We start from the raw sequence: 57,671 nt of genomic DNA on the forward strand, positions 1-57,671 counted from the left end.
TACTATTTCGTGATCCTAACTCACGCTCTTTCGGAAATCTAGGTGGTGGTGTTGGAGACTGGCTGCATATCAATTCGGCTTCTTATGTAGGACCCAATAAGTTTTACGATGCAGGGGATGAGCGTTTCCATCCGGATAACGTGATCTGGGATGCGCGTGAAGCAAATATTATTGCGATCACGGATAAGCGTACCGGAGCCATCGTTTGGAGAATCGGTCCGGATTACTCGCTGCCAGAAGTGAAGCATATCGACTGGATCATTGGCCAGCATCATGCGCACATCATTCCGAAAGGTTTGCCGGGAGAAGGCAACTTACTTGTATTCGATAACGGGGGCTGGGGCGGTTATGGTCTTCCAAATCCATCTTCTCCTTTTGGGCAAAAAAATGCACTCCGCGACCACTCGCGAATTCTGGAGATTAATCCCGTGACTTTTGAGATAGAGTGGCAATATACAGCGGCAGAAGCAGGTTTCTCTGTCCCAACCGATTCTTATAAATTCTACAGTCCATATATCAGCTCCGCTCAACGGCTTCCGAATGGCAACACCTTAATTACAGAAGGTTCTAACGGCAGACTCTTTGAAGTTACTCCAGAACATGAACTGGTATGGGAATATATTTCGCCATTTACGGACTCCAGAAATACCAACATGGTCTATCGTTCCTACCGTGTGCCTTATGCATGGGTACCACAGCTGGAAACGCCAGTTGAACAAGCGATTGAGCCAATAGACGTAACGCAGTTCAGAGTCCCGGGGTCTGCACCTAAAGGATCGGATTCTGTGGTAAGTGTGGCGACAACCCTGCCATTTATTGAAGGAGCTGCTTGTGTGGCGACGACGGATGAAGGCAGCAGCCGCAAGGTAAATTAACAAATTTGAGGAGATGTGTCGGTTGAAAAAATCATGGATCAGCTCAAGCTTTCTGCTCTTATCTTTATCAGTGGTTATCTTTTTATCGGGCTGCAGCTCCAAGGGCGACGCGTCTGCCTCTAATGCCGCTAAAGAGGGAGCGGCGAATAGCAAAGAAGAGACATTAAAGATAAAAATTGCTGACATCAATACGAATCCCACTTTTCGGGTGGCACTAGATAAAGGCATCTTTGCCAAACACGGGATTGACGCTGAACTGATCAACTTTGGCTCCCCTGCGGAAGGTGTAAATGCCCTTTTTATTAAACAGGTGGATGTGGCTTTCGGGGCAGACTTCCCCTTGCTGAACGCAGTGGCGAAGGGCGATTATGCTATTATCGCCTCGGCGGGATTAGCGACTGATGAAGCGTCCACTGAATGGAAATTGTTCGTACAGGATGATATTCAGAAGGCTGAAGATTTGAAAGGGAAAAAGCTGAGTTTCATACGCGGCACCTTCATTCCGTACCTTTGGGATGAATATTTGAAAGAGCATAATGCTGCTCTCGGTGATGTGGAGTTAATAGGACAGGGTGCCTTTGATGAAGCTTATATCGCTTTGAAGCAAGGTGCTGTGGATGGAGCATGGTTTTATGGTTCGGTTCTGAATGATAAGCTCTATGCACTTAAAGGTGTTCATGAACTGACGGATATGTCTAAAACCACGGTTCGATTGGGGATGGGGATTGTAACGGGAAATGATTTTGCGGCTAAGAATCCGCAAGGTATAGCGAATTTCCTAGCAGCGGTGGATGAAGCCGGAGCCTATGCTCAGGCTCACCCAGATGAGGTTGCTGATCTGATGTATAAGAAAGTGAAGCAGCCTAAGGAATCAACGATAAAAGATCTGCCGAATAATCCGTGGGCACTAGGATTTACTCAAGCAGCGTATGACAGTTTGACCAAGCAGAAGAAATATATGGTCGACAACGGAATCATTGAGAAGGATTTCGATCTGGATAGTAAACTGAATCTTGAGCCGCTGGCGAAGGCATTGCCAGAAGAGGTTACGTACAAGAAATAGGGGGGTTCAGCATGTCATTACCTGCTAAGCAGCATACCATTCATATTGAGCAGCTCCGTAAAAGCTACAGCGAACCGACTGCTGGGGACGTTCACTACATTATAAAAGATGTAGATCTCGTAATTAAAGGTGGGCAATTCTTCATTCTACTCGGGCCGAGTGGTTGCGGGAAATCAACACTGCTGAATATGATCGCCGGGTTTGTCTCCAAATCCGGTGGGCATCTACGGGTGGATAATGTAGAGGTGAATAAGCCTGGCAGAGATCGGGCGGTTGTGTTCCAACAGGCGGATTCCTCCTTATTCCCTTGGTTAACCGTCCGTCAGAATGTGGAGTTCGGATTGCGGATGAAGAAAATCGCAAAGGCGGAACGGCATACAATATCGGATAGGTTCATCGGGCTTGTTGGGCTGAACGGGCATGAGGAGAAGTTCCCGAAGGAGCTGTCTGGGGGTATGAAGCAGCGTGTTCAGCTGGCTCGGGTGCTGGCGAATGATCCAGCGATTCTGCTGATGGATGAGCCATTTGGTGCACTGGATGCGATGACGCGCCGAACGATGCAGAAGGAATTGGTCAATATTTGGCGCCAGACACATAAGACGGTGATTTTTGTAACTCATGATATTCAGGAGGCGTTATTGCTGGGAGAACGAATTGGTATTATGTCAGTAGGACCGTCCTCTAATATTACGGATATTTATGACAATACACTTCCGTATCCGCGGGACGTAACCTCACCGGAATTCTACTCGTTATACAATCAAATTCAAGGTCATTTCGAAGAATAGGATAGGGTGAGACAGATGAGGAAATGGGTGGAGAAGAAGTGGGTTTCCGTAACCCTTCTATGGATTACCGCGCTCTGCGTCTGGCAGCTTGGAGCTGTAATCTATGGCCCCGATGTGATCCCCGGACCATGGAGTACACTTAAAGGCGGACGGGAGCTGCTGGAAGACGGAACCTTGCTGCAATATATCGGAATTAGCTTTTACCGGGTGCTCATTGCTTGGGTACTCGGCAGTTTACTGGCGATTCCCGTAGGACTAATCATTGGGAAGGTGAACTTGATCCGTATTTTTGCGGAGCCTTTCCTGAACTTTATCCGTTTTATCCCGCCGATTGCATTCATTACTTTGTTCCTAGTATGGTTTGGTATTGGGGAGCAGTCGAAGATTGCGTTAATTATGTACGCTACCTTTTTTATCGTGGTGCTGAATACTTTAACCGGTGTGATGTCCGTGGAAGAGGACAAAATCCGCTCAGCCCGCAGTATGGGCGCCAGTGAGTGGCAAATTCTGATTCATGTGGTCGTTCCGGCGACGATCCCTTATATTTTTACGGGTATCCGGTTAGCGATGGGCACCTCATATATGGCGATTATCGGCGCGGAAATGATTGCTTCGAACGAAGGTGTAGGTTATCTGATCTGGAATTCCCGGTTGTTTTTCCGTACGGATTGGATCTTTGTCGGGTTATTCTGCCTTGGCTTTATGGGCTTCTTTACGGATCGGCTTTTTGGCTGGTTCGGTAAGAAGGTGCTTTACAGATACGGTGTTGTCAGTGTGGCAGCGCGTAGACGGTAGTTATATTCATACATGTAAAACTGCCTGGAAATGTCGGGCAGTTTTTTACTTGGACTGAAGTTTATACGAATATTTTTTGTCATTGTAATTAAATTGGATGGAATCCAGTGATGAGGGATTAAGAGAATAATCATTTATTTTTTCTTTGTTGCCAGTCAGAAGATTATAAATATAAACTTCGTAACTATAGCTACCATCTGCATTTCCAGGAAGTATGGAAACCGATAGATAAAGTTTTTCTTTTTCATCAACTGCATAACTATAAAATTTACCTCCAGATGAATGGAATTGAGCAATTTCTTTATTAGATGTTGGATCGTCTACTTTCATCACCCAAGCTTGTTCTCGTATCGGCTGAGCTCCATCAGTGAAAATGGAAAAGGTATGATAGAGGATATAATCATCTAATCCAAAAACGCCGCTAACCACCAGAACAGCATCGCCATCATTTAAAGGTAACGTCAATAGCTTCTTGGACTTTTCTATAGCTAGTGTTTTTTCATTAGGAGAACTTAAATAGAAAGTGAATGGCTCTGTTGGAAAATAAAATGGATTTGCTTCTGTTCCAGGGGCAATGTTCATTTTTGGGGCTGGCAACCATACGATACCGGCAGAGGTATTGACAGCGTAGTTGTATTGTTCTGTATTCTGATCACGTAATGGGAGGGTGTAAAGATCACTGTTTATTTGAATGATTTTATTACTTGTATCTGGCGTGTTATTTTTAGGAGGAGTAGCTGCATTGTTGCAAGCTGAGATAAGCAAAGTACATAGAAATAAACCTGTTACCATCTGAATTTTTGTAAACGGCATTTTTCAAGCTCCTCTGAGGGTCATTTCTTATTATGAATAAATACTACTATACATCAGTAAAGTTCTATTTTAGTGTAATTAATGTAATTATTTTCATAAAAACATTTCTAAGGGAAACGGCGGTCATCTAAAAAAGACGACAGGTCGTTTCTTTTTATTTACAAATATTCCTATTCTCCTTAATGCCGCGAAAATAGTACACGCCTATACTGCAATTGGGTGCCTAACAGTTGGACATAAAGAAGCCCGCAAATAAGAAATAGGAGTGAAGGGGAAATCATGAAAAAAGGGATCAAAAATCAATTATCGATGGGTCTAATGTTATCCTTGCTCGTCCTGTTGCTTGCTGCTTGTGGAAATTCAGCCAAGGCTGAAGAAACAACGAATGGAAAGGCTGGCACCAAAGAATTAAGTCTGACTGAGATCGAGAGTAAAGCTAAAGAAGAGGGCAGTGTCGTCAGTGTGGGGATGCCGGATTCTTGGGCGAACTGGAAAGATACATGGAGTGATATGAACAGTAAGTATGGTCTTACACATTCGGATACCGATATGTCGAGCGCGGAGGAAATTGCCAAGTTTGATGCGGAAAAAGACAAACCAACGGCCGACATCGGAGATGTGGGGATTGCGTTTGGCTCGGTTGCCGTGGATAAAGGGGTAACCCAGCCTTATAAAACATCCTACTGGGATGAAATCCCCGATTGGGCTAAGGATAAGGACGGGAATTGGATCGTCGGCTATCAAGGCACCATTTCTTTTCTGACTAACACTAAGCTCGTGGCGAATCCACCGAAGAGCTGGGAAGATCTGAAGAACGGTAACTACAAAATCATCGTTGGTGATGTAACCAAGGCTGCTCAAGCACAGATGGCTGTATTGGCCGCAGCGATTGCCTTTGGTGGCGATGAGTCGAACATTGAACCGGGGATTGCTTTTTTCGAGGATTTAGCTAAAAAAGGACGTCTCTCCAATGCAGAAGCTTCCCTTGCCAACATTGAAAAAGGGGAAGTAGAAGTTACCCTGCTGTGGGATTTCAACGCTTTGAACTATAGAGACCAGATCAACAAAGATGGCTTCGCAGTAGCCATTCCTCAGGAAGGCAGTGTCGTGAGCGGGTATGCCACGATCATCAACAAATATGCGCCGCATCCTAACGCGGCGAAGCTTACACGCCAATACATCCTTAGCGATGAAGGACAGATTAATCTTGCCAAAGGTTACGCTCGTCCGATCCGTGACAGTGTAACGTTGCCGGATGATGTTGCAGCTAAGCTACTGCCAAAAGAGGAATATGTTAACGCTAAGCCTGTTGGTGATTACAAGGTATGGGAAGAGACGGCAAAAACCATTCCTCAATTGTGGCAGGAACGTGTGCTTGTACATTTGAATTAGTATTCATTTCTCCCCAAAAAAGAAGCAGGGCGCCTTCGTCATGATGCCGTAAGGCGCCTTTGTTCTATTCCCGCGACAAGGAGCGAGTAAGATGAAACAAAGAAGCCGCGGTGTGATCCTGGCACTTATTCCATTTGCACTAATGGTGTTAGCCTTTCAACTGGTACCTATACTATCCATGCTGACGGGAAGCTTTCGCACAGCGGACGGAACGGGATTTACGTTAGGCAATTATCTGCATGCGTTGCAAAGTGCCTATTACATGCAGGCGATTAAGAACAGTCTGCTAATCTCCATAATCTCAAGTCTGATAGGGATCATTGTCGGACTTTTTTGTGCTTATTGCATTACCCGGTTTACCCCGAGAGTACGCGATAGACTTCTGATGCTGTCGAATATGACCTCTAACTTCGCAGGTGTTCCGCTGGCTTTTGCTTATATCATTTTGCTCGGAAATAATGGGGTGTTTACACTCTTATTTAAACAGTGGGGCTGGAGTGTTTTTGCCGATTTTGATCTATATAGCTGGTCAGGTCTAATACTGGTGTATGTATACTTTCAGGTTCCGTTAGCCTTACTGCTTTTGTACCCGTCCTTTTACGGAATTCGTGAGCAGTGGAGAGAGGCAGCTTCCTTACTGGGGGCTGGGCCTTGGCAGTTCTGGAAGACGATTGGCCTGCCTATTCTAACTCCGGCGATCTTCGGCACACTTGGAATTCTTTTTGCTAATGCAATGGGGGCTTATGCCACGGCTTACGCATTGGTTGGCGGAAATTACAATCTGTTGGCGGTACGTATCGGTTCACTGATTGCCGGAGATGTGGTTACACAGCCACAAATGGGGAGTACGCTTGCTGTTCTGCTTGGTCTGACTACGATTTTGGCGGTTTATCTGAACCATTTAATGGTGCGGCGTGCGGAGAGGTTCGGAACGAAAGCACTCAGTAAACCGGATGTGAAAATCAAAGCTTCCCGGCGTTTATGGACAGCTCGTGAGGAGGCAGGGCAATGAATATACGCAAAGCAGGCTTTGCTCCACGCACCTTCATGCTGCTGCTCATGGTGTATTTGCTGCTTCCTCTTTTGGCAACGGGCATTTATGCTTTTGCACAAGATTGGCAGAATACCTTGCTGCCCCGAGCTTGGACGCTGAATTGGTTTGGGGAAATGTTTGAGGATATTCGCTTTCTGGAGGCGCTTTGGACCTCGCTTTATTTATGCCTGATCAGCGTGGTGCTGAGTCTAGCCGTGATGCTGCCAGCTGTTTTTGTCATCACCCTCTATTTTCCGCGTTGGGAGAGCTTTATGAAAGGTATTGTTGTTTTGCCTTATGCGGTGCCTGGTGTTGTGGCTGCGGTAGGTCTTATTCGTACCTATTCTTCTGGACCCTTTGATATCGCTGGAACAGCGTATTTATTAGTGGGGGCATATTTTGTGGTCATCCTTCCCTATATGTATCAGGGCATTCGCAATAGTCTGTTAACGGTTAATGCCGTTGAACTGCTGCATGCTGCGGAGCTGCTTGGTGCCCGCCGAAGAACGGCCTTCGTGAATGTGATTTTGCCTAATATATGGCCTGGGGTTATCGTCTCTACACTGTTATCATTTTCAGTTCTATTCGGCGAATTTGTCCTTACGAACATGTTAGTTGGCGGACATATTCAGACGATTCAGGTATATCTATATCAAAGGGTTGGTGAAAGTGGACATTTAGCCAGCGCGATTGCGATCTCTTATTTTCTGTTTATTCTAATTCTTTCGATGGTACTCATGAAGCTCGGTAAAAAGATGGGAGGGGGCGTTAAGGGATGAATGATTATCTAAAGCTGCAGGGTGTACGCAAAATGTTTGGGAATACCTGTGTGTTAGACGATGTTGATTTGGAGATCCGTGAAGGTGAACTTGTGACACTGCTAGGCCCCTCCGGTTGTGGAAAAAGCACATTGCTACGCTGCATAGCCGGTCTTTCAGAGCTGGATGGCGGCAGAATTCTTTTGGAAAATAAAGATCTGGGAAGTTTGCCGCCCCGTAAGCGCGAGGTAGGAATGGTGTTTCAGTCTTATGCCTTGTTCCCCAATCTGACGGTGAGCCAAAATATCGAGTATGGAATGAAAATGCGGGGGTTATCGAAATCAGCCCGCTATCATCGCTGCGCAGAATTGCTGGCATTGGTCGATCTGGAGGATAAACGGGATGTATATCCGCAGTCTCTCTCCGGTGGACAGCAGCAGCGGGTAGCGCTGGCTCGTTCTCTAGCGGTGCAGCCCAAAGTATTGCTGCTGGATGAACCCTTAAGCGCACTAGATGCTAAGATACGCAAGAATTTACGTGCTGAAATTCGTGATATCCAAAAAAGGTTTAACATGACGACACTATTCGTGACGCATGATCAGGAGGAAGCGCTGATTCTTTCTGACCGCATCTGTATTATGAACGGTGGCCGGATTGTGCAGGATGGCACACCTGAGGGGTTGTACTCCGCACCACGGACAGAGTTCGTTGCCCGGTTTATGGGCAGTTACAATGTATTGACCCGATCAGAAGTGATGACGTTGTTCCGGGGGATAGATAGCACGAAGGACCGCTTTGCTATTCGGCCTGAGGCGGTTACGCTGCTGCATGAGGGCGCGGGACTTCACGAGGTTGCTGCCGGAGTGCAACTGGTGGATGGCATCATTAAATCTGTCTCTGTGTTGGGCAATATTATTAGGTGTACGGTAGAGGTGGAAGACATTTGCTTAACGGTTGATCTTTTAAATGACGGACGCTGGCTGAGGCTGGTGGAAGGGGCTAACGTCACCTTGGCTCTGAACCCTTCTGAGCTGCTGCATCTGGAACGAGAGGGAGCGTAATAAGATGACTGAAATGAACAATAAACTTATTGTGGTAGTGTTGGACGGACTTAGATATGAGGCCGCACGTGAATATATGGGGTATATGGAGCATCTGGTGGAGCAGGGGAAAATATCATGTCACCGAGTGAAATCGGAACTGCCTAGTCTGTCACGCCCGCTTTATGAAGTGCTCTTGACGGGGACACCTGTGTCCAAAAATGGAATTACGGCTAACCATATTGTGAGACCAAGCCATGAAGAGAGCGTATTCCATCTGGCAGTGGCCGCTAATTTGCGCACAGCTGCTGTCGCCTATCATTGGGTCAGTGAGCTTTATAATTCGGCCCCTTTTGATCCGCTGGCTGATCGCCATCAGCACAATGTGATGAAGCCCATTCAGCATGGCAGCTTTTATTTCGAGGATCATTATCCCGACAGTCATGTGTTTGCCGACGCGGTGTATTTACGGAGTGCCTATGATCCGCATTTCCTATACATTCACTCCATGAATATAGATGACGCCGGGCATCGATATGGCGGAGAGAGTAAAGAATATGAGCTTTCAGTGCGTAATGCCGACGGTCTGCTGGCCACTGTTTTGCCTATTTGGATGGAACAGGGCTATAAGATTATGATTACGGCAGATCACGGAATGAACGCAAATGGGTACCACGGCGGGATAACCCCTTCCGAGCGAGATGTGCCATTATATACGTTTGGGGTAGATGTATTATCTTCGGAAAAAGAGGAAGAAGTGCTGCCACAGCTGCGAATGGCTCCTTTAATGTGCCACTGTTTGGGGCTGGCCCCTTCAGCAGCAATGAGTAAGGAGGGCTTGCCTCCACTTGTGCAGAAGCAATCCCATGACAAAGTGGAAGAACCTTTGCCGTTGGTATGAAATAAAATAATTAGCACGAGAAAAATCATATATTTTACCCAATTAGGAGGTTGTCTATTGAGCGCTTCTAAAGCTATGAAATGGATTACGGGTTCCTGTGAAATTATTTTGGCAATTCCAATCCTGGGTGCTGCTATTGTTATTGGCACGGGGTATTCCGTTCTGGGGTTGATGTTTATTCTACATGTGATTACATTGATTTTATCTTCAAGAGACCGTGAGTCTATCTACGGTTCAGTGCTAGGAATTATAACTTCTTTATTGGCATGGATTCCTTTTGTGGGCTGGTTCTTGCACTTAATTACTGGGATTCTGTTGATGGTGAGTGGAGGACAGAAGTCCCGTTATCCGTCGAACCATATCTATCCACAATGATGTAAAATGACTTCAATACAGCCCAATTCGGACGTTTGTCCGGTTGGGCTGTATTCATGTTATAATGAGGGCACATTTTAGCAGTAAGCACAGAGAGGAGGCGCATCCATATGGAAATAACCGCACAAGAAGTAGCAGAATGGATGGTGAAGGAGATTCGTTTTACGGGTACCTTGCATCAGACGGCGGCGATTGAATATGTGAAAGAGAATTTTGGAGAACAATTTGTATTTGTGAATGAGAACGGCAATGCCTCACTCTCCAAAGAAGTGAAGAAAGCTTTCCGGAAACTCCATGGCGGGAGAATTGCTTGGGATCGAGACGGGTTCTTGTGGGCTTGGACCTAGGTTTTGCGTTTAAAAAACATTTATAAACTGTTCAACTTATATAATGAGATGAAAAACGGACCATGCATGTACTGCAATGGCCCGTCTTTTTGCATTCTTTTTAGTTAGATATATTCTGTCATTCCCTGTTCCTTTAGAAGCTCCACGATATCTTTGACTGACTGCGCTTTATCCTTGGGACAGATTAATAGTGCATCCCCAGTATCCGCAATGATGAACCCGTCTACACCAATGGTCGTGATCAGTCTGCCATTTCCATAGATGATTGAATTATGGGTATCTATCCCCACATGATTTGCTTTTATAATGTTGCCTGCATCATCCGGAGGGAAGATTGAACCCAGTGCATCCCAGCTGCCGATATCATTCCAGCCAAACTGCCCGGAAAGCACGACAACTTCATCAGAGCGTTCTAAAATGCCGTAATCAATCGAAATATTCTGAAGCGTTGGATAGATGGCATTAATAACTTCCTCTTCCTGATCTGTACCCAAACAATCACTGATGGGCAGCATGGTTTTGTAGAGTCGAGGTAGATAACGTTTGAAATTATCAATAATGACAGAGGTCTGCCAAATAAAAATCCCACTATTCCATAGATAATTACCGGATGCCAGATAACTCTGTGCATTCTGAAAGTTTGGTTTCTCTACAAATTCATCTACATCATATACAGCCACTGGGCTTGTCGCAATCGGCGTCTTATCAAAGGCAATATAGCCGTAGCCAGTAGATGGGAAAGTAGGCTTGATTCCGATGGTTACTATTTTGTCTGACTCCATGGCAACAGTACAGGCTTCGTCTAGTGTAAGACGGAATTGTTCCTCATCCGTTATATAGTGATCGGAAGGCAGGACGACCATTAAGGAATTGCCATGAGATTTCTCTATAGATAATGCTGCAAAAAGAATGCTAGCGGCTGTATTTCGCGCCACAGGTTCAATTAGAATATTAGCTTTGAGAACGCTGCTGTGCATAATACTCTCCAACAATACTGCTTGGGTACGATTAGTAACGATAACTGTATTCTCCTGAGGAATAATCCCTTTGAAGCGTTCAATCGTATCGTTTAGCATAATGTCGTTGCCACTAATATTCAGCAGCTGCTTTGGGATTTCTTGTCTGGACAGGGGCCAAAACCGTGTTCCGCCCCCGCCGGCTAGGATTGTAGCATATTTATTCATGATGCATCACCAACCGGGCAATTGTGAAGGATATAATACTCTCCGAGCCTTGGTTCAGGTTGAGTCCCGCGGCATGGATGCCGTCATAACAAGCACCAGTCTGCGCATCGATCAGAGGGATTCCCAAGGAATTATGCCCTAGATACCAGTTGTAGCATAATTCTGCTTGCGTAAGATAGGCGGGGTCCTCAAGAACAACAGCTGCTTCCCGGCAGGCCAGCAGCATCTCGCAGGCTTCAATGGGCTGTTCATCATAGGGTGCAGCCAGCCCATCACGCAGCAGCCAGCCATGGCTGCCGATCGGTTTATAGTAACCTTTGCTGGAGAAGGTGGTGGAAGCTAGGAAATCCAGGCTTTCCTTGGCGGTCTCCCGCAGGTCTTTATTCCCGGAGATCAGGAAGGCCCGAAGCAGAGCCCAGGGCAGCATGGAATTGCCATAAGTGATGCTGTTCTCGAACCAATTCCAGCCGTGCCCCTTATAGCGGGTATATTGATTATGCAGCCGAACCGCAATATTTTCGATCAGACTCTCAATGGTTGCCCTTGGCAGAAAGGCGGCTTCTTCGGTCGTGTTTTCAGTATGCGGGTATGGAAAAGCATAACCTAATGAGCCCGGTGCTTCGGTAAGATAACTTAGGCCGATGATGGCATAGGCTCCAGCCCGAGGTGAGCCCAAGGCTTCCAGATGCGGCAGTGCCTGATTGATCAAATACCGGCAGGTATTCATCAGGTTATCGGGCAGGGAAGCAGCATGCGACAGGGCGAACCCGAGTGCCCACAAGGTACGTCCCTGGCAATCTTCAGAACCTTTATCCTCTATAAAGGAGCGGTTATAATCCATGAAATTGCGAAAATTGCCGTCCGCTGTCTGGGAATGATAGATAAAAGAGATATACGTATGAATGAGATCGAGTGCCACGGCATCCCGGGAATTCTCGTACATTAAGACCGCAGCAATCAGGGCGCGGGCGTTATCATCGGTAGTGTAGCCCTTGGAACGGTCCGGAACCCCAAACTTGGTATGCTGAAAGATTCCTGTATCGTCCGTGATTCTGCGGAGATAGCCTGGTTTAGCCTGTACTGTGGTGGAGGTTTCCATTAAATCACGCTCCGATCAGCTGACGCCGAGCTCTGGATATGGCTGTGGAACAAGGCGGCATAGATTTTGGCGATTTCGTTCCAGCGCATAGTGAGCCCGAGCTTCAACGTACGGTCTTCCATCGTTTGCACCAGGGCGGGGCTATTCAGCAAGCGCAAAATGCAGGCTTCCAAGGAAGCAGAATCATGAAAATCAGCCAGTAGACCGCGGCCTTCTGCCAACATTTCCTGGGCGTAGCGGTAAGGGGTCGACACGATGACCCGGCCATAACCGACTCCGTAGGCCAGGGTGCCGCTGACGGCCTGATCCTTACCCAGATAAGGAGTCACATAGATATCTGACATGACCAAGGACTCTATTACTTCTTCTTGGGTCAGCAACTTATCGACGAATTGGACATTGTCCTGCAGGTCAAACATTTCTACGAGGTCCGTCAGTTTCTGGCGGTAAACTTCGCCGGATTCCAGCTTGACGACCGGATGGGTCTTGCCCCAGACAATGTAAAGTGCTTCGGGATGTCGCTTGACCACGCCGCGCATAGCTTCGATGCTGTATTCAATCCCTTTGCCGGGACTGAGGAAGCCGAAGGTGGAGAGGATTTTGCGGTCTGGATAACCGTATTGTGCTTTGAGGCTGGAGCGTGAAGCTGTGCTCACTTGAGGGACACCGTGATGGATGAATGTAATTTTGGAAACTGGGATCTCATAAATAGTAGATAAATCAGTAAGGGTTGATTCCGCCATCGTCACGACCTGCACGCTACGCTCGGCCAGACATCGGATGATCTGATGCTGCTTAGGGGAGGGCTTGGTCAACACTGTGTGAAAAACAACAACATACGGAATGTTCAAACGTTCGACAAAGGGCAGCAGGTATTCACCGCTTTCTCCGCCGTAGATGCCAAATTCATGTTGGATGACCAACAAATCGGCATCAGAATTGTTGAGGAAATCGGCCGTATCTATATAATCTGCGTAATTATGCTGGTCGATCTGCCGTATTACCTGCTGATCGTAAGCGTAGGTTTCATTGTTGTTTATGGCAATAATCCGGGGCGGGTTGAAGCCGGGAAGGTGGATAAGTTCATCTAGCAGATCCTGTGTGAACGTGGCGATACCGCACTCTCGCGGCAGACTGGTTCCTAGGAACACGATGTTGTGATTACGGACTGTATTTTTCATTCAAAGAGCCTCCCTAATGGTCTTGCGATTGGTCTGGATACAAAAAAAGAAAATAAAGAAGACTTTATTTTCTGAATAGGGAAAGGTATTTGTTTTTTCTGAAATTAGAAATGTTGCAAATTATTTCCTAATCCCACTGTAACATGACCATTTAATCTTGTCAATTTAATTGACTCCTTGGGTGAGTGCGGATATATTATGGGAGGAGGTGGATGAATGCCAGTCATACGCAGTAAACTGAGCGAGGTCATGCTGAGGCATGATCCGAAATTATCGATCCGTAAGCTTGCCAAAGAGATCAATTACCACTTTGATTCAGTACGCCGAATGTACAAGAATGAGATGGTGCAGTATCCAAGGGATCTGCTGCTAAAATTATGTGTATACTTTAATGTCCAGCCCGGCGAGCTGATCGCCATGGATGCGGAAGACAACGATTGGGTAATCGATCGTTCAAATGATTATGAGGAGGACGATGATGACAAGGAACCCGGCACGGACAGCCACCTGTAAGCAGCTTCTGGATACATATCATGCCGGACGCGGTACAACCATAGTAAATAAACTGACGTTCACCGGTGTCGGGCACCGGGATGTCTATAATATAACCGCCCCGTTTATGTATAACGGGGAGGAAGTACTAATGGGAAGAGTTGAGGAACGGGACAGTGAGTTCTCTCAAGTCTTCTTTTTTACATGCCATGATGGAGTCTGGAGGCCTCGTGCGCATACGCATACGTACAATTTACAGGACCCGTGCTGGACCCGGATCAGGGGGGAACTTATTGTGGGCGGGGTGGAAGTGATTACGGCAGCGGATGATCCGCACCGGATTACCTCCTGGGTGACCCAATTCTACCGGGGGTATCACATCGATTCTTTAACCCACTTTTCTTCAGGTCCCGGCACGATGAAGGATATCCGGCTTATCGAGCTTGATAATGGCAGTGTAGGCGTATTTACCCGGCCACAGGGCGAACGGGGTGGGCGAGGACAGATTGGGTTCACAGTGATTCCTTCGCTGGACGAACTGAATGAGCAGACCTTTATTGATGCCGAGGTGCTTCAGGATCAATTCGTGCCCGAAGAGTGGGGGGGAGCCAATGAAGCTCATCTGCTGCGGGGTGGAATGGTGGGCGTATTGGGCCACATTGCTTGCTTCGATAGCGCCGGAAACAAACACTATTATGCCATGGCTTTTTCGCTGAATCCTGAGACTTATAAAGCAACTCCGGTCAAAATAATTGCAGTCCGCAGTGATTTTCCGGCGGGCCCGGGCAAGCGCAAGGAACTGGAGGATGTCATCTTTAGCGGTGGCTTGAAACGTCTTGGAGGAGGCCGGGCGGTATTATCTGTAGGGGTGAGTGATGCTGAAGCATATGAGATTGAGATCGCGGACCCTTTTGACGAATACGAATCCTAGCATTCTTCCAGTTGGTTTGACTAGATTATATGGTCATGTTACACTTAGTGTGACAAGAATTTATGGTCAAAGAGAGCGGGAAACTCAATGAATAAGTTTATTCAATTCAACACACGTAAGACTGACACCAAGTCCAACATCAATCAGGCGCGTAAGCAAGGACGTATTCCGGCTGTATTATATGGTATTGGTAAAGAGACTCTGACGTTGGAAGTGAATGAAAAAGAACTTCTGGACATTCTCAAAAAGAATCCGCGCGCAATTCTGCAAGGTAAGGTATCGGAAGAGCTAGAGGTTCCGGTCGTGGTTCAGAACATTCAGAAGGATACCCTGTCCGGCAAAATTCTGCATATTGATTTCCAACATGTAAATATGAAAAAGAGCATGGACAGCAAGGTGACTATTCATTTTGCAGGTGAAGCCGTAGGGATTAAAGCAGGCGGTACGCTTCAGGTTGAAATTTATGAAGTGGAAGTTCGCTGTATGCCTGAAGATCTGCCTACCTCCATGGAAGTCGATATCAGCGGACTGGATATTGGCGACCAGTTGCTAGTCTCTGATCTGATCTTCAAGGACGGTATTGAAGTGTTGACCGAACCGTCAACCGTAATGATCCAGATCAAGACCGTGCATGAAGAAGAGGAAGAAGAAGCAGTAGTAACTCCAGCTTAAACATATATTTTTATAAAAAAGGCAAGTTTCCAGGGAAGAGGAAACTTGCTTTTTTTGCGTTGAATCATACAGGAACTTCTCGTTGGTCCTTTGCCATAGGGGAACTACATAACGGGCAGGGCTTTGAGGTTAAATGATCCTCAGCTCCGCCCGCTTTCATGCGTGTCCAGCCAGGACAGGTACTGCTGGTACAATTCCATACCGGAACGACATGGGTTCTTGTCGCAGTTGTCCGGCTGGTTGGTAAGGATCTTGTTGTCACTGTTCTGCTCACCGTAGTCGTTGCTGTGGAAGAAACGGCAGAGCGGAAGGCTGATAACATGAAGCGGGAGACCTCTGCTTTTTTGCCTCGATGCCTCGCAGGTGAACTGATAAATAGCTCTTCCCGGGCTCTAGTAACAGCTACGTAAGCCAGTCTTCGCTCCTCTTCCAGGGCAGCCAAGCTTGAACTCCCACTATTTGCAGCGGCCAGCTTGCGGTCTTTGAGCCGGTCGCCCTCCAGTGCGGAGCTATGCGGGAGAATTCCTTCAGAGGCTCCAATCAAAAAGACCACAGGAAACTCTAATCCCTTGGATTTGTGAATGGTCATAAGCGCGATCCGATTCCCTTGTTCTTTGGTGCCCGGCTGACGATTATGTTCATTACGTTCCGTAACATTATCTATGAAATCCAGAAAGGCAGGAATACTATCAAATCGCTCTGCAGACGATTCTAGTTCATCTAGCATTTCTTTTAACGTTTCGCGATGCAAGGTTGCTTGATGCCGCTCATTCGCTTCGATGAAATAATCATAGAATTGCGTGCGGACCTGGCGAATCGCTTGGACTGGGGTTAACTCGCGCATATTGCGAATTAGATCCAGCCGCTCTCTAAGCTTAGTGCCCTTGAAATCCTCCATGCCGGGCATGGACAACAGATGGATTAGTGGGCCTTGCTTTGGTTGTCTGGCTTCCATCTGCCGGATGTGATTCATACCTTTTTCACGGTTCATATAAAGAGTAGGCAGGATGTTCTCCATAGCCGCAAAATTCCGCCGATTCACGGAGAGACGCATATGATCCACGACCGGGGAAATTAGCCAGTGTTCGTACAGTAATTGCCCTTCTCCATAATCAATATAGGGAATATCGCGTAAAAGAAGTAATTCCAGAACGGCCCGGTTGCTGCTGGACGCTCTATATAACATGGCGAAGTCGCTATATTCTCTTTTGCCGCTCGAAACCTCGTTTAAAATATGCTCAACCATCTGCTCGGCTTCCTCGTCTGCTGTCTGGGGACGCATATACCGGGGCTGACTCCCGCTGCCTTTGGCAGCTTGCAGGGTTTTGGAACGCCGGCGCGTATTGTGCCGGATAATACCGTTGCCGAGTCCGACTATAGCTGGACCAGAACGGTAATTAATATCAAGTGTAATAACCCTTGCTCCCGGGTACAGCTTCTCGAATTCCAGAATGAATTCACTGCGTGCCCCGTTGAAGGAATAAATCGTCTGGTCATCGTCGCCAACCACCATCAGATTATGCTGCGGGTGAGCAATCATTTTGACTAACTCGTACTGCAGGGCATTGGTATCCTGAAACTCATCCACCATCACGTATAGATATCTCATCTGCAATTCCTGTAAAAGCGTAGGACGCTCCTTTAGCATCCGATAGGCGATTAAGAGGACATCGTCGAAGTCGATTTTGAAATTGTCTAGTTTCCATTGTTCGTAGATTTCCAGAATGGATTTCATTTCTTTTTCAGCGGTGGTTCCTTCAGGCAAGCCTTCTGCGGTACCCATGTTCATCTTGCAGGAAGAGAGCAGGGAGAGTAGCGTTTCCGGTGGATAGGCATCTTTAGGTAGCCCTAGCTCACGCATGATTTGTTTCAACAGGATGTGCTGGCGCCGCGTCTCACTGAAAATCTCTTGCTGCAATCCTTGTCTGCGCAAGAAAAATAAGAAAAAGGAATGAAACGTGCGGGCCTGCAGCCGCGCGACGTCCGCTGGGCCTACTCCCGGTAATAGGGCGATCCGTTCGCGCATTTCCGCCGCAGCTTTACTCGAAAAAGTCAGCAATAGCAGCTGACTTGGCGAGACACCGCGCACGGACAACAAATAACCGGTTCGGCAGATCAGAACCGAGGTTTTGCCGGAGCCTGCGCCGGCCAGTGTTAGAAGCGGCCCTTTATGATGCCGTACCGCAGAAATCTGCGGACGGTTGAGCAGGATGCCGCCTTCTTCCAGCCTGCGAAAATAAGCGGAGTCCTCATCCTCCCGCTTCACCAGCTCTTGGCTTGTCTGCGCTGAGGCCACAGCCGCTTGCGGGATCCGCTCACCAGTAGCTCCCAGTGGGATATTATGAAATAAAAGCTTATTCAATAGATTCACCTTCATTATTTCTGTATAGAGTGGTCTCAACAAATCTAGTTCTATGATGTTTGAGTTCATCTTAAAATGTGCCGAAAATTTAGCCAATCTACAATATACCATCCCAGGCTTTTTACTGCACAGGAAAAGTGTTGGATATTGAGCCAGTAAAAATATGGGGACTGGTGTGGGAGTGGGACACAACGATGGTATAAATCCCGCAGATTGGGTGGAAAGTGGCTGCGTGGGCGGAATGTACGGTATAAATCCCGCAGATTGGGTGGAATGTGACTGAGTGGGCGGAATGTGAGGCATAAATCCCGTAGATTAGCTGGAATGTGGCTACGTGGACGGAATGTACGGTATAAATCCCGCAGATTAGCTGGAATGTGACTGGGTGGACGGAATGTACGGTATAAATCCCGTAGATTAGCTGGAATGTGGCTGCGTGGACGGAATGTACGGTATAAATCCCGCAGATTAGTTGGAATGTGACTGGGTGGACGGAATGTACGGTATAAATCCCGCAGATTAGCTGGAATGTGACTGGGTGGACGGAATGTACGGTATAAATCCCGTAGATTAGCTGGAATGTGGCTACGTGGACGGAATGTACCGTATAAATCCCGTAGATTGGATGGAAAGTGGCTGCGTGGGCGGAATGTACGGTATAAATCCCGTAGATTGGATGGAAAGTGACTACGTGGGCGGAATGTACGGTATAAATCCCGTAGATTAGCTGGAATGTGGCTGCGTGGGTGGAATGTACGGTATAAATCCCGTAGATTAACTGGAATATGACTGGGTGGGCGGAATGAGAGGCAAAAATGCCCTAAATAAGGGCGAATCCGCCTCCGTAAGCGAAAAGAGAGGCATTTATGCCCTAGAAAGAAGCAGAAGAGGAGCTGGGACGTGGAAGAGAGGCAAAAATGCTCTAGACGAGGGCCAATCCACCTCCATAAGCGAAAAAATGGGCATATTTGCCCCAGTAAAGGGCGCCGGGTGCAGGTCTATTTCTATTTTTATAATATAAAAATTTCTGCCCGCGCATCGCAGGCTTGTCCAGCGCACATTTGCCACTCTCCTGAACAATTCTGTGATGCCCATTCCCTTTTCCTATCATGCTCATATCCTAAAGCAAAAACATGATATGGAGATGACCCTATGCCCTCGCCCAGTAAGGCCCGCATCAGACATGCCGTTACTATAGATGTACTGATTCCCGCGATTGAAAAAGATTTACAGACCCTTCCCCATGTGATTGACGCTGTTAGAAAGCAGGTTAAGCATCCCATCGGCCGGATATTAATTGTTGCTCCCAAAAAGAAACGGATGATTGAGTTCTGCCGCACAAAAGGCTGTACCTTTATTGACGAGAATACGGTGCTGCCGATTACGAAAAAAGACATTCATTACCGCTCACGCACCTGGGAACGTTCCGGCTGGCTATTCCAACAGCTGCTGAAGCTGAATGGCGACAAGCTCTGCACAGCGGATTATTTTTTGGTCATTGATGCCGATACCGTTCTGATCACCCCCCACCATTTTCGGGCGAATGGCAAGACACTCTTTTACAGCCGGAACTGGAGCCAACCACAGTATTTTGTAACCTATAGGAAACTCATGGGCCGCAAGGTGACCGCAAAATCATCATTTGTGACCCATTATATGCTGTTTGAACGCAGTCAATTGGCTCAAATGAAAAGAGAGATAGAAGCAAAACACCAAATGCCCTGGTATCGAGCTATTTTACACAGTATGAACCGCTCCAAGCAATTTGCCTTTTCCGAATTCGAAACCTATGCCAATTACCTGTATTCGAAGAATCGCGAGGAAATGAAGATTCAAAAAGCGCGTAATAAAGGTCTCCATATGAATGCAGGACAGCTATCCAAGCAGAAAGTGAATCAGCTGGCTGAGAAGTATAGATCATTGTCTTTTCATAAACGAAAGGGGTATGTGAGAACACCGGGGGCTAAATCCAGGGCAGGGGGGCGATAGGGTTGCAGATCGTACTCCTTTCAGGGGGATCGGGGAAGCGGTTGTGGCCGCTATCAAATGAGATCAGGTCAAAAGCTTTTTTAAGGCTGCTTCCAACAGAAGCTGGCGGTATGGAGTCGATGATCGAGCGGGTATGCAGAGGGCTGGAAGAGGTAGATTTGTTGGATTCAAGCTGCATAGTGACTCATCGCAGTCAGGTGGAGATTACTCGCAAATCCGTTGGTGCTCAAGTCCCTTTATTAGCGGAGCCGCAGAAACGGGGGACTTTTACTGCAGTAGCTCTGGCGGCAAGTTATCTGCATTCTGTGAAGGGTATGGACTCAAAAGAGATCGTAGTGGTCATTCCGGTGGATTCGTATGTGGAGACTTCTTTTTTTAAACAGCTTCATCAATTTCCAAGTGTGCTTGCCGAATCACAAGCGGACATTGCTTTGATTGGTGTTTTACCTGAATTTCCTTCTACACAGTTCGGTTATATTCTGCCGGGTGAAGGGTCTGGGGTAGGGGGGACGTCTTTTTTAAATGTTAAGCAGTTTGCGGAGAAACCGAACGAATCGACAGCCGCCGAGTTCATTTCTCAGGGAGGACTGTGGAATTGCGGCGTGTTTTCCTGCTCATTAGGGTACTTGCTCTCAAGTATGGTCGAACGGGATCTTCCAGTAGATTACATGGAGTTTATGGAGCATTATGATCAATTGCCAGAACGAAGCTTTGACTATGAGGTGCTAGAACACACGCGGCGAGCGGTTGTCATCCCCTATATTGGGGTGTGGGCGGATATCGGCAGCTGGGATGCACTTGTTCCCCATTTGCAAGGAAGAGTAATTGGCAGTGGGAGTATTTCTGAGGATTCAAAAGGTACCCATTTGATCAACGAACTCTCTTGTCCTGTGCATATCATCGGCGCTCCTGGTTTAATCGTGGCGTCGGGTCCAGATGGCATTTTGGTTGCTGGGATAGAGCAGGCAAAACGAATTAAGCAGAAGCTGGAGGGCCATGCGGCGAAGCCGATGATTGAAGAAAAACGCTGGGGCACCTCACGCATTTTGGACTTCTCTCGTACGGCGGCAGGTATTGAGGTTACGACCTCTAAAATAACCATTTTGGCAGGCGAGCACACCAGCTACCATTTTCATCGGCATACTAAAGAAGTTTGGTCTTTTCTTTCTGGAAATGGAGAATACCGGATGAATGGCCATCTTCATGCGGTTGCCGCCGGGGACACGGTCACGGTACCTGCTGGTACGAAGCATGGACTGCGGGCCATTACAGCGCTCGAATTGATTATTATTGAACTGTTGGAATTTCCTGAGGTGGATGACTACGTACGAGTGTCTGCTGAATGGGAGGGGGAGGGAAGCTTCCTTGATGATTTGGGATGAATGGAAAGGTAGTTCGCTTTAACCCGGAGGCAGTTGTAGACATGGGGAGATTGACCGGCTGAAGTGAAATAGATGTATTCAGTGCAACTATTTCGTGGAGTAGCGAATCCCTTGCGATTTAGATGTAGTTTGTACAGTTAAAAATCGCGAATTTTTGCGTTTTGAATAGATTTGCTGAATATAAGTGTACAGAGTGCAATTAAATCCGAATTAGCGCCTAAAAGAGGGCATTTAACTGTACGAAGTACAACTAATTCTTGAGAGGGACGGGGGATGCAATAGGCAAGCCACAGTAAGCTACAGGACAGCCACAGTAAGCTACAGGAAAGCGATAAGTAAGCTATAGGTAAGCCACAGTAAGCTACAGGAAAGCGATAAGTAAGCTATAGGTAAGCCACAGTAAGCTACAGGAAAGCGATAAGTAAGCTATAGGCAAGCCACAGTAAGCTATAGGCACGCCATAACCTAAACCTAAAGTGTAAATGAGAGACCCCTACCTAGCAAAAATAAACCCACAAATAGCACCGTGAGCAGAACGCCCACGGTGCTATTTGTGCATTCACTGCTTTATGCAGAAATTATTCTTTAGAATTTCTTTTCAAAAGATGCTCAATTCCTGCCGCGACTCCGTCTTTCTCATTACTGGTGGTGATGAATTCCGCCATTTCCTTAAGAATTGGCGCTGCGTTAGCCATAGCAATCCGGTAGCCGGCCTTCTCGAACATCGGCTGATCGTTATAACTGTCGCCCATGACAGCTACATCCGCTAGCGGGATACCATAATGGTCAGCAAGCATGGTTACACCGGAGCCTTTGTTGGCCTCCTCATGGTTAATCTCGATATTATTTACATGGGAGGCGGTAATAATTAAGCCCGGAATAGCTGCGAAGCGGGTGGAAGCTTCCTTGAGCAGCTCTCGGTTTAGAGAAAAAGCCAATGTTTTATAAATAACATTTTCCTCCTTGCTCCACACCTCTTCCATACTCTCCACATAGGTAACTGCTGCTTGTTGAAACTGTTGATCGATCATTGCTTTCAGCAGCCAGCTGACTTCTTCAGGAACTTCTTCATCGCTTAGTGCAGATAATTTCTCTAACCGTACACGTTTGTTCAGCTCTACATAAACGTTATCCTCAGTGTATACCTCGTAATACAAGTCCGGAATTTCGTTCATCCAGCGTAGAGCGGGAATGATGTCTGCTTTATTCAGCGGCGTGCTTGCCGCGAGGGTGCGATCAGATAATGTGACGACTGCGCCATTTAGACTGACTACAGGACATTCCAGATCCGCTAGCCGAAGCTGACGTTCTGCATCCATAAAAGAGCGGCCTGTGGCAATGATAACAATGTGACCTAGTTTCTGAGCTTTTATAATAGCTTCGCGGTTTTTTGGACTGATGTTTCCTTCTTCGTTCAGTAATGTTCCATCCATATCTAAAGCAATCAGCATATTGTATGAGCTCCTTTTCCAGGTAAAGTGGTACTTTTTAAGGGGTATTGAAACGTTACTTGTATCTTATCATTAATATTCTGAAAACCAAAAACCATTTTCATGCAACTGTACAATAATGAACGTCCAACAAGAGATAAGAGGTTTTTACAGTATATTTTTAGATAATAGTTCAGTCGTGGTACAATAGTTATCAAACTAACCGACTAGCCGAATCTATCGTCAGCTTATGTTCGTGGAACGTGACCGACGGTATTTTTCCTGTGTAAGGACATCGGCAGCTGCTTATGTAAAGGGGACTATTTATGAGATCCAAAAACTTAGCCACCATGTCACTCGCCTTTATGGCATGTGGGTTTCTGATTACACTGTTTCTACCTGAAAACCTAGCCGTGATTCTACTGAGAGGTGGTTTCGAAGCCGGTTTGGTAGGGGGGATTGCCGACTGGTTCGCGGTAACGGCGCTGTTCCGCCATCCGATGGGGCTACGTATTCCACACACCTCACTACTGCTCAAGAATCGCGACAAGATCATCCAATCACTAATCACCGCGATGGAGACTGAGCTTCTTAACAAGGAAAGCATTGAGAACAAGCTGCGTAAGTTTGGCTTTATATCAATGGGCTCCAAGCTACTGACAAAGTTCTTTAGTAAAAAGAAGGCAAGAGTACAAATATTGGAGCAGCTTGGCGAATTCGTGTCTCGTCTTCCGGTAGAGAAGGCAGTACCGTTTCTGCAAAAGGCAGCCTCCGAATATGTTCGTGAAGCTGAGCTTGGCGTTGCGGCTGATAAAATAGTTACTAAGTTAATGAATGACGGTAAAGATGTAGCTGCTCTAGACTATGCGCTGGAAGGGGTGTCTACTTGGAGCGGACGTCCTGAAACGAAGGCTATGCTGGGCAAGATTGCCAGCGAGAAATTAGCTGAAGTGAAGCTTGGCGGACTTAAAGGTATGGCTTTTCAGGCTTTTGTCGGGTTTATGGATGCAGATATGCTTGGTGAAATGCTGCAAGGTATGTTGCAGTCCGGTATCCGCGATTTTCGGGAAGAGGATAGCCCATACCGTGAAGAGATTATCCGCGAGATTCGAGTGGCCCTGTTCCAGATTGTTAATGACGAGGCTAGACTGGCTTCATTAAAAGAATGGGCACTGAATGAGCTTGAAGGCGAAGCAGCAACCGAATTCCTGCATGCGCAATTGGAGAACATTCGCAGCAAAGCAATTTCCCTGTTGGAGGAAGATCGGGCGGCTGGCGGACGCAAGCTGTTCACGTTATATACCCTGCTTGTACGTCGTATTGGCAAGGAACAAGAATGGATCAGCAGCTGGGAAGAGCGGATTCGCGCTTCGCTAATTGCCTTTGTAGAGGCTAACCACTACAGAATAGGTCTTTTGGTAAAAGAGAATCTGGACAGCATGGATGACGCTAGTCTAGTGAATATGCTGGAAGATAAAGTGGGTAAAGATCTGCAATGGATTCGTGTGAACGGAGCTTTATGCGGGTTTGTCGTAGGGCTTGTGCTTACAGTTATTCAATTGATTTGAATGAAACTTACCTATTTATTGTAAAATCCGGAAAAAAAGCAGAGCAGCGATTCTCCCGTGAGGGAGGATCGCTGCTTTTTGTTGTTGCTCGTGAACTGTCTGCATCGCGGAGTAATAATCCTCCTCTGAGGCTTACGGACCCATATGACGTAATTTGTTAGTTCTTGGCTCTTGGAACATGTTTGCGGACTCCACTGGCGTTATTCCTATGGATGACGTTCATATGGGGCATTTTTTCATGCCAATAGGGGTTATAGGGTCCTTAGCATTGCAAATGAGGGATAAAGCTGCGTTTGGGGTCTGCTGTGTCCGATAGCTACCTTGAATGCGCATATGTCACCTAATTCATTCGGAGATTGGTGTTTAGCTCAAGCAAGCTCCAAAAAGAAAAGGAGCCAGCAGCCAGTTGATGGCTTAGGAGGCCCCTACTTTGGGTGAGTCTACGATTGCATTCCATCTGCAAGAGTTCTGTACCCTTGCTGTGGTGTTGCAGAAGCTTGATACAGCTGTTCTAAATGGTTTGCTGTACGCTGCCAATTGAAGGCTTCAAGCGCATCTGCTCTCCCTTGTGATCCGATGGTAACTGCCAATTGTGGATGGCGGGCTATCCGCAGCAAATACCGGGCAAAGGATAAAGCCTCGCGATATCGTTCTACCAGATAACCGTTATGGCCAGAGGCGACAATCTCTCGGATGCCCCCATTATTAGAAGCGATAACAGGTATACCGGAGGCCATAGCTTCTACATTAACAAGGCCGAAGGATTCATGATTCTGGGAAGGGCATACAAAGCAGTCTGCCGCCTGATAAAGGGTGTGTATATTCTCATGAGCCACATTTCCTAGAAAAGTAACAGACACTCTCAACCGCCGTGCAAGGAGCTTCAACTGCCGTATGTACGACGGTTTGCCTTTGCCGGCGATGACCAGATGAGCGGGGAGGTGTTTGTTTAAATGCGACATAGCACGTATTAATATAGGCACTCCTTTGCGGGGTATAACCCGACCCACGAACAAAACTGTGAAGGTCTGCGGGAGTTTGTAGAAACTACGAAGCTGTTGTTTTTCAGATATCTGCACAGGGGTAAACCGGTCAAGATCAGCTCCCAATAAGACAATATGAATCCCTGTGGTCAGTTGCGGGAAGCGGCGATCCAATCTTCGCTGTAAGGAATGGCTGTTGGCAATGATCAGATCTGCTTTTGCTAAGGCATTTGCCACTTTATCTGTACCCGGTGTGAAGGTAAGCGAGTGCAGGAACAGAAATACCGGGATATGAGGAAGCTGCTTCTTTACAGCAGACATAAGATGGGGGCGATTATCAACCTGAATGATGTCAAAGGATTCTTTCTGAATGTATTCTAATACCGAAGTAAGATAATGGGCTGGGGTGCTTGCAGGCAATCGGATAATTCTGACCTGCTCCAATATAATGGCAGCAGGTAGTCCAGGTACCTTCCGACTAACAATGGTTACCTTATGTCTCTCCGCCAGTCTTCTGGCAATGGCCCAAATGCAGATTTCTACAGAACCGTCTCCCGGAACTGGGAACTGCTCCGGTGCAATGATACAAATATGCATGGTTCACGCCTCCTTTTATCCGCTAATGGATATCCTCTTCCACCATATGCAACACAGTAAACAGTAGATACATCCGAAAGCGGAGAGGGCGTTTCACTCATGCCATTTGTACAGTTGCAGCATAAAATACTAAGGCTTACTAAGGCCGTGATTATTTTTTGAGGGACAGGGGAGAGGACAGTTGGGAAAGAAGTTAAAGTCTGCATTGACTAGCAAATGGATTAAAACCAAGGTGCTCATGCGAAGCGCTGAAATTTCACCGTTGATTCCCGAAACGATAAAATTCAGTAAAGTCAATCTGAAAGCTATGCTGCTGAAATATGGAATGGTTTATGTTAAACCGGAATACGGTACCTATGGCAATGGTGTGATGAAGGTTGAGCAGAGTAGAGAGGCTCATGGAACAGAATATAAGTACCAAAGTGGAACAAGACTCAAAACCTTTAGAACCTTCGACGCCTTCCATTTATCTTTAAAGAAAGCGACGCGTGGACGTAGTTACCTGATCCAGAGAGGAATAGTTTTGCTAAAGCACGGGAAACACCGCTTTGATATCCGTGTGATGGTCCAGCTCAGCCCGCAGGGCAAATGGGAAACTACCGGTCTGATCGGCCGGGTAGCTGAGAAAGGTAAGATTGTTACCAACTATCATAGCGGCGGCAAACTAACTGCTATGGAAAAGCTGCTGTCTCCTTATCTGAACGAAGCTCAGCAAGCGCAAATGCTTAAGATCCTGAGAAAGCTAGGAGAAGATACCGGACGTTTCTACCATAAGAAATATCCTGGGTTTAGACAGATTGGTGTCGATGTAGGATTGGATAGATCCATGACGCCTTGGATTATTGAAGTGAATACTAGTCCGGACCCGTATATTTTTAAACATCTTTCTGATAAAAGCATGTACCGCAAAGTAATGGCTTACCGCAGAGCGAATGAGAAGAAAAAGTCCGTTAAATGATCTGTTTCCTCGTATTTGCAATGACAGCAGAAATCTTTTGTTCTAATTCTATGATTTTTTGCTTGTGTGTTGCGATTTGGCGGTAACCGGAGACGAGTGAGGACAGAGACTGAGTGGTTAATGTAAGGTTTTGCTTGCGAATCGCTGCTTTGAAGTCACTCCAATCTGCGGAAATCCGTTTATTCAATGAGGTGACTACGCTTTTGTTTGATTTAATTGAGACCTGTGGACTATCAATGCCAGACAAGGTTTTGCGGGCATAGGTTATCTTTCGGGTACGTGTCTGTTTCGCTGCATTCAACTGATTCTGTCTGTCGCTAATTTCTTTGCGTGCCAACTGAACCAGGATCTTCATAGCATCACCTTGGGCTTGTAATACGGTATTCAAAGTCTTGTTTTTAAGACCCTTGGCGATCTTGATACGCTTATTAAGCGCATTGTACTGGTCGAATAAGGGCTGATAGTGCTGTTTGCAGCTCTTAACGGTAGCCTCCAGTTGAGCTACGGTTTCTAAATCAATCTCTTTAATTTGCTTACGTACTGCAATCAGTGTTTGCTCATTATTATAGTGAAGGGTTCGGATCTGCTCCTCACGATTATTGTATTGCATCTTTAAAGTAGATAAATCATTGTACAGATTAGTCATCTTTATCCTTGTAGGACCGTCGGCAGTCGCAGCTGTTAGATCAAAAGCCGCTTGAATAGAGGGTGTTAATTCAGTCGTTGCTGCAGCAAAAGCTTCCGTTGATGTGCTTAACGATAGCAGGATCACCAGTAGTAGTAAGGGGAATGACTTTAGTGCGTTCATTAATTCGCTCCTCCTTTTGTCCGTATCCCTGAAGACAACAAAAAAGCACCCGTAGCAAAGGCAAAAGCCTTTATTACGGGTGCTTCCATCGTAATAGGTCACGAACGATATATTTATTCTTAAATATAAGTTGTTTATTTGCTAGCGTCAATAATTTAAATTTAAATATTTCCAATTTAAAATAATGCGCTAGACATTTCTTTCCCCAGTTCTCTTATCGTATACTGACATAAGAAGGTATGAGAGCTTTAGCACTAGCAACAAAGGAGGTCTGGCTTAAATGGGCAGCTCGGTAGAATTTAACGCAATTCTGGATCATGCATTTATGAGGTCTCCAGAAGGAATGGCCGTACTGTTTTCGAATAACGGCGATTTCAACTGGATAAAAGTCAATCCGGCTTTTTGCAATCTACTTGGCTTTACGGAGGCCGAGTTTCTTGCCGGGGCTCTTTTTACAGAATCGGAAAATAGAGAGGCACATTCAAAAGAGCTCTCCTATAGATTAGTAATGGACGAGCTTCAGAAATCGCCAGCGGGCAGCTGGAAGAAGGAACATTGTTTTTTAAACAAAGAAGGTCAACCCGTTTGCCTGTCTCTCATGTTCTCTGGATTAGGAGCAGAAGAAGGACAAGCCCCTTCGTATATTATAGTATACGCCGAGGATATTACGGAACTAAAGATCGCAGCTCAGGAAACGGTGGATCATCGGGATCAGCAGCAGCAAATGGAAGAACAAATTCGCCAAAGTGAACGCAATTATAGATTGATGTCTGAAAATTCGCTGGATTTAATCTCGCGTCATGCGGTCAAAGACAGTGTTTTCTTATATTGTTCTTCGGCTAGCCGTACCCTGCTTGGTTATGAACCTGAAGAGATGGTTGGGACAAGCGCCTATAATTATCTTCACCCGGATGATCTAGTTATGATGCAAGGTTTAATGGAGCAGAGCCGCAGCTCTGGCGTTATTCCGGCTGTAGCTTACCGCTACCGCCATAAGAATGGCACCTATGTCTGGTTCGAGTCGAGCAGTCGTTATACCTATGATGATGAGGGAAATGTCTTGGAGATTATAGCGATTGGGCGGGAAATTACGGAGCGCAAGCAGTTCGAGTTCAAGCTTAAGGAGAGCGAGCAACGGTATAAATCATTGTTTGAATACAATCCATCTGCTGTGTACTCTATGAATTTGCATGGAGACTATTTGACTGCCAATGCGAATTTGGAGAAGTTGACCGGGTATTCGCTGGAGGAACTGATCGGAATGTACTTTGGCCCCATTGTGCATGAGAAGGACATAGAGAAGACGTTGTATCATTTTAACTTAGCCGCCCAGGGTTATCCTCAAAGCTATGATCTAACACTTATTCATAAAGACGGACACTTTGTAGAAATTAATACTACCAATATTCCGATCATTGTAGATGACCAAGTAGTGGGTGTGTATGGGATTTCCCGTGATATTACAGAGCGCATCCGTTATACAGAACAAATTGAGAAGCTTAGCAATGAGTATACCCTTATTTTAAATGCGGTTTCAGAAGGCATCTTTGGACTCGATATGGAGGAGAAGGTGACGTTCATTAACCCTGCAGGTTTGCAAATGCTGGACTATGAACATGATGAAATTATGGGCCATCCTTATTTGGATCATATTCAGCAAATAGCGCTTGATGGGAGCCATTATCGGCCGCAGGAATCTCCACTGATGAAGGCTATTAAGTCAGGTGTATCTTATCAGAGTAAAGATGCGGTCTTGTGGCGTAAGGACGGTTCTAGCTTTCTTGCGGAGTACCAGGTAACCCCTCTATTTGATAAAGGGGAGCCGAAGGGTGTTGTTGTAGTGTTCCGGGACATCACGGATGAGAAGGAAATCATTCGGGCGAAGGAATCCGCAGAAAAAGCAGACCAGGCTAAGTCTGAGTTCTTAGCTATTATGAGCCATGAAATCCGTACGCCGATGAACGGAATTGTAGGGATGACGGATCTCCTGGCGGAGACGGAGCTTGATGAAGAACAGCTTGGATATACTGACATTATTAAGGAGAGCAGCAGCTCGCTCCTATCTATTTTGAATGAAATACTGGATTACAGCAAAATTGAAGCCGGAAAAATGATGATTGTAAATGAGCCCGTGCAGCTTCAAGCCGTATTGGACAGCGTAATCGATCTATTTACAGCTAAGGCTTTGGAGAAAAATATTCAGTTATCATGCAGCATGGCACCTGGAGTCCCGCCACTGATTATGGGCGATGCCGGGCGGTTGCGTCAGATATTGGTCAATCTGGTCAGCAATGCAATCAAGTTTACAGATCGGGGCAGTATCAGTATTTACGTAGAGCAGAAGCTGTCCGCAGATCAAAAGAAATTAACTTTGAAATTTAATGTTAGGGATACGGGGATTGGCATTCCTCTAGAGAAGCAGCATCGGCTGTTTCAGTCCTTTTATCAGCTGCATTCCTCGTTTAATCGCAAATATGGCGGGACCGGATTGGGGCTGGCGATTTGTAAAAAGCTCGTTGAGCTGATGGGCGGAGCTATCGCAGTAGAGAGCAGTGAAGGAGAGGGCTCTAATTTCTATTTCACGCTGCAGATTAATCCTGATAGTAGTAAATCTGAGATAAATGTGGAAGATACAGTGCAGATAGAAGAACGGGAGACAACAATGGAAGGGGCAGCAGCTGCAGAAGGAGAATTGGATGCCGGTGCAAATGTAATTCTACTTCCGGAGGCAACTCCACATTGTGCTCCTAAGTCTAGCCCTTTAAGAGGGGATCTATCCGAATGAAGCATGGACAGCCTCGGATTAGCAAGAAACTGCCTGCGGAGCCATATACACAGTGGGAGGTTGGGGTCGAATCCCCGTCCTCTGCATGTGGCCCAGCTACGATGGCAGCGTTAGCGGAGTATTGGAACACCCATTTAGGAGCGGACTTTATTCGGGGCAAAGGTCATTTTCCTTCCAAAGCCGCTCATATTAATTACATATACAGCCATCACGGTGGAAGACCTTGGGGGATGAGTGTGCGCCGTTTTACCAAAGGACTGAAGAACTATATCCATTCAGTGACTTTACCTAAGGATCAGCAAAAGTTACATATTACTACGTTTAATGATTTTGAAGTATATAAAACAGAAATTGATGCCGGCCGGCCTGTGGCTGTTAAATTTGATAAGTGGTTTCGTCTGCGGTGGAGAGGTGAGTTTACTTACGATTACCATTGGGTACTAGGTATAGGATATGAGGGATTTGAGGACGGAGAGCGTGCTACCCTGATTGTCCACGATAATGGTGTGCGGTACAAGGACGGTAGAGTCACTCTAGGGAAAGAACGGCGTATTCCGTATTTTGCGAATAAAGACATTATTACGATGGTCGGGCTAGATATTGCAGATGCATCGAGGTAGAGGGATTGTCCTGACAAAATAGCTTGAAAAATTCGAGTCCAAACGTTTGCACTACTTAGACGATCATACTATAATCCAGTTAATAACTGGAAAAGGGGATAGGTGCTTTGTCCGTACAAAGGGAAATGAAGGAACCCATTTATTATGGGGATCCTGCGGCTACTAGAGGGATTTCCGTGTTTGCTCAGGAGTTTGATCAGTTATTCAGCTATGATGGGGACGATCTTGGCCTAACGTACTCACCGGGGAGTTCAGCTTTTTGTTTATGGGCGCCCACCGCTCAAGAAGCGGAGCTGGTACTCTATAATTCATGGCAGGGAGCAGCAGAGTGTAAGTATTCTATGGTCCGTGATGTCCGGGGAACGTGGAGAATTACAGTTGACGGTGATTTAGATGGCAAGTTCTATACCTACCGAGTACGTCTTGGAGAACAGTGGAATGAGGCGGTTGATCCTTATGCACGTGCTGTAGGAGTGAACGGTGATAGGGGAGCTATTTTAGATTTACGCAAAACAGATCCGGAACGGTGGACGGAAGATAAGCCACCCTTGGATGATCCTGTGGATGCCATCATTTATGAGCTTCATTTGCGTGACTTATCCATTCATCCAGCAAGCGGTATGACCCATAAAGGACAATATCTTGCTTTGGCGGAAGAAGGAACCCGCGGACCGGAGGGTATTCTCACTGGACTCGATCATATCGCGAACCTCGGTGTAACCCATGTGCAGCTATTGCCTGTCTATGATTATTCTACAGAGAGTGTAGATGAGACGAGGCTGGATGAACCGCATTATAACTGGGGTTATGATCCGAAGAATTATAATGTGCCAGAAGGCTCCTATGCTACAGATCCATATGTGCCTGGACTGCGTATCCGGGAACTAAAAACAATGATTCAAGCACTTCATGATCGCGGTCTCCGCGTCATTATGGATGTGGTTTACAACCATGTGTACGATGGCTATCGCGTGAATTTCACCAAGCTGGTTCCCGGCTATTATTTGCGTTACAAGCAAGACGGAAGCCTGTCGGATGGCTCTGGCTGCGGGAATGACGTGGCTTCAGAACGCTTGATGATGTCCAGCTTCATCGTGGAATCCGTAGTTTATTGGGCCAAAGAATACCATATCGATGGTTTTCGTTTTGACCTGATGGGCTTGATTGACCTCAACACGATGGATGAAATCCGGCGTCGTCTGGATGGGATTGACCCGTCCATCATGACGATTGGTGAAGGTTGGATGATGGGGACAGAGTTGCCGATGGAGCGGCTCGCTCATCAGAAGAATGCTGCACTTCTGCCGGGAATCGGACATTTTAATGATGATTTCCGGGATGCCATTAAAGGGAATATTTTTCTGCATGATCAACCGGGCTTCATCAGCGGAATGATGGGACTGGAGCTTGCGATAAAGGCAGGGGTCGCGGGAGGCATTGCTTATGCCCCAGGCATTGGGCAATTTGCCGTGGAGCCTCAGCAAACCGTCAATTATGTGGAATGTCATGATAATCATACGTTATGGGATAAAATATTACTGTCCACACAAGGGCAGACGGACAAACAGCGCCAATCTATGCATAGGTTAGCTTCTGCGATAGTGTTCATGAGTCAGGGAATCCCCTTTGTCCATGCGGGTCAGGAATTTATGCGCACGAAAAACGGGGTAGAGAACAGCTATAAATCCTCGGTGAAGATCAACCAATTGGATTGGGAACTGTGCGCTGCTCATCAAGATGATGTGGTTTATCTGAAGCAGCTAATTGCCTTGCGTAAAGCACATCCGGCTTTCCGTATGCGAACGGCAGATGACATTCGGAATCATCTAGTATTTGAAAAAGCACCGGTAAGTTCGGTAGCGTATACATTGCGTGGCCATGCTGGAGGCGATGCGGCGAAGCATATCTATGTGCTTTTTAATGCTAATGTAGAACAGACGGCTTTGGTTCTGCCACAGCTTGGTGCATGGAAAACAGTTTTTGGAGCCGATCTTGCGCAGAATCTGACGGGTAATAAGCTAACTGTAAGCGGGATTGGAATGGTAGTACTGACGGTGAACTAGATGTTTTTTTACAGAGAATTCTTTAAAAGCATGCAGAGTATTGTGCTCAATGAGTACAGTACTCCGCGTGCTTTTTTGTGTGGAACTTTCTTTTGAATGGATGCTCTTATTTTACATAAAAAGGTGACATTACTCATTTTCGTTAAAGATCTAGGGTGCTAATATTAAGGCATTTACTTTGGCGCTTTAGAGTGGCATAACAGCAGAAAGTGACAGAGAGTACTTTTCTTTGGTAGAGAGGATGAAAGAGATGGGGAAAGCAACCGGATTTTTAGAGTTTGAACGACAGACACCCTCCGAGTGTGAGGCATTGGAGCGAATTAAGAATTGGAATGAATTCTCGATACCTATGGATGAAGAAAAGCTGCGCGAGCAAGGGGCGCGTTGTATGGATTGCGGTACGCCATTTTGTCATGTAGGACGCCTGTTGTCTGGTATGGCTTCCGGCTGCCCTTTGCACAACTTGATTCCTGAATGGAACGATATGGTCTATCGTGGAAATTGGGAGATAGCGCTGAAACGTCTGCATAAGACTAACAACTTTCCTGAATTTACAGGCCGTGTCTGTCCCGCTCCTTGCGAAGGCTCTTGTACGGTAGGGATGAATGGCAAACCTGTCACCATTAAATCTATTGAGAAGTCGATTGTAGATAGAGGTTTTGCAGAAGGCTGGATTGTGCCTGAGCCGCCGCTTCATCGCACGGGTAAAAAGGTAGCTGTAGTGGGTTCAGGTCCGGCAGGGCTTGCCTGTGCGGCACAGCTTAATAAGGCTGGACATACGGTGACTGTGTATGAACGGGCGGACCGGATTGGCGGTCTGCTTACCTATGGTATTCCCAACATGAAGCTGGATAAAAAGACTGTACAGCGCCGGGTGGATCTGCTTGCAGCTGAGGGCATTACCTTCGTAACTCGAACAGAGATCGGCCGAGATCTCCCGGCATCACAGCTCAAGGCAGAGCATGACGCTGTAGTACTGTGTGGTGGATCTACACAGGCACGTGATCTGCCGATAGAAGGACGCGATTTGCGTGGGATTCATCAAGCTATGGAGTTTTTAACGCTGAATACAAAGAGCCTACTGGATTCAGGGCTTGCCGATGGGGAATTTTTATCAGCAGCAGGTAAGGATGTAGTTGTAATCGGCGGTGGGGATACTGGAACAGACTGTGTAGCCACTTCGATCCGTCACGGCTGCCGCAGTGTGACTCAGCTTGAGATTATGCCACAGGCGCCGCTGACACGTCAGTCTAACAATCCTTGGCCGGAATGGCCAAAGGTGCTTAAAGTGGACTATGGTCAGCAGGAGGCCGCTTCACTGTATCAAGAAGATCCGCGCCGTTATCTGGTTTCGACGAAACGGTTTGTCGGCGATGAGGGTGGGCAAGTGCAGGAGCTGCGTACAGTGCGCATTGAATGGACTCATAATGAACAGGGACGAAGGGTACCGGTCGAAGTGCCGGGCAGTGAGGAGACCCTGCAAGCGCAGCTGGTATTACTGGCTTTGGGATTCACAGGACCCGAAGAAACTATACTGGGCGAGCTTGGGGTGGAACGCGATGAGCGGGGGAACGCCAAAGCAGAGTTCGGAGCACAAGTAACCAATGTAGAAGGTGTGTTCACAGCAGGCGATATGCGGCGCGGGCAAAGCCTTGTAGTCTGGGCTATTGACGAAGGGCGTCAGACTGCGCGCGAAGTAGACCGCTTTTTGATGGGATCCTCGAATTTACCGTGAGTGTTAAGATATAGCAAACAGGGCGTTCCTTTGGGAACGTCCGCTTTGCGTTGTGGTATGTTCAAGGTTAAGATTATTGTCTAAGCGCATATTTAATTAAGTTAAGTTGAAAAGGAGAATACATGATGAAGTTAATGTTTATTTCCGACATTCACGGATCTTTATTTTGGCTGGAACGGGCTTTGGAAAAGGTGGAAGAAGAGCAGCCGGACAGTCTTATTATTCTAGGAGACTTTTTATATCATGGTCCAAGAAATCCGCTGCCGAAGGACTATAACCCACAAGAGGTTGCTAATAAGCTTAATGCATATAACAAAAACAAGCCGATAACCGCAGTACGTGGAAACTGTGACGCCGAGGTAGACCAAATGCTGCTGGAATTCCCGATGATGGGCGATTATGTTATGCTTTTGCACGAAGGCAGACGGATTTACGCTACACATGGTCATGGCTTTAGCATTGAGCATTTGCCGGCGCTTTCCGAGAAGGATATTTTTATTCAGGGACATACCCATATACCAGTTGCCGATGTAAAAGAGGGAGTGTATGTGCTGAATCCCGGCTCCATATCGCTGCCTAAAGAGAATAATCCGAATTCCTATGCTATTCTAGAGGGCGGGGAATTTATCGTTAAGGATTTTGAAGGCAATGTGGTAAAAAAGATTACCGTATAGTGAGAGATATCGTTTAAAGGAACTCCTGAAGATTGAGAGATTGAATAAGGGAGACAACGCCGAAAGACAACATTACCAATCCGGACAGTTTGTTGAACATGAGCTGTTTCGAACGTCCTGACATTATGTTGTTTCTGAACAAAGCGGTGCTCCCTGTCAAACCTATCCACCATAATGCGGAACCCAGAAAGACGCCGCTAACTAGAAACGGCATATTGGAGCTGCTATGAGACAGAAGGACGCCAGATGCGGAACTGGTCATGCGGCCGTTGCTTTTCAGTAATTCCAAGATTTGAAGATCGATGTCATCCATTGCAACCCACTCCTTTAAGCTAATTATATAAAATCCATTAGAAATGAAAATGGAATCACTATAATAAGTAAAATTATTAAATGATATCCTGATTTATATTAAAATAATTTAATTTAGCTTCGTTGTAACGGATGAAAACTTAAATTTTTTAACTGTAAAATGGGGGCTGCGAACAAAAAAATTCCTTCCAACATTATTAATGTCCCAGGGAATTGAGCACTAGAACATATTATTGTATGATGAGGAAGGAGTTTTAAGGGTAGGACTGGCTCCAAATATATTAGTAAAGGTAGTTAACACATGAATCCTAAAGATTTGAACTATACAATGCCACCGGAATGGGGCAAGCATGAACGTACTTTTATCTCCTGGCCGGTGCAGGAATCTATGTGTTTCCCGGATAACCACGAGTCAGTGTGCCAAGGTTATGCTGACATTATCACAGCCATCGCCGAGTTTGAACCAATCACGGTCATTGTGAACCCGGAGGATGTGGAGCGGGTAGAGCATTTGGTCGGCGGACCGAATGTAACGCTGCTGCCTATTGCGCATAGCGATGCTTGGCTGCGTGATAACGGACCTACCTTTATTGTTAATAAAGAAGGACAAATGGCAGGTGTGAACTGGAAGTTTAATGCTTGGGGCGGTAAATATTCACCTTGGGATCTGGATGACGAAGTGGCTCCGCAGATTCTGGAGCATGCGCAGATCACCCGTTTTGATGCACCGCTTGTGATGGAGGGTGGCTCGATTCATACGGATGGAGAAGGCACTTTGCTTACTACAGAAGAGTGTCTGCTTAACCTAAACCGCAACCCGGAGCTGAAGCGCGAAGAGATCGAAGAGTACGTGCGGAACTATACAGGTACAGAAGCTATTATCTGGCTGAGACGTGGCCTTAGTGGCGATGAAACCGATGGTCATGTCGATAATATTGCTTGTTTTGCTGCACCAGGCAAAGTTATTATCCAGGTCTGTGAGGACCCGCAGGATGAGAACTATGAGATTACGCAAGAGAATCTGCGTATTCTGGAGAACGCTACAGATGCCAAAGGGCGTAAGCTGGAGATTATCAAGATTCAGCAGCCACCACGGGTCGATTATGACGGCAGTCGTCTGACGCTCAGTTATTTGAACTTTTATTTCGTGAACGGCGGAATTATATTGCCTGTGTTTGGCGGCACCGCGACAGAAACGGATACACTTGCTGAGAAAGTGCTGGCTGGTTTGTTCCCGGATCGCAAGATTCGTACAGTTAACGGAATGGCCGTTATCACCGAAGGCGGGAATGTACACTGCACTACGCAGCAAATGCCTGCACAGCAATAATTTGAAGGAAAACTAAACGTCCAAAGGGACATTTATATACAAGGAGGACAGATACTTGAGAAATGTAAAAGTAGCTGCGACACAAATGAGTTGTTCCAGCAATATTGAGGAGAATATCAGCAAAGCCGAGACATTGGTCAGAGAAGCGGCAGCACAGGGTGCGCAAATTATTTTGCTGCAGGAGCTGTTTGAGACTCCGTATTTCTGTCAAAAAGAGAAAGCTGATTATTACGCATACGCAACAGAGCTTGAGCATAACAAGGCGATTAATCATTTCAAAGCAGTAGCCAAGGAGCTGCAAGTGGTACTGCCGATTAGTTTTTATGAGAAAAAGAATTACGCGCGTTACAACTCACTTGCTGTAATTGATGCTGATGGAACGGTGCTGGGCAAATACCGCAAGAGTCATATTCCAGATGGCCCAGGTTATGAAGAGAAGTTCTACTTTAATCCGGGAGATACTGGCTTTAAGGTATGGAACACTCGTTATGCCAAGATTGGTGTAGGCATCTGCTGGGATCAATGGTATCCAGAAGCGGCTAGAGTAATGAGCCTGATGGGAGCAGAAATTCTGTTCTATCCAACGGCTATTGGGTCTGAACCGCAGGATGGATCGATCGATTCCAAGGATCATTGGCAGACCTGTATGCTTGGACATGCGGCTGCGAATCTTATTCCAGTCGTGGCTTCCAACCGTATTGGTGAGGAAATTGATGAGGATTCGAGCATTAATTTCTACGGCTCATCGTTCATTGCAGGTCCTCAGGGCAATAAAATCGTTGAGGCTGGACGTGATGAGCAAACCGTGCTGGTAAGCGAATTCGATCTGGATGCTTTGGAAGTTGGCCGGATCGAGTGGGGAATCTTCCGTGACCGCCGGCCGGATCTGTATAAATTGATCGGTTCTTATGATGGAGATATCACACTTTAATAGGTTTAAAGTTAAATATGCTAAAGGCATTGCTAGAGAGAATACAATCTCTGGCAGTGCCTTTTTGTGTTTGATGAATTTTTTTGAGAGTGATGTACGCATAAAACGTATAAAATAATAATATTGTGTTATAAAACCTTACATAATTTAGAAAAGTTAATTGTCATGAATCCTTTAATCTGTTAAAATCTCTTTAAGTTATTTTCGAAAATAGGGGGAATGGGGATATGAAAATAAAAAGTCGTGTTTTAATGTCAGTTTTTATATCATTTGTGGTGGTTGCATTGGTAGGTTGTGGAGCAAATAACAGTAAAGCTGGTAACGAATCCTCAGCGGAGAAAATTAAGTTTGCCAGTGATGCCAGCTACGCTCCTATGGAGTATATGGACACGGATAAAATCAAAGGATTCGACATCGATTTCATTAAGGCAGTTATGGAAGAAGCGGGATTAGACTATGACGTAACGAACACAGGCTGGGAAACGATGCTGCAAAGTGTGAAGCAGGGAACGGAGTATCAAGCAGGGCTATCTTCAGTATCGATTACGGATGAACGTAAAGAAACCTATGACTATTCCATCCCTTATTTCGAATCTACCAATATGATTATGGTTAAAGAAGGCAGCGACATCAAAAACGCACTTGATCTTAAAGATAAAGTAGTTGCAATACAAGGGGCCACAACTGCAGATGACCTGATGAGCGGAATAATGGGTGTCGACAACCCTAACTTGAAACGTTTTGACAGCAATGCGGTGGCATTGATGGAACTGAATGGCGGCGGAGCCGATGCGGTTGTAGCGGATATTGCCATTGTACGTGAGTACATGAAAAACAATCCTAAGCAGAAACTGGTGGGGATTGTAGACACAGAGAACTTCGGAGCGGAATATTACGGCATTCTTTACCCTAAGGGCAGTGAGTTAAAAGCGAAACTGGATCCGGCTATTAAGAAGGTATTGGAAAACGGAAAGTACGCGGAAATCTACAAAACTTGGTTCGGCGAAGAACCTAACCTGGATAGCTTATTGAACGCAAAATAAGGAAAAAACCTAATAAGCATGCGTAATGATAGCTATTGCGCATGCTTATTTTTTTAAAGAGAGATGACATAAAGAAGAGAAGGGGAGAGTCCTATGGATTTTAGAATGGACATTATTATTCATTATTTGCCCGTCCTTTTAAAAGGGACACTGCTGACTATCGGTATTTCTGTAGTTTCTATTTTATTTGGCTCTATTTTGGGACTGGGGATCGGATTTGGCAAAATGGCCCCAAAATGGTATTTGCGCTGGCCTTTTCATTCATATATCAATTTTTTTCGAGGAACACCATTGTATGTGCAGATTCTGATTGTTCACTTTGGAGTGATTCCCCCGCTTTACGGCAAAACCAATGCTCTAATTACTGCGTTTGTTGCTCTCTCGCTTAATTCGGCTGCTTATTCGGCTGAGATTTTTCGGGCAGGCATTCAGTCGGTTGATCGTGGGCAACGGGAAGCGGCTATTTCACTGGGGATGACTAGTCGGCAAGCGATGAGATTTATTATTTTACCGCAAGCGATCAAACGGATGGTTCCGGCTTTTGGTAACGAGTTTATTGTGCTTGTGAAAGACTCCTCTCTTCTGGCTTTGGTGGCTGCACCGGAAATAATGTATTGGACCAACACGATGAAAGGGCAATATTTGCGGATATGGGAGCCTTATTTGACAGCGGCACTTATTTATTTCATTCTTACCTATTCTCTTAGCAAGCTGCTGAATTACGTTGAACGGAGGCTGAAATAGGATGGAGCCTATGATTTCAGTACGGAACTTACATAAATCATTTGGAACAAATACGGTGCTGGCCGACATAAGTATCGATATTTTCAGTCAGGAGGTAGTGGTGGTTATTGGGCCGTCCGGATCGGGTAAATCCACCTTTTTGCGTTGCCTTAATTTACTGGAGCAGCCGCAGGGGGGCGAGATTGTAATTGAAGGCACTTCTTTGATGGCGGCGAGTACGAAGATTAACGATATCCGTACAGAGCTTGGGATGGTGTTTCAGCAGTTTAATCTATTTCCTCATATGAAGGTTATAGAAAACATTATGCTGGCGCCGGTTCAGGTGCGTAAATGGTCTCCGGATAAAGCGCGGCAAAAAGCGCTTGAGCTGCTGCAAAAAGTAGGTCTAAGTGAAAAAGCAGAGATGTATCCAGCCTCATTGTCTGGGGGGCAGGCTCAGCGGGTAGCGATTGCAAGGGCGCTGGCTATGGAGCCCCAAATTATGCTCTTTGACGAACCAACCTCAGCGCTTGACCCGGAGATGGTGGGGGAAGTGCTGGCGGTGATGAAGGAACTGGCCCGTGAGGGGATGACGATGGTCGTGGTGACACATGAAATGGGCTTTGCGCGTGAGGTGGGGGATCGGGTGCTGTTCATGGAACAAGGTGAGATTGTGGAAGAAGGAAGTCCGGAGCAGCTGTTCGGAAATCCTAAGCAAGAACGGACACGATCCTTTCTATCAAAGGTGCTGTAATTTAGTGGAAAGTAGAATCTTGTTATTTTATCAGGTATATTAGAAGAGTAACGGTTAATTCAGGGATTTATATGCAAAATCTGTCGGAACGTGGAGAGGAGGCTCTGGGGATATCTTTTGTTATCATAATCTTGCAGTGATAGAGGGAGAAATACGATGAGCACATTTAAAAACTGGTTAAACACAACCAAAAACGGACTAACAGATCAAGTGAAAAAATTCAAAAATAAAGACTTCATGAACGCGATAGTTGCAGGCTGCGCTTTGGTTGCTGCGGCTGACGGTAAAATAGAAGATGCAGAGAAGAATAAAATGGTCGGCTATATAAATCTAAGTAATGAATTGAAGGTATTTGACATGAGAGATGTCATTGCTCAATTCAACCATTATGTTAGTAACTTCGAGTTCTCTCCGGAAATAGGGAAACAAGAGGCTTTGAAAGCGATCGCTAAGTTTAGCGGCAAACCAGAAGCGGGCCGTCTGATCGTGGGCGTATGCTCGGCAATTGGATCAGCTGATGGTGATTTTGATGATTATGAAAAAGCAGTTGTGCGGAATATTTGTGGTGTCTTAGGATTAAACCCTAGCGAATTCAGTTTATAAATTAGGTGAAGTCATAGATAAAAGTTCGTTGAAACGTAATTTATTCTTTATCGTATCACTGATATAACACCTAAAAGCTAGACTAACAGATAATAGTTTTATCGGAAACGGAGGTACGTTGATTTGGCTGGAATTAATCTGGTAAAAGGTCAAAAGATTGATCTGACTAAAGGTAATGCGGGCTTGTCCAATGTAATAGTTGGCTTAGGCTGGGATCCGGTAGAGGCTAAAAAGGGATTTTTCGGTGTCAAAAAGCAGGCTAACATTGATTGTGATGCTTCAGCTTTGCTGCTGAATGAGGATGGCAAGCTAACTAAGAAGGGTAACCTGATCTGCTTCCACAACAAGCAAAGTCCTTGCAACTCGGTCATTCATTCCGGAGATAATCTGACGGGTGAAGGCGACGGAGATGACGAGCAAATCATGGTTAATTTGAAAGCTATTCCTGCCGATGTTCATAAGGTTCTGGTTGTCGTTAACATTTACGATGCGGTGAATCGCAAACAGGATTTTGGAATGATCAAATCAGCGTATATTCGGGTAATAAATGCTGCCGGGAATAGTGAGTTGATTAAATTCAACTTGTCAGACAACTACACAGGTTTTACGGCACTTATTTGTGGAGAGCTTTACCGCCAAGGTGGAGAATGGAAGTTCGCTGCAATTGGTGAAGGCAGCCACGCCGCTCATATCAATCAACTTGCAGAACGCTACGTATAATCCAAATATAAGAAAAGAGGTATGTAATCATGGCAATTAATTTATCCAAAGGTCAAAAGATCGATTTAACAAAAGGCAACCCAGGTCTATCCAAAATCACTGTAGGTCTTGGCTGGGACACTAATAAATACGACGGCGGAAAAGATTTCGATTTGGACGTATCCGTCTTTTTGACCAATGCTAGTGGTAAAGTTGATAAAGAAACCAACTTCATTTTCTTCAATAACAAGCAAAATGAGAATGCTTCTGTTGTTCATACCGGAGATAACCGTACAGGTGAAGGCGATGGTGATGATGAGCAGGTTCAAGTGGATCTTCAGAACATCCCTGCTGATGTGGACAAAGTAGCTTTTACTATCACAATTTATGATGCTGAAGCAAGAAGCCAAAACTTTGGACAAGTCTCCCGTTCCTACGTACGTATCGTAAACGATCTGAACAATGAAGAATTGATTCGTTTCGACCTCGGTGAGGATTTCTCTATTGAAACTGGTGTTGTTGTAGGCGAATTGTATCGTAACGGTGCAGAATGGAAGTTCAATGCTATCGGCAGTGGCTACAAAGACGGCTTGAGCGGTTTGACTCGCGACTACGGCCTGCAATAAATTTCGTTCTGCATGCTAAAGTTGAATTGAATTCATAAATGAAAGAAGGTTTTGTCAGTGACGATCAGTCTCTCTAAAGGGCAACGGATTGATCTTACCAAGACTAATCCGGGTTTGACGAAGGTAGTGGTAGGATTGGGCTGGGATACTAATAAGTATAGCGGCGGCCAAGATTTTGACCTTGATGCTTCAGCCTTTCTACTGCATGAAGATGGCAAGGCCAAGGGCTCTGATGATTTTGTATTCTACAATAATCCATCGGGTGGAAATGGCTCCCTGACTCATACAGGTGATAACCGTACGGGTGAGGGTGATGGAGATGACGAGCAGATTGTTGTTGATTTCAGCAAAATCCCTGCTCATATTCAGCGCATCGGAATAACGGTAACGATCTATGATTATGAAACTCGGGCACAAAACTTTGGACAGGTTTCCAATGCTTTTGTACGTGTAGTAGATGCTTCTAATGATCGTGAAGTGCTTCGCTTCGATTTAGGTGAAGACTTTTCAACTGAAACAGCTGTTGTATTCTGTGAGTTCTACCGCAATGGTGCGGATTGGAAGTTCCAGGCGATTGGAAGTGGCTTTGCCGGCGGTCTAAGCGCTTTATGCAGAAACTATGGACTGGACGCGCAATAACATCCAAGTGGGCGGGGTCATTACCGATCCTGCCCTTTTTATAAATATTTAGAGCAGTACAGACTCCACTTTGTGGGGTTCTTTTTTACAAAATTATTAGTTGGTTTACTCCATTTATAAAGGTGGCGTAAGAATGAGTGTTAACGTAGTCAAAGGGCAAAAAGCTGATCTGACCAAAGGCAATGCTGGACTTCATTCTATAATCGTAGAGATCGGCTGGAATGCTCCGGCTGCTCTGGAGATTGATAGCTCTGCTTTCCTGCTTGGATCAGAGGGTAAAGTAAGTAAAGACGAGGATTTAATATTTTATAATAATCCAGCCACATCGTATATTAGGTATAAGGATGTGCCAGGATTCAATGACCGCAAGCAATTCGAAGTTCAATTGGATAAGATTCCTTCCGATGTGATGAAGATTGCCTTTACGCTTACCATTTATGATGGGGAGAAAAGGGGTCAAAGTTTTGGGCAAGTTAGTCAGGCCTATTTTCGGATTCTCAATCAAGTGACAGGTGCGGAACTGCTCCGATGTGATCTCGACAATCTTTTCTCCGTGGAAACGGCCATTGTGGTAGGGGAATTATATAGATATAACAGTGAATGGAAGTTCAGTGCCATTGCAGCGGGGTTTGCCGGAGGTTTGAAAGAGATATGCAGTAACTTCGGTATTGAAGCGAATGAGGAGCCTGCTCCTGCTGCTCCACAGCCGGAGGTTAAGCCGCAGATTCCACCACAAATCTTCGCAACGCCGCCTGCGCAGCCAGTGAAACGTGAAGAAAGCTCTCCACCCACACTTCCGCCTTCGCCAATGAATCTCAACTTGAAGAAAATCGAGCTGAAGAAAAAAGGCGATTCCATTAATTTAAAAAAATCAGCCAGTGGTGATCTAGGGGAAGTGTTGATTAATCTCAACTGGAACCAGAAACAGGGCGGACTCTTTAGTCGTAAAAATGGCGTAGATCTAGATCTTGCTTGTCTGTATGAACTGAAGAATGGCAGTAAAGGAGTGGTACAAGCGTTGGGCAATGCCTTTGGCTCATTGAATCAACCTCCTTATGTCATGCTTGATGGGGATGATCGGACAGGCTCCGTAACTACTGGTGAGAATTTGCGTATAAATGGTATCAAAATTTCCGAGATTGAACGCATTCTAGTGTTTTCCTTTATTTATAAAGGGGTAACCAACTGGTCGGAGGCCGATGGGGTTGTCACCATCAAACAAGGCGGAGGACCTGATATCATTGTAAATTTGGACGAGCATAACAACCGAAAAGGGATGTGTGCCATTGCGTTATTCCGGAATGTAAGCAATGAAACATTTAGTGTTGAACGGCTGGTGCAATATTACAGTGGTCATCGTGAGATGGATGAAGCCTATGGCTGGGGGCTGCGCTGGGTTGCGGGCAGCAAATAATCGATTTTACCGGAGGCGCAAAGTGTAATGGATTGGTTCGCAGATTTTTTTAGAAATATTAGTGAGAATTACGGGCATTTTTTCTCATGGAGTGATGTAGTAGGTACACTCTCTGATCCTGTGAGCTGGGGGATTATCGGGAGCTTAATTCTACTAGAAGGTTTGCTCTCTGCAGATAATGCGCTTGTGCTTGCCGTTATGGTTAAGCATCTACCTAAGGAGCAGCAGAAAAAGGCGCTTTTCTACGGTATCTTAGGGGCTTATTTGTTCAGATTCCTGGCCATTGGACTAGGGACATTTCTTATTAAGTTTACTTTGGTTAAGGTTCTTGGTGCACTGTATCTCTTTTATATCGCATATAAAGGTTTATTTAAGGGCAGTGGCGAAGAGCATACGGAGAATAAAGGCACTTCTTTTTGGAAGACAGTTCTCCTTGTTGAATTAATGGATATTGCTTTCAGTATTGACAGTGTTATTGCAGCATTTGGACTTAGCGATCAGGTTTGGGTTCTCTTTATGGGTGGTATCTTAGGGGTTCTGATGATGCGCGGAGTGGCGCAGGTATTCTTGAAGCTTATTGATAAATTCCCTGAATTGGAACAGGCAGCGTTCCTGCTTATCGCCATTATTGCGGGTAAGATGCTAGCGGGTGCTTTTGGTTTTGAATTGCCGCATGTCGTATTCTTTACAATCCTTATAGCGGTATTCGTGGGTACGATCCTCTATAGTGCTAGACGTAAGAAAAAAGATGCCCATAAAAGTGCATGATTAAAAAAGTAATTGCACCATAGAGAAGTCGGAGCCGATCATGCAAGAATAGAAACGCCTGCTTCTTTCAGGTAATCGTATATGTTATAGCGTAGGCCTTCACTTATATTTGAGAGAGCCAAGATGCCATCCCCAAGGGAGAGTATTGCCGGTTCTGACACTCTCTATGAGGAGAGGTCTACGCTTGTTTTGCTTGGCTTCGCAAAACTATAAGGGGGAACCGATTTGAGATACTTCGATTACCTGACGAAAGAACAAGAAATCTCTTTGTTTTACACTCCGCCTATCTCATTTGATCATACCACGAACAAGGAACTGTTAGCCTACGCTGTCGGCGCTGCCCTCTATATGCCGGCTACCCGTGCAAGTGTTGCAGAAGACATCATTAAGCTCAAGAATGCAGGTCTAGTGACGGTTATTATAGATCTGGAGGACGCAATCGGAGATGACCAGGTTGACAATGCAGAGGAATCTATTATCCAGCATCTTATTTACCTAGCTGCTTACGCAGAAAATGAGCTGGATTCATCGAACAGCCTCCCGCTTCTTTTTATACGAGTACGTAACCCGGACCAACTCCGGCAAATGATTTTCCGCTTGGGATCCTTGGTAACGATGTTAACAGGGTTTGTATTTCCTAAGTTCTCTGTGGACAATGGAATTCAATATTTTGAAACGTTAGCTGAGTACAACAATACGCGTGGTTATAATGATCCTGTGCTTTACGGGATGCCAATCTTGGAAACTGCACCTATTATTTATCGGGAAAGTCGAGTGGACAGTCTGCTATCTATCCGTGATTTACTCCGTAATTACCGTGAGCTTGTCCTAAACGTCAGAATTGGGGCAACGGATTTCTCCAGCCTGTTCGGACTGCGTCGCAGTCCTGATGTTAGTATTTATGATCTTACTCCTATCCGTGACTGTATCTCGGACATTATCAATGTGTTTGGGCGGGTTGAAGAGGGATATGTGATCTCAGGACCTGTCTGGGAGTATTTTGCGAATAAAGGTCATCGAGTTCTCCGGCCGCAGCTGCGGCAGACGCCATTTGAGGATACTTACGGCAAAAACGGCCGTGATATGCGGAATAGCTATATCTCGAGCAGTGTGGACGGGCTAATTCGTGAGGTTATTTTGGATAAAGAGAATGGAATTGTGGGTAAGACGATTATCCATCCTTCTCATCTCAGACCTGTTCAGGCGATGTATACAGTGATGCATGAGGAATACGTCGACGCTTTAAGCATTGTAGAAAGTAATGATGGCAGTCTGGGCGTGTTTAAGAGTCAATATTTTAATAAAATGAACGAAATTAAGCCCCATCTGAATTGGGCAAGACGAATTTTACTACGATCTCAAATATACGGGGTGTTACATGAACAACAGCATTTTGTCGGATTATTACCCGAAAACGAATTTACGCACGTATAACATAGTCGAGAACCTGCAAGTGAATGTAACCGAAACCTTTAACCCCTTTCATATGCCTCTGGATTCTTTATTTTCTATGGCGGCGCGAATTAATAAAAAACGAACTTTTCTGTTTGTCAGTAAGGTGCTTGGCAAGCATATCCCCGTCGATCCGTATACTTCACTTCTAAGCGGAGCAGCGTTGGCGCTGCTGTTATATCAGGAGATGAACGGCGATTCCGTGGATAGTGATCGTATGACAAAGTTATTGGATATGGCGGTTCATGGGCTGATTCATCCTGAATTTGCTAAGGAAGCCTATCAACATTTACTAGCGGCCCGGCTGGTTTTGCCCAAGCCTGTGGTTTTTATTGGATTCGCAGAAACGGCAACTGCACTGGGTCACAGTGTGTACAACATCTTTGCTGAGCAGGCATCCTATATTCATACTACGCGTGAGCATATTCCTGATTTGGAGTCTGTTGTAAGTTTTGTAGAAGAGCATTCCCATGCAGTTGATCATCTATGTTATGCCTTGGATACCGAACTCTTATCTGGGACAGAGCCCATTATATTGGTAGATGACGAGATTACGACCGGGAAAACCGCGATCAATACGATTCGAGATATTCAGTCAAAATTCCCGCGGGAGGAATATGTGGTAGTCTCTCTTCTGGATTGGAGAAGCGGCAGCAATCTTCAACACTATAGTGAGCTTGAGCAGGAGCTGGGGATTCGCATTAAGTCGTTATGTCTGCTGCAAGGGAATATTGAAGTGATAGGTTCACCGGTGTTTAATAAGGATACTGAGCAGCTGGATAGAGAGGCCATTTTTGAGTGTGAGGTTGTAACTACTTATGCTCAAGATGGAATGGAACGACTGGAGGTATCCTCTATCGATTCCTATGGTGAGATCAACACAGCGCCGTATATGAAATATAGTGGACGGTTCGGAATGGAGTCACAGGATAATCTGGAGCTTGATCAGGGTGTGAAACGAATAGCTGAGCAGCTGCGGCAATTGCGTAGAGGACCGAAAGCCTTGGTAATGGGTGTAGGAGAATTTATGTATCTTCCGATGAGAGTGGCGGCGGAAATGGGGGAAGGGATTGCTTACCAGTCTTCCACTAGAAGTCCGATCCACCCTGAGCGTCGGCCGGATTATGGGGTACATAGTGCTGCTGCGTATCCTTCAGCTGGTGACCCGGAAATCACAAACTTTATTTATAATATAGCTCCTGGTCAATACGATGATATATTTGTGCTGATTGAGCGTGATGTACCGCATGAGCGTATGAAACCTATGCTTGATATACTGAAGAAACTGGCCCGCCATAAAGTGCATCTTATTGTACTGACCTCGGAAAGAAGAAGTGGAGGCCCTACCTATGAAGGGAACAGTAACTGAAGAAATTCTAAACAGAAGTATAGCCGAACCGGTTCCGCTAGGCAGCTATTCTCCGTCAGATGTTATATTTTTGCTTAAGGATCTGAGCGATGTTTCACTGGAGCGGGCGACTGACGAAAGAGAGGCCGCCATTCAATCAGGCGTACACTACTCTGAGATGCTGCCCGTGGAATATCAGCCTACTGAGCAGTATATTGAGTTATTTCACGAGACGCTGGAGCAATCTGCGGAGAAGGTCGCTCTAGCAGTAGCGGTAGTCTCTGAGATGATTGTCGCTCAAAGGGGACTTGATACGGTGTTAGTCTCTTTGGCAAGAGCGGGAACACCAATTGGTGTACTGATTAAGCGTTATATCCAAGAGCGATATGGTGCTGATCTGCCGCATTATAGTATCTCTATCATTCGGGGCAAGGGGATTGATGAGAACGCAATCCTCTATATTCTGCAAAAGCATGGGCTTGACGCTGATTTGCAGTTTGTCGACGGATGGACGGGGAAAGGGGCTATTCGCCAGGTATTGATTGAGGCGTGCAACAGCCTATATGAGAAATATGGCATTCGGCTAAATGATGACCTGGCCGTATTGGCTGATCCCGGGAACTGTTCAGGCACGTTCGGGACTAGAGAGGATTATCTTATTCCTAGTGCATGCCTCAATTCTACGGTGTCAGGACTGATGAGCCGGACAGTGCTGCGCGATGATTTAATCGGTCCGGAAGAATTCCATGGGGCTAAATTCTACAAGGAATGGCTCGATACGGATGTATCTAATGTATTCATTGCGGCGATCTGCCCGTATTTCTCCTCCGTTGCGGAAGAAGCGCAAGCGATTGCTGAACAGATGCAGCAATCCCCGCCAGAAATTACATGGCAGGGCCTGCGTGATATTCAGAGTATTCAAGAAGTGTTCGGCATAGATAACATCAATTTGGTCAAGCCCGGAGTCGGAGAAACTACCCGAGTGCTGCTGCGCAGAGTACCGTGGAAGATTCTTGTCGATACTATGGATAATCCAAATCTTCGTCATATTATTCTCTTAGCAGAGGATAGAGGGGTTCCAGTAGAGGTATTCCCTGGACTCACCTACTCCTGTTGCGGGATTATTAAGCCGCTGAGAGGTGAGACGGAATGATCTATGCCAGTGATTTGGACCGAACGTTAATCTATTCCCTAAATGCAATCGGCGTCCCGGAGAATACTCCGGGCCTGGTTCCTGCGGAGGTTGTGGATGGCAAGACGGTTTCATACATTTCCCAAAAAGCATTAGCTGATCTGATGGAGCTTACTTCCCGTATTATCTTTATGCCCGTTACAACACGTACCATAGCGCAGTATAAGCGTATTAATCTGTTTCAAGACACGATTATTCCAGACTACGCGATTACTAGTAATGGCGGGAATATTCTGATTGGTGGCGAAGTAGATAAGAGCTGGAGAGCTTCGGTGGGCAGGCTTGTTCAAAACGAATCGGCTGCAGCAGAAGAAGTTAGAATGCACGTTAGGTCTGTAGTGCACGAGGAATGGATCATTAGTGAGCGGTATTGTGATGATTTATTTTATACTTTTGTAGTAGTGCGTGATTTATTACCTATGGATGAGATCACGAATCTGGCAGAGCGATTATACGATTTGGGCTGGCGGGTATCCTTACAAGGACGCAAGCTATATGTCGTTCCTGCCGCTGTGAATAAAAGTGATGCGATTGTTCATGTGCGCCGGACGGTTCGTTCAGAACCGATGGTAGCATCGGGAGATTCCTTGTTGGATAAGAGTTTACTAGAAAGTGCGGACTATGCGATTGCTCCTTGTCATGGAGAAATATTTGCAGAGCAGCAGAGTGGTCTTGTAAAATCAAGGTATCCCTTTACGAAGCAAGCGGGTGTTTTTGCTGGTGATGAAATTCTACAGTATGTAAACATGATCTATAATAACTTAACCGTATTGGGAGTTGGGCCACTATGAAAAAGGTAAACATTTATTTCAATCGCTGGTTTTCCGTCGCTTACCATTATATGAATCTCATCCGCAATAATGAGGATGGCGTTCCTGTACAAATCTTCGCCACGCATCCTGATATTCACCATATGTCCCTTCAAGGTGCTGATGTTGCTGGGACTGAACCAGCACTGACTGGAATAGAATATGTTCAATTCTGCGTGGATTTCTGTCGCCGCAATGAGATCGATATCTTCATTCCACGGTTACATATGCTGGATATAGCTTTGCATGCTGCTATGTTTGATGCGATTGGCACCAAGGTTCTAGTCTGTAGAGATTTGGACTTATTGGAGACCATCATGGATAAGGGGAAGTTCTACGAAAGTGTTAAGGAAACAGGGATTATGACAATTCCTGATTATCATGTGGTGAGTACAGCAGAGCAGTTCAAAGAGGCTTATCATGATCTTGTAGCCAAAGGACACCACGTATGCTTTAAACCCACGGAGACAGAGGGAGGCCTTGGCTTCCGTATCATTGATAACACACGTAGTCCTTTACAGGAGCTGTTTGGTCATGTAACTCCGCTGATATCCTTCGATGAGGCCTATCGTATTCTGGGAAGTGAACCTACATTCCCTGAACTTATGGTGATGGAATTGCTGGAAGGTTATGAATACAGTATAGATTGCTTGTCAGATGAGAATGGCAGGCTGTTAGCGGCTGTACCCCGTCGTAAAGCTGGCGGTCGTCTGCGGCTGATGGAGCATATTCCGGAGCTGGAGGAGATCGCTTCCCGGGTAGCAGAGGTATATAAAATACCTTTCAATTTCAATATTCAAATGAAGTATAGTGGTGGAATTCCTAAACTGCTGGAGATTAACCCCCGGATGTCTGGAGGTCTTCATATTTCTTGTCTGTCTGGAATTAACTTTCCATACCTGGCTGTCAAAAGTGCACTCGGCGGAGAGGTCCAGCCTGCGGAGTTCGGCGATAATGTGCTTGCCAGCCATGTAGAGCAGCCGCTAATTATGAAAATAAACGGCGAATCCGTAATTCCGGATCCCGTGAATTGAGCGTTCGCAATCTCGCTCACAAGAGGTGAGAAAAATTAAATTTAAATCGAAAATATTGCTGTATGCCGGTATTGGCTATGTTGTCGCTGTATTAACGAGTTCTTTTTTGCCTGAGTTACTCTCCTTGCTGTTGCCTGTAGCGGGTGCAGCGGTAGGGGTTCTTGCAACGAGAAGTCCAAGAACCAACCTTCCGGCTGAGGTGCTGCCAGCAGGTCCAGAGACGTTGCCTGTTGCTCCAGCTCCCTCTGCAAATGCTCCGCAATTACCTAGTGTGGCAAATAATGCTGCACCAGGTAATCCGGGCAATAGTGGTAGAACTGAGGCCGAACCAACGAAGATTGGACCGGAATTTGCTCCAGTAGTTGAGTACCTTAGCATTTTGGAAGATATGATTATCTCCGAGGGGCAGAAGGATACACTGGACAATGAAATTGTCGAGAAATCACTGGCGCTTTTTGCGAGACTTCAACGTGTAATTCCGCTGCTGCAGGAGCTCAATAATGGCGATATTAATCATACGGTCCGCAGATTGATTCTGAAGGATTTAAATGGTGTGATTAACCCATTTTTGCGCCTAAGTGGTGAAGCGAAGACGAAGAATCGGAGAACGCTGCTGAACGGTCTAAGAGATGTTGATTCCAAAATATCGGATATTGCTTCGACGATCGAACATAAAGACCTGATGGAACTTCAGACGAAGGCGGAACTGATTCATCAGCGGTATAGCAGTTCCGAATTATAGGAGGGAAACCCATGTCCACGCAGTTGATCCAATTAAAAAAAGAAGATGAACAAAAGGTAGTCGAAGAAGCCGCACAATTGATCGAGAAGGTATCCCAGACAGATACAGTCACGTTGGATTCTTTAATGGATGATATCGGGAAGCTTGGGGTGAAGACGCAGGAAAAAGCAGGCCAAACGCTCAAGCTGCTGGATCGTCCGGTAAATGACCTGATGTCCGGTAAGCGTGTTGAAGTGCCTAACATGATTATGAAGCTGCGGAATGAGTGTGAAAATCTGCAACAGAGTAAGAATGTTAGCTTTTTCGGCAAAATGCTGCGGAAGAGTCCGATGAAGAACTATGTGTACAAATATCAGTCTGTCCGCACAAATATTGATGCGATTGTTACTGGTCTACGCGACGGCAGAGATACCCTCGAAGAGAGTATTGTAAATATGCGCCAGCTGAAACGTACCTCTATGGAGGAGATCTATAACCTTCAAACCAAAATTGCCTTCGGCAATAAGCTAAAAGAGCTGTTCGAGGTGGAGATTGCGAAGCCTGAGAATGAGTTCCGTAAAGCTTATCTGGAGCGTGGTCTGCGTAAAGTGATGGTTCGTATTCAGTCCATGACAGAGATGATTCTGCTTTACAATCAAGCGATTGCTGCTACAGATATCATCAATGACAATAATGATAAACTGATCGATTCCGTAAATAATGCGATTGATAAAACTTCTAATCTGATTACAGTGTCGGCAATGATTGCGATGTCGCTGGCCGATCAGGAGAATGTTATCAACGCTGTAGAAGCAACAAATAAGACGATTGAAGATCAGTTTAAAGAAAATGCACGCTTGCTGCGTACGACTACAGAAAAAACGACCGAGCTTCTATCCAAACCTTCCATGTCTATGGAAGCCGTGAATCAAGCGATCGGGGATTTGCTTAGCGCATTGGATACTTCGGAACAGTCAAACCGTCGTATTATCGAAAGCTGCCAGGATTATACATCCAAAATGACGACGATCAATACCCAACTGGGCAATCGTCTAGGACTCAATGAAGCGGACAAGCCTGAGGCGCTGAAACAAGGTGAAGCAGAGAGCCAACTGAGCAGCTTCTTGAACTAATTATTTTTAAAAAAGTCCGTAAAAATATAGCAGAGCAGTGAGCCTTCATTTCTGGGGGTTCGCTGCTCTGCTTTTTTTGGATATGAAGTAGCTTGCTTCAACTACTGCATAGGCGTAAACGTGATCTAATCAAATGAAGTTTGCTGTAGCCAAACATAAAGCCCTATCCACATACATAAGTTGTCACAAGACTACATGTGGAGGAAGTGGGGATAGGCTATGGTTTTAGGCTGTTTGATACTCGTGCTTATCATCGTCGCCAGCAGTGAAAAAGCAGAAGCCATTGCTAAAATGAATGAAGACAATTAGCAAGAGGTAGCTTCGCTTCCCCGTAAGTATTCAGGGATTTTTTGCCGCGAGTTGGTTCAAGTAATTTCCAGCGGGTTATTGGGTATAATAACGCAAGGCTGTCGATTAGCCCATAATCAGCTGGAAATACCAAAATCCCTAAGGAGGTCACATGGAGAACGAGGCACTGCTTCAGGTTGAACAATTAGCACTTAAGAAACAGAAGATATTCCGGCAAAGCGTAATGCGCTATATTGCCAGAGCCATGCTGGCCAGTATGTTTATCGGATTCGGTGTAATTGTAGCATTTAAGACAGGCAACTATTTCTTTATGGAGCAATCCCCCTTTGCATATCCAATGGCTGCGATTACTTTCGGAGCGGCTATTATTCTAATTTCTTTTGGTGGTGGGGATTTATTCACCGGAGATACTTTTTATTACACATACACGGCACTAAGACGGAAAATGAAATGGTCTGAGGTTGTCCGCATGTGGATCATGAGTTATATCGGTAATATTCTTGGGGCTGCCGTTTTTGCCTTGCTGATTTTTTTGACAGGACTGTTCTATAGCTCAGATGTAAACGGTTTTTTGCTATATGTAGTGGAGCATAAGATGGAAGCCCCGGCAGGTCAGCTTTTCTTTCGGGCTATTCTTTGTAACTGGCTCGTTTGTATGGCTTTTTTTATACCGATGAATATGAAAGGCGATGGGGCCAAAATGTTCGCCATGGTCTTATTCGTATTCTGTTTTTTCATCTCCGGCTATGAACATAGTATTGCCAATATGTGTACCTTTGCGATTGCGCTAGTACTTGATCATCCCGGAACGGTATCGTGGTATGGCGTGGTGCATAACCTTGTCCCCGTTACGATCGGCAATTTAATTGGCGGTGGCGTACTGATGGGGGTAATGTATTATTATGTGAATAAACCTTTTTTGGATGATACTAAGCATTAACTGAAAAATAGAAAATAATAATTCTCCAAAACTTCGCTCTTGTATAGGGGTGGAGTTTTTTTGTGCAGAAAGTTATTTTTTAACATTGGGATTATTTGATTTTTAAGGATTGAAAAGGATTAGAGGGAGAGAGGTAGAATACATAATTATGCAATGCAAAATTGAAGATTCATACAGAATGGGGTAAGGGCTTTGGATGAGACAACAGGGATACTGACGGATGAGACCATTATTAAGGCTTCCAATCAGCATTGTATAGACCAGGGAATTGATCCTGAGCAACCGCCTGTCTTTGCAAAGGGATATTCTACTGATGAATTGGGGGCACAGCTTAGCGTATATAGTGAAGTGATTGAGGTTATCGAATTTTTTGTCAAAAAATTTCTTTCCTCAGTCAAAGGGAACCCGATCCTAGTTACGATTTCGGATGATGCAGGTTATCTATTGGCGTTCCAAGGAGATGCGACGATTATTGATCTCGTAGGACAGGTAGGCATCAAAGAAGGCGTGCAGATGAACAAAGAGGTGGGTACCAATTCAATCGCTTTAGCCCTTGAATATCAGAGGCCATTCCAGCTGACAGGACGAGACCATTTCCATCATATTTTGCATCATTTAGTATGCTGTACGGCTCCATTTTATAAAGAAAATGGGCAAGAGATTTTAGGTACAATTTCATTTATGGCAGATATAGATGTAGCCCATCCCCATCTGCTGCCTCTGCTCTGTACGATGGCTGACTCGATTGAACGTGAGATTTTGTTGCGGAGAGGGAATTCTCAGCTGCAATTATTAAATCGGATTTTGCTAGAGACCAATTACTTAGGGGTAATCATAACAGATCAATTCGGAACAGTCGTGAATATAAATGAGAACGGTTTAGCTATGCTTCATTTGGGTGGTGAGCATCAAGACTCTGTGGTTGGAACTAGTGTCTTTGAAATTAGGAATGTGGGCGCATACTTTCAACATGTCATCATACATCATGTCGCATGTGCCGGGTTAGAAGTGATTCAGGAGAAAAACGGGTTGTTCGAGCATTATATGTTAGATGTACTACCCGTTTACGATGCGAATGGTTACTTAGCGCGTGTGATTGGAAGTTTGCGCAACATCACGGAGATGAAAAGAACAGAAGAAGTGCTGCGCAATACAGAAAAGCTAGTGGTCGCAGGACAACTGGCTATGAGCATTGCACATGAGATCCGCAATCCCCTGACTACGGTGAAAGGGATGCTTCAACTGGCTAATAAAGATTCACGACTGCTGCATTATGATCTCATTATGTCTGAAGTGGAAAGAATGAATCTTATTGTGAGCGAGTTTCTTATTCTGGGTAAACCGCAGGCTGCGCATTATATGACTGAACAATGTAGCACGATCCTGCTGGAAGTATTGAATATCTTCGCGATTCAGGTGGAAATGAATAATATAGTGTTAAATACAAAGATCCATTATGATGCTGAGATCGAATGTGACCGCAATCAGATTAAGCAGATTTTCCTCAATATCCTAAGAAATTCAATGGAAGCTTTGCCTTTTGGCGGGAGCATTACAGTGACTCTTGATGTGAAGGATGAATTTCAGGTGATTACCTTCACCGATAATGGAGAGGGTATGAACAAGGAAGTTCTGGAGAAATTAGGAGAGCCTTTTCACACGACCAGAGGCGATGGGAATGGACTTGGCTTCATGATTGTCAAAAAAATCGTGACTGCCCACAGAGGATATGTGGCAATAGCTAGTGAAGAGGGAGTGGGCACGGCCGTTACAATTTATCTTCCAATGGCACATTCATACCACAAATGAAACAGCAATAATAATTCATAATTAAAAAGACTCTTCCGCCTATATAAGCGAAAGAGTCTTTTTGTATATCCATTTGCATCTAATGGTGAGGAATTACCACTTAGAGCCACCCGATGAATTTCCACCGGATTTGCCGCCGCCACCGCCCCAAGAAGAGCCGCCGGAGGATTTGCCGCCACTGCCGCCACCACCCCAGGAAGAGCCGCCGGAGGAACGTCCCCCACCGAATCCGCCTGAAGAAGGAGGACCGGAGGACATCCGTTTACGGGCTTGCGCACGCCGCTGTTGCTCTCTCATCATGGCTAGCTGGGCAAGCCGTTCTTCCTCTTCTTTTTGGCGAACGATTCGGTTCGCTTCATTCACAAAGGAAGTGATCTGAGCGTCATAAGCGCGGCCAATCGATTCCAGTTCCTCCAGGTTGTAAGGCCGGGATGACAACCGTTGCTCCAACTGGCTATATTCCGGCAGTAAGGATAACTCAAAGCGGATTCTGGAAGACAAGCCTCTGCTGTGCAGCATTCGCTGGGTCGTCTCTACCCGACTTTGTCCTTCGGAGAAGAGACGTTGTACTTTATCCAGTCTTTCATTTAATGCATTTAGACTTTCAGAGACGCCGTCATATTGCCGGCCAGCTTCATCCTGCAAGGACAGCAAGCGCTCCAGCGCATCGTGGGCCTTGTCATATTCGCCCCGTTCATCACTGTTCCAGTTCTCAATTTGCGCCACTTCACCTGCGCCTTCCCGAAGACGTGTGCTCCACTCCGTCAGAATGTTCTCTACGCTAACTATATGCTGTTCTTCGAAATGTACACGTGCTTCTGTAATTCGGGCCTGCAGCTCGTCTCGCCGCTGCTTCAAATGGCTCCATGTGGTGCGGAATGTTTCTAGATCTCTGCGGTTATTCTGCCGCAGCAGTGCTTGCTGCTCTGTCATAGCAACAGCTTCATCCAGAAGCAGATCTAGACTGGCGCCGATTCTGCGCACCTCATCCATATCTCCTATACGCAGCGGTGCTTCAAGAGTCAACGATTCTACGCGGGCCTGCTCCAGGTGGTCATATGGCTTAACCTTCATATTGTGCAGTGAATTCTGTTCAATGATCCCGGTGATTTTGGCACGTGCCGCAGCTAATACCGTAGGAAATTTGTTTAGCTTATCATCATAGAGATCAACATCCTTCAGATCCTGTTCGATTTTTTCCTGACGTTCCTGTGCATCCTCGGTAACCTCTTGTGCAGCAATGGGATCAAAAAGCTCCAATTGGTCTGCCTTAGCAGTTTCCTCCGCAAGCTCCTTAAGTTCCTCTACAATTTCTTGAAGCTCATATCCGGTTTCTTTAACTGCACCTTGCAGCTGTTCTTCAAGCTCTGGCGTATCCTCTTTCAGCTC

At 45.7% G+C, this 57,671-nt stretch carries 54 protein-coding genes (2 of these 54 cut by a window edge); 44 read left to right on the top strand and 10 right to left on the bottom strand.

What is annotated here, in order from left to right; translation table 11 throughout:
* The 4 genes in view from NYE58_RS01555 to NYE58_RS01570 are tightly spaced (at most 22 nt apart) and all read left to right on the top strand, a layout consistent with a single transcriptional unit that may run on beyond the window.
* On the top strand, positions 1 to 875 hold the 3' portion of the coding sequence (locus NYE58_RS01555; protein WP_341000937.1) for an aryl-sulfate sulfotransferase. The gene continues 580 nt to the left of window position 1, outside the view; 875 of the gene's 1,455 nt are visible here — the last part of the coding sequence; the start codon falls outside the window, past its left edge; it ends in the stop codon at positions 873 to 875.
* Between the two features lie 22 nt (positions 876 to 897).
* Entirely contained in the window at positions 898 to 1,938 is a 1,041-nt protein-coding gene (locus NYE58_RS01560) for an ABC transporter substrate-binding protein (protein ID WP_341000938.1), read from the top strand.
* An 11-nt stretch (positions 1,939 to 1,949) separates the two neighbouring features.
* Entirely contained in the window at positions 1,950 to 2,726 is a 777-nt protein-coding gene (locus NYE58_RS01565; protein WP_341000939.1) for an ABC transporter ATP-binding protein, read from the top strand.
* 15 nt (positions 2,727 to 2,741) lie between these two features.
* Positions 2,742 to 3,521 carry an ABC transporter permease gene (locus tag NYE58_RS01570; RefSeq protein ID WP_341000940.1) on the top strand — a complete coding sequence of 260 codons (780 nt, stop codon included), beginning with the start codon at positions 2,742 to 2,744 and terminating at the stop codon, positions 3,519 to 3,521.
* A gap of 45 nt (positions 3,522 to 3,566) precedes the next feature.
* Here NYE58_RS01570 and NYE58_RS01575 read toward each other — a convergent pair whose 3' ends face one another.
* The gene (locus tag NYE58_RS01575) at positions 3,567 to 4,334 is read right to left on the bottom strand and encodes a hypothetical protein (protein WP_341000941.1); all 768 of its coding nucleotides are present in this window, start codon (positions 4,332 to 4,334) and stop codon (positions 3,567 to 3,569) included.
* A 279-nt stretch (positions 4,335 to 4,613) separates the two neighbouring features.
* On the opposite strand from NYE58_RS01575, the gene NYE58_RS01580 reads away from it, so the two are divergent.
* The 7 genes from NYE58_RS01580 (at position 4,614) to NYE58_RS01610 (ending at position 10,180) form a co-directional block, all read left to right on the top strand.
* Positions 4,614 to 5,726, top strand: a complete 1,113-nt coding sequence (locus NYE58_RS01580) for an ABC transporter substrate-binding protein (protein ID WP_341000942.1) — start codon at positions 4,614 to 4,616, stop codon at positions 5,724 to 5,726.
* Between the two features lie 91 nt (positions 5,727 to 5,817).
* Positions 5,818 to 6,738, top strand: a complete 921-nt coding sequence (locus NYE58_RS01585) for an ABC transporter permease (protein ID WP_341000943.1) — start codon at positions 5,818 to 5,820, stop codon at positions 6,736 to 6,738.
* The gene (locus tag NYE58_RS01590) at positions 6,735 to 7,538 is read left to right on the top strand and encodes an ABC transporter permease (RefSeq protein ID WP_076186152.1); all 804 of its coding nucleotides are present in this window, start codon (positions 6,735 to 6,737) and stop codon (positions 7,536 to 7,538) included. The genes NYE58_RS01585 and NYE58_RS01590 overlap by 4 nt, the downstream gene beginning before the upstream one ends.
* Complete coding sequence (locus NYE58_RS01595) at positions 7,535 to 8,578, top strand: ABC transporter ATP-binding protein (RefSeq protein ID WP_341000944.1); 1,044 nt, start codon at positions 7,535 to 7,537, stop codon at positions 8,576 to 8,578. Before NYE58_RS01590 ends, NYE58_RS01595 begins: the two co-directional genes overlap by 4 nt.
* Positions 8,579 to 8,582: 4 nt before the next feature.
* Positions 8,583 to 9,458, top strand: coding sequence for an alkaline phosphatase family protein (locus NYE58_RS01600; RefSeq protein ID WP_341000946.1), 876 nt, complete (start codon positions 8,583 to 8,585; stop codon positions 9,456 to 9,458).
* A gap of 57 nt (positions 9,459 to 9,515) precedes the next feature.
* Entirely contained in the window at positions 9,516 to 9,833 is a 318-nt protein-coding gene (locus NYE58_RS01605; RefSeq protein ID WP_036687337.1) for a hypothetical protein, read from the top strand.
* Positions 9,834 to 9,943: 110 nt separating this feature from the next.
* On the top strand, positions 9,944 to 10,180 hold the full coding sequence (locus tag NYE58_RS01610; protein ID WP_036687339.1) for a DUF6953 family protein: 237 nt from the start codon (positions 9,944 to 9,946) through the stop codon (positions 10,178 to 10,180).
* 104 nt (positions 10,181 to 10,284) lie between these two features.
* Here the strand turns inward: NYE58_RS01610 and NYE58_RS01615 are convergent, their stop codons facing one another.
* From NYE58_RS01615 to NYE58_RS01625, 3 genes are read right to left on the bottom strand one after another with little or no spacing between them, the layout of a single operon-like run.
* Entirely contained in the window at positions 10,285 to 11,364 is a 1,080-nt protein-coding gene (locus NYE58_RS01615) for a mannose-1-phosphate guanylyltransferase (protein WP_036687341.1), read from the bottom strand.
* The gene (locus tag NYE58_RS01620) at positions 11,357 to 12,463 is read right to left on the bottom strand and encodes a glycosyltransferase (RefSeq protein ID WP_341000948.1); all 1,107 of its coding nucleotides are present in this window, start codon (positions 12,461 to 12,463) and stop codon (positions 11,357 to 11,359) included. Before NYE58_RS01620 ends, NYE58_RS01615 begins: the two co-directional genes overlap by 8 nt.
* Positions 12,463 to 13,644: a glycosyltransferase family 4 protein gene (locus tag NYE58_RS01625; RefSeq protein WP_341000950.1), complete on the bottom strand. Its 1,182-nt coding sequence runs from the start codon at positions 13,642 to 13,644 to the stop codon at positions 12,463 to 12,465. The genes NYE58_RS01620 and NYE58_RS01625 overlap by 1 nt, the downstream gene beginning before the upstream one ends.
* A 216-nt stretch (positions 13,645 to 13,860) precedes the next feature.
* Here NYE58_RS01625 and NYE58_RS01630 point away from each other — a divergent pair, with 216 nt between their 5' ends.
* From NYE58_RS01630 to NYE58_RS01640, 3 genes are all read left to right on the top strand, one after another.
* A complete protein-coding gene (locus NYE58_RS01630) occupies positions 13,861 to 14,157 on the top strand; it encodes a helix-turn-helix domain-containing protein (RefSeq protein WP_076127054.1) in 297 nt (98 codons plus the stop codon).
* Complete coding sequence (locus NYE58_RS01635; protein WP_139330081.1) at positions 14,120 to 15,067, top strand: DUF1861 family protein; 948 nt, start codon at positions 14,120 to 14,122, stop codon at positions 15,065 to 15,067. Before NYE58_RS01630 ends, NYE58_RS01635 begins: the two co-directional genes overlap by 38 nt.
* An 87-nt stretch (positions 15,068 to 15,154) precedes the next feature.
* Entirely contained in the window at positions 15,155 to 15,739 is a 585-nt protein-coding gene (locus NYE58_RS01640; protein ID WP_076101172.1) for a 50S ribosomal protein L25, read from the top strand.
* A gap of 64 nt (positions 15,740 to 15,803) precedes the next feature.
* On the opposite strand, the gene NYE58_RS01645 is transcribed toward NYE58_RS01640, so the two are convergent.
* Positions 15,804 to 18,101, bottom strand: a complete 2,298-nt coding sequence (locus NYE58_RS01645) for a UvrD-helicase domain-containing protein (RefSeq protein WP_445671778.1) — start codon at positions 18,099 to 18,101, stop codon at positions 15,804 to 15,806.
* An 802-nt stretch (positions 18,102 to 18,903) separates the two neighbouring features.
* Between NYE58_RS01645 and NYE58_RS01650 the strand changes: the two genes are divergently transcribed.
* The 3 genes from NYE58_RS01650 (at position 18,904) to NYE58_RS01660 (ending at position 21,472) form a co-directional block, all read left to right on the top strand.
* Positions 18,904 to 19,122 carry a hypothetical protein gene (locus tag NYE58_RS01650; protein WP_341000953.1) on the top strand — a complete coding sequence of 73 codons (219 nt, stop codon included), beginning with the start codon at positions 18,904 to 18,906 and terminating at the stop codon, positions 19,120 to 19,122.
* 131 nt (positions 19,123 to 19,253) lie between these two features.
* On the top strand, positions 19,254 to 20,090 hold the full coding sequence (locus NYE58_RS01655; protein WP_341000954.1) for a DUF6492 family protein: 837 nt from the start codon (positions 19,254 to 19,256) through the stop codon (positions 20,088 to 20,090).
* Positions 20,091 to 20,092: 2 nt separating this feature from the next.
* Positions 20,093 to 21,472, top strand: a complete 1,380-nt coding sequence (locus NYE58_RS01660) for a sugar phosphate nucleotidyltransferase (protein WP_076220740.1) — start codon at positions 20,093 to 20,095, stop codon at positions 21,470 to 21,472.
* A gap of 578 nt (positions 21,473 to 22,050) precedes the next feature.
* On the opposite strand, the gene NYE58_RS01665 is transcribed toward NYE58_RS01660, so the two are convergent.
* A complete protein-coding gene (locus tag NYE58_RS01665; RefSeq protein ID WP_341000956.1) occupies positions 22,051 to 22,923 on the bottom strand; it encodes a Cof-type HAD-IIB family hydrolase in 873 nt (290 codons plus the stop codon).
* A gap of 305 nt (positions 22,924 to 23,228) precedes the next feature.
* On the opposite strand from NYE58_RS01665, the gene NYE58_RS01670 reads away from it, so the two are divergent.
* A complete protein-coding gene (locus NYE58_RS01670; RefSeq protein WP_076220722.1) occupies positions 23,229 to 24,470 on the top strand; it encodes a DUF445 domain-containing protein in 1,242 nt (413 codons plus the stop codon).
* Positions 24,471 to 24,910: 440 nt separating this feature from the next.
* Here NYE58_RS01670 and NYE58_RS01675 read toward each other — a convergent pair whose 3' ends face one another.
* Positions 24,911 to 26,050 (bottom strand): glycosyltransferase family 4 protein, encoded by a 1,140-nt coding sequence (locus NYE58_RS01675; protein ID WP_341000958.1) that lies wholly within the window; start codon positions 26,048 to 26,050, stop codon positions 24,911 to 24,913.
* A 181-nt stretch (positions 26,051 to 26,231) separates the two neighbouring features.
* Here NYE58_RS01675 and NYE58_RS01680 point away from each other — a divergent pair, with 181 nt between their 5' ends.
* The gene (locus NYE58_RS01680) at positions 26,232 to 27,008 is read left to right on the top strand and encodes a YheC/YheD family protein (RefSeq protein ID WP_232061115.1); all 777 of its coding nucleotides are present in this window, start codon (positions 26,232 to 26,234) and stop codon (positions 27,006 to 27,008) included.
* On the opposite strand, the gene NYE58_RS01685 is transcribed toward NYE58_RS01680, so the two are convergent.
* Positions 27,001 to 27,816 carry a hypothetical protein gene (locus NYE58_RS01685; protein WP_076220534.1) on the bottom strand — a complete coding sequence of 272 codons (816 nt, stop codon included), beginning with the start codon at positions 27,814 to 27,816 and terminating at the stop codon, positions 27,001 to 27,003. The genes NYE58_RS01680 and NYE58_RS01685 overlap by 8 nt on opposite strands.
* Before the next feature lie 280 nt (positions 27,817 to 28,096).
* On the opposite strand from NYE58_RS01685, the gene NYE58_RS01690 reads away from it, so the two are divergent.
* The 5 genes from NYE58_RS01690 (at position 28,097) to yfcE (ending at position 35,693) form a co-directional block, all read left to right on the top strand.
* Positions 28,097 to 30,601 carry a PAS domain S-box protein gene (locus NYE58_RS01690; protein ID WP_341000959.1) on the top strand — a complete coding sequence of 835 codons (2,505 nt, stop codon included), beginning with the start codon at positions 28,097 to 28,099 and terminating at the stop codon, positions 30,599 to 30,601.
* The gene (locus tag NYE58_RS01695; protein ID WP_076275957.1) at positions 30,598 to 31,221 is read left to right on the top strand and encodes a C39 family peptidase; all 624 of its coding nucleotides are present in this window, start codon (positions 30,598 to 30,600) and stop codon (positions 31,219 to 31,221) included. Before NYE58_RS01690 ends, NYE58_RS01695 begins: the two co-directional genes overlap by 4 nt.
* 107 nt (positions 31,222 to 31,328) lie before the next feature.
* Positions 31,329 to 33,284, top strand: coding sequence for a type I pullulanase (pulA, locus tag NYE58_RS01700; protein WP_076220532.1), 1,956 nt, complete (start codon positions 31,329 to 31,331; stop codon positions 33,282 to 33,284).
* Between the two features lie 250 nt (positions 33,285 to 33,534).
* Entirely contained in the window at positions 33,535 to 35,019 is a 1,485-nt protein-coding gene (locus tag NYE58_RS01705; protein ID WP_076275959.1) for a glutamate synthase subunit beta, read from the top strand.
* Between the two features lie 125 nt (positions 35,020 to 35,144).
* Complete coding sequence (gene yfcE, locus NYE58_RS01710; RefSeq protein WP_340398162.1) at positions 35,145 to 35,693, top strand: phosphodiesterase; 549 nt, start codon at positions 35,145 to 35,147, stop codon at positions 35,691 to 35,693.
* Between the two features lie 13 nt (positions 35,694 to 35,706).
* Here the strand turns inward: yfcE and NYE58_RS01715 are convergent, their stop codons facing one another.
* Positions 35,707 to 36,006, bottom strand: coding sequence for a hypothetical protein (locus tag NYE58_RS01715; protein ID WP_341000961.1), 300 nt, complete (start codon positions 36,004 to 36,006; stop codon positions 35,707 to 35,709).
* Between the two features lie 300 nt (positions 36,007 to 36,306).
* Here NYE58_RS01715 and NYE58_RS01720 point away from each other — a divergent pair, with 300 nt between their 5' ends.
* The 20 genes from NYE58_RS01720 to NYE58_RS01815 all read left to right on the top strand — a co-directional run bounded on the left by NYE58_RS01720 (position 36,307) and on the right by NYE58_RS01815 (position 56,282).
* On the top strand, positions 36,307 to 37,335 hold the full coding sequence (locus NYE58_RS01720; protein ID WP_341000962.1) for an agmatine deiminase family protein: 1,029 nt from the start codon (positions 36,307 to 36,309) through the stop codon (positions 37,333 to 37,335).
* A gap of 55 nt (positions 37,336 to 37,390) precedes the next feature.
* On the top strand, positions 37,391 to 38,266 hold the full coding sequence (gene aguB, locus NYE58_RS01725; protein WP_076107380.1) for an N-carbamoylputrescine amidase: 876 nt from the start codon (positions 37,391 to 37,393) through the stop codon (positions 38,264 to 38,266).
* A 227-nt stretch (positions 38,267 to 38,493) separates the two neighbouring features.
* A complete protein-coding gene (locus NYE58_RS01730) occupies positions 38,494 to 39,309 on the top strand; it encodes a transporter substrate-binding domain-containing protein (protein ID WP_341000963.1) in 816 nt (271 codons plus the stop codon).
* A gap of 93 nt (positions 39,310 to 39,402) precedes the next feature.
* Positions 39,403 to 40,053, top strand: coding sequence for an amino acid ABC transporter permease (locus NYE58_RS01735; RefSeq protein WP_076124698.1), 651 nt, complete (start codon positions 39,403 to 39,405; stop codon positions 40,051 to 40,053).
* 10 nt (positions 40,054 to 40,063) lie between these two features.
* Entirely contained in the window at positions 40,064 to 40,786 is a 723-nt protein-coding gene (locus tag NYE58_RS01740) for an amino acid ABC transporter ATP-binding protein (protein ID WP_076276053.1), read from the top strand.
* Positions 40,787 to 40,942: 156 nt separating this feature from the next.
* Positions 40,943 to 41,389 (top strand): tellurite resistance TerB family protein, encoded by a 447-nt coding sequence (locus NYE58_RS01745; RefSeq protein ID WP_076185595.1) that lies wholly within the window; start codon positions 40,943 to 40,945, stop codon positions 41,387 to 41,389.
* Positions 41,390 to 41,512: 123 nt separating this feature from the next.
* Complete coding sequence (locus NYE58_RS01750; protein ID WP_076134802.1) at positions 41,513 to 42,109, top strand: TerD family protein; 597 nt, start codon at positions 41,513 to 41,515, stop codon at positions 42,107 to 42,109.
* Positions 42,110 to 42,138: 29 nt separating this feature from the next.
* Positions 42,139 to 42,714: a TerD family protein gene (locus NYE58_RS01755; RefSeq protein ID WP_076134803.1), complete on the top strand. Its 576-nt coding sequence runs from the start codon at positions 42,139 to 42,141 to the stop codon at positions 42,712 to 42,714.
* Between the two features lie 57 nt (positions 42,715 to 42,771).
* On the top strand, positions 42,772 to 43,353 hold the full coding sequence (locus NYE58_RS01760; protein WP_076275963.1) for a TerD family protein: 582 nt from the start codon (positions 42,772 to 42,774) through the stop codon (positions 43,351 to 43,353).
* A gap of 133 nt (positions 43,354 to 43,486) precedes the next feature.
* Positions 43,487 to 44,767 (top strand): TerD family protein, encoded by a 1,281-nt coding sequence (locus NYE58_RS01765; RefSeq protein WP_076275964.1) that lies wholly within the window; start codon positions 43,487 to 43,489, stop codon positions 44,765 to 44,767.
* Positions 44,768 to 44,794: 27 nt separating this feature from the next.
* Positions 44,795 to 45,535 carry a TerC family protein gene (locus NYE58_RS01770; protein WP_036687425.1) on the top strand — a complete coding sequence of 247 codons (741 nt, stop codon included), beginning with the start codon at positions 44,795 to 44,797 and terminating at the stop codon, positions 45,533 to 45,535.
* Positions 45,536 to 45,760: 225 nt separating this feature from the next.
* Complete coding sequence (locus NYE58_RS01775) at positions 45,761 to 46,969, top strand: HpcH/HpaI aldolase/citrate lyase family protein (protein ID WP_232061116.1); 1,209 nt, start codon at positions 45,761 to 45,763, stop codon at positions 46,967 to 46,969.
* Positions 46,914 to 48,356: a phosphoribosyltransferase family protein gene (locus tag NYE58_RS01780; protein WP_081386325.1), complete on the top strand. Its 1,443-nt coding sequence runs from the start codon at positions 46,914 to 46,916 to the stop codon at positions 48,354 to 48,356. Before NYE58_RS01775 ends, NYE58_RS01780 begins: the two co-directional genes overlap by 56 nt.
* Complete coding sequence (locus NYE58_RS01785) at positions 48,337 to 49,488, top strand: cysteine protease StiP family protein (protein ID WP_076302299.1); 1,152 nt, start codon at positions 48,337 to 48,339, stop codon at positions 49,486 to 49,488. The genes NYE58_RS01780 and NYE58_RS01785 overlap by 20 nt, the downstream gene beginning before the upstream one ends.
* Entirely contained in the window at positions 49,485 to 50,318 is an 834-nt protein-coding gene (locus tag NYE58_RS01790) for an HAD family hydrolase (RefSeq protein WP_036687429.1), read from the top strand. Before NYE58_RS01785 ends, NYE58_RS01790 begins: the two co-directional genes overlap by 4 nt.
* Positions 50,315 to 51,370, top strand: a complete 1,056-nt coding sequence (locus tag NYE58_RS01795; RefSeq protein ID WP_076185601.1) for an ATP-grasp domain-containing protein — start codon at positions 50,315 to 50,317, stop codon at positions 51,368 to 51,370. Before NYE58_RS01790 ends, NYE58_RS01795 begins: the two co-directional genes overlap by 4 nt.
* Before the next feature lie 34 nt (positions 51,371 to 51,404).
* Positions 51,405 to 52,112, top strand: a complete 708-nt coding sequence (locus NYE58_RS01800; RefSeq protein ID WP_076304768.1) for a hypothetical protein — start codon at positions 51,405 to 51,407, stop codon at positions 52,110 to 52,112.
* A gap of 11 nt (positions 52,113 to 52,123) precedes the next feature.
* Positions 52,124 to 53,224: a toxic anion resistance protein gene (locus NYE58_RS01805; RefSeq protein ID WP_036687432.1), complete on the top strand. Its 1,101-nt coding sequence runs from the start codon at positions 52,124 to 52,126 to the stop codon at positions 53,222 to 53,224.
* 460 nt (positions 53,225 to 53,684) lie between these two features.
* Complete coding sequence (locus tag NYE58_RS01810) at positions 53,685 to 54,473, top strand: formate/nitrite transporter family protein (protein ID WP_076124688.1); 789 nt, start codon at positions 53,685 to 53,687, stop codon at positions 54,471 to 54,473.
* 192 nt (positions 54,474 to 54,665) lie between these two features.
* Positions 54,666 to 56,282 carry an ATP-binding protein gene (locus NYE58_RS01815; protein WP_076275965.1) on the top strand — a complete coding sequence of 539 codons (1,617 nt, stop codon included), beginning with the start codon at positions 54,666 to 54,668 and terminating at the stop codon, positions 56,280 to 56,282.
* Positions 56,283 to 56,375: 93 nt separating this feature from the next.
* Here NYE58_RS01815 and NYE58_RS01820 read toward each other — a convergent pair whose 3' ends face one another.
* Positions 56,376 to 57,671: the 3' portion of a TPM domain-containing protein gene (locus NYE58_RS01820; RefSeq protein ID WP_341000964.1), read on the bottom strand. It continues 987 nt past the right edge of the window; the window shows 1,296 of its 2,283 coding nt (coding positions 988-2,283); its start codon lies beyond the right edge, outside the window; the stop codon is at positions 56,376 to 56,378.

The organism is Paenibacillus sp. FSL L8-0708, from assembly GCF_038009325.1.
In the GTDB taxonomy this organism is placed as follows: Bacteria; Bacillota; Bacilli; order Paenibacillales; family Paenibacillaceae; genus Paenibacillus_AQ; species Paenibacillus_AQ odorifer.

What these genes read in the sequence shown, in the direction of transcription:
- NYE58_RS01565 (WP_341000939.1), top strand. Translation starts at nt 1,950, where the DNA reads ATGTCATTACCTGCTAAGCAGCATACCATTCATATTGAGCAGCTCCGT.
- yfcE (WP_340398162.1), top strand. Translation starts at nt 35,145, where the DNA reads ATGAAGTTAATGTTTATTTCCGACATTCACGGATCTTTATTTTGGCTG.
- NYE58_RS01690 (WP_341000959.1), top strand. Translation starts at nt 28,097, where the DNA reads ATGGGCAGCTCGGTAGAATTTAACGCAATTCTGGATCATGCATTTATG.
- NYE58_RS01585 (WP_341000943.1), top strand. Translation starts at nt 5,818, where the DNA reads ATGAAACAAAGAAGCCGCGGTGTGATCCTGGCACTTATTCCATTTGCA.
- NYE58_RS01655 (WP_341000954.1), top strand. Translation starts at nt 19,254, where the DNA reads ATGCCCTCGCCCAGTAAGGCCCGCATCAGACATGCCGTTACTATAGAT.
- NYE58_RS01630 (WP_076127054.1), top strand. Translation starts at nt 13,861, where the DNA reads ATGCCAGTCATACGCAGTAAACTGAGCGAGGTCATGCTGAGGCATGAT.
- NYE58_RS01610 (WP_036687339.1), top strand. Translation starts at nt 9,944, where the DNA reads ATGGAAATAACCGCACAAGAAGTAGCAGAATGGATGGTGAAGGAGATT.
- NYE58_RS01780 (WP_081386325.1), top strand. Translation starts at nt 46,914, where the DNA reads ATGAACAACAGCATTTTGTCGGATTATTACCCGAAAACGAATTTACGC.
- NYE58_RS01580 (WP_341000942.1), top strand. Translation starts at nt 4,614, where the DNA reads ATGAAAAAAGGGATCAAAAATCAATTATCGATGGGTCTAATGTTATCC.
- NYE58_RS01640 (WP_076101172.1), top strand. Translation starts at nt 15,155, where the DNA reads ATGAATAAGTTTATTCAATTCAACACACGTAAGACTGACACCAAGTCC.
- NYE58_RS01570 (WP_341000940.1), top strand. Translation starts at nt 2,742, where the DNA reads ATGAGGAAATGGGTGGAGAAGAAGTGGGTTTCCGTAACCCTTCTATGG.
- NYE58_RS01730 (WP_341000963.1), top strand. Translation starts at nt 38,494, where the DNA reads ATGAAAATAAAAAGTCGTGTTTTAATGTCAGTTTTTATATCATTTGTG.
- NYE58_RS01625 (WP_341000950.1), bottom strand. Translation starts at nt 13,644, where the DNA reads ATGAAAAATACAGTCCGTAATCACAACATCGTGTTCCTAGGAACCAGT.
- NYE58_RS01595 (WP_341000944.1), top strand. Translation starts at nt 7,535, where the DNA reads ATGAATGATTATCTAAAGCTGCAGGGTGTACGCAAAATGTTTGGGAAT.
- NYE58_RS01770 (WP_036687425.1), top strand. Translation starts at nt 44,795, where the DNA reads ATGGATTGGTTCGCAGATTTTTTTAGAAATATTAGTGAGAATTACGGG.
- NYE58_RS01720 (WP_341000962.1), top strand. Translation starts at nt 36,307, where the DNA reads ATGAATCCTAAAGATTTGAACTATACAATGCCACCGGAATGGGGCAAG.
- NYE58_RS01795 (WP_076185601.1), top strand. Translation starts at nt 50,315, where the DNA reads ATGAAAAAGGTAAACATTTATTTCAATCGCTGGTTTTCCGTCGCTTAC.
- NYE58_RS01735 (WP_076124698.1), top strand. Translation starts at nt 39,403, where the DNA reads ATGGATTTTAGAATGGACATTATTATTCATTATTTGCCCGTCCTTTTA.
- NYE58_RS01740 (WP_076276053.1), top strand. Translation starts at nt 40,064, where the DNA reads ATGATTTCAGTACGGAACTTACATAAATCATTTGGAACAAATACGGTG.
- NYE58_RS01665 (WP_341000956.1), bottom strand. Translation starts at nt 22,923, where the DNA reads ATGCTGATTGCTTTAGATATGGATGGAACATTACTGAACGAAGAAGGA.
- NYE58_RS01590 (WP_076186152.1), top strand. Translation starts at nt 6,735, where the DNA reads ATGAATATACGCAAAGCAGGCTTTGCTCCACGCACCTTCATGCTGCTG.
- NYE58_RS01790 (WP_036687429.1), top strand. Translation starts at nt 49,485, where the DNA reads ATGATCTATGCCAGTGATTTGGACCGAACGTTAATCTATTCCCTAAAT.
- NYE58_RS01670 (WP_076220722.1), top strand. Translation starts at nt 23,229, where the DNA reads ATGAGATCCAAAAACTTAGCCACCATGTCACTCGCCTTTATGGCATGT.
- NYE58_RS01785 (WP_076302299.1), top strand. Translation starts at nt 48,337, where the DNA reads ATGAAGGGAACAGTAACTGAAGAAATTCTAAACAGAAGTATAGCCGAA.
- NYE58_RS01575 (WP_341000941.1), bottom strand. Translation starts at nt 4,334, where the DNA reads ATGCCGTTTACAAAAATTCAGATGGTAACAGGTTTATTTCTATGTACT.
- NYE58_RS01650 (WP_341000953.1), top strand. Translation starts at nt 18,904, where the DNA reads ATGAGAGGCAAAAATGCCCTAAATAAGGGCGAATCCGCCTCCGTAAGC.
- NYE58_RS01705 (WP_076275959.1), top strand. Translation starts at nt 33,535, where the DNA reads ATGGGGAAAGCAACCGGATTTTTAGAGTTTGAACGACAGACACCCTCC.
- NYE58_RS01810 (WP_076124688.1), top strand. Translation starts at nt 53,685, where the DNA reads ATGGAGAACGAGGCACTGCTTCAGGTTGAACAATTAGCACTTAAGAAA.
- NYE58_RS01615 (WP_036687341.1), bottom strand. Translation starts at nt 11,364, where the DNA reads ATGAATAAATATGCTACAATCCTAGCCGGCGGGGGCGGAACACGGTTT.
- NYE58_RS01685 (WP_076220534.1), bottom strand. Translation starts at nt 27,816, where the DNA reads ATGAACGCACTAAAGTCATTCCCCTTACTACTACTGGTGATCCTGCTA.
- NYE58_RS01600 (WP_341000946.1), top strand. Translation starts at nt 8,583, where the DNA reads ATGACTGAAATGAACAATAAACTTATTGTGGTAGTGTTGGACGGACTT.
- NYE58_RS01620 (WP_341000948.1), bottom strand. Translation starts at nt 12,463, where the DNA reads ATGGAAACCTCCACCACAGTACAGGCTAAACCAGGCTATCTCCGCAGA.
- NYE58_RS01765 (WP_076275964.1), top strand. Translation starts at nt 43,487, where the DNA reads ATGAGTGTTAACGTAGTCAAAGGGCAAAAAGCTGATCTGACCAAAGGC.
- NYE58_RS01755 (WP_076134803.1), top strand. Translation starts at nt 42,139, where the DNA reads ATGGCAATTAATTTATCCAAAGGTCAAAAGATCGATTTAACAAAAGGC.
- NYE58_RS01695 (WP_076275957.1), top strand. Translation starts at nt 30,598, where the DNA reads ATGAAGCATGGACAGCCTCGGATTAGCAAGAAACTGCCTGCGGAGCCA.
- NYE58_RS01715 (WP_341000961.1), bottom strand. Translation starts at nt 36,006, where the DNA reads ATGGATGACATCGATCTTCAAATCTTGGAATTACTGAAAAGCAACGGC.
- NYE58_RS01675 (WP_341000958.1), bottom strand. Translation starts at nt 26,050, where the DNA reads ATGCATATTTGTATCATTGCACCGGAGCAGTTCCCAGTTCCGGGAGAC.
- NYE58_RS01635 (WP_139330081.1), top strand. Translation starts at nt 14,120, where the DNA reads ATGATGACAAGGAACCCGGCACGGACAGCCACCTGTAAGCAGCTTCTG.
- NYE58_RS01745 (WP_076185595.1), top strand. Translation starts at nt 40,943, where the DNA reads ATGAGCACATTTAAAAACTGGTTAAACACAACCAAAAACGGACTAACA.
- NYE58_RS01805 (WP_036687432.1), top strand. Translation starts at nt 52,124, where the DNA reads ATGTCCACGCAGTTGATCCAATTAAAAAAAGAAGATGAACAAAAGGTA.